The organism is Aquificaceae bacterium (assembly GCA_037481935.1).
In the GTDB taxonomy this organism is placed as follows: Bacteria; Aquificota; Aquificia; order Aquificales; family Aquificaceae; genus Pampinifervens.
The window spans coordinates 1-43667 of the sequence record JBBFKQ010000012.1 but is presented as its reverse complement, the minus strand read 5'-3'; the positions used below and the strand labels follow the sequence as shown (position 1 = coordinate 43667).

Annotated in this window: 42 protein-coding genes and 1 CRISPR repeat array; of the genes, 22 read left to right on the top strand and 20 right to left on the bottom strand. The window is 46.6% G+C overall.

Annotated features, from left to right (window positions below; all coding sequences use genetic code 11):
• The 10 genes from WHS43_09245 to WHS43_09200 form a co-directional block, all read right to left on the bottom strand.
• A partial coding sequence (locus WHS43_09245; protein ID MEJ5339822.1) for an SAM-dependent methyltransferase occupies positions 1-140 on the bottom strand: 140 nt, incomplete at its 3' end.
• Between the two features lie 12 nt (positions 141-152).
• On the bottom strand, positions 153-1196 hold the full coding sequence (locus WHS43_09240) for a cytochrome D1 domain-containing protein (GenBank protein ID MEJ5339821.1): 1044 nt from the start codon (positions 1194-1196) through the stop codon (positions 153-155).
• Entirely contained in the window at positions 1184-2269 is a 1086-nt protein-coding gene (locus tag WHS43_09235) for a radical SAM protein (protein MEJ5339820.1), read from the bottom strand. Before WHS43_09235 ends, WHS43_09240 begins: the two co-directional genes overlap by 13 nt.
• 11 nt (positions 2270-2280) lie before the next feature.
• Positions 2281-3912 (bottom strand): cytochrome D1 domain-containing protein, encoded by a 1632-nt coding sequence (locus tag WHS43_09230; GenBank protein MEJ5339819.1) that lies wholly within the window; start codon positions 3910-3912, stop codon positions 2281-2283.
• Positions 3912-5567: a cytochrome D1 domain-containing protein gene (locus WHS43_09225; protein MEJ5339818.1), complete on the bottom strand. Its 1656-nt coding sequence runs from the start codon at positions 5565-5567 to the stop codon at positions 3912-3914. Before WHS43_09225 ends, WHS43_09230 begins: the two co-directional genes overlap by 1 nt.
• A 62-nt stretch (positions 5568-5629) precedes the next feature.
• A complete protein-coding gene (locus WHS43_09220) occupies positions 5630-6373 on the bottom strand; it encodes an SCO family protein (protein MEJ5339817.1) in 744 nt (247 codons plus the stop codon).
• Entirely contained in the window at positions 6357-7607 is a 1251-nt protein-coding gene (locus WHS43_09215) for a cbb3-type cytochrome c oxidase subunit I (protein ID MEJ5339816.1), read from the bottom strand. Before WHS43_09215 ends, WHS43_09220 begins: the two co-directional genes overlap by 17 nt.
• Positions 7604-9271 (bottom strand): cbb3-type cytochrome c oxidase subunit I, encoded by a 1668-nt coding sequence (locus tag WHS43_09210; protein MEJ5339815.1) that lies wholly within the window; start codon positions 9269-9271, stop codon positions 7604-7606. Before WHS43_09210 ends, WHS43_09215 begins: the two co-directional genes overlap by 4 nt.
• Before the next feature lie 12 nt (positions 9272-9283).
• On the bottom strand, positions 9284-9814 hold the full coding sequence (locus tag WHS43_09205) for a cytochrome C oxidase subunit II (protein MEJ5339814.1): 531 nt from the start codon (positions 9812-9814) through the stop codon (positions 9284-9286).
• A 1-nt stretch (position 9815) separates the two neighbouring features.
• Complete coding sequence (locus WHS43_09200) at positions 9816-9995, bottom strand: hypothetical protein (protein ID MEJ5339813.1); 180 nt, start codon at positions 9993-9995, stop codon at positions 9816-9818.
• Positions 9996-10160: 165 nt separating this feature from the next.
• Here WHS43_09200 and WHS43_09195 point away from each other — a divergent pair, with 165 nt between their 5' ends.
• Positions 10161-12101 carry a hydrogenase iron-sulfur subunit gene (locus WHS43_09195; protein ID MEJ5339812.1) on the top strand — a complete coding sequence of 647 codons (1941 nt, stop codon included), beginning with the start codon at positions 10161-10163 and terminating at the stop codon, positions 12099-12101.
• On the opposite strand, the gene WHS43_09190 is transcribed toward WHS43_09195, so the two are convergent.
• The 8 genes from WHS43_09190 to WHS43_09155 are packed head-to-tail and all read right to left on the bottom strand — an operon-like array spanning position 12073 to position 18621.
• On the bottom strand, positions 12073-12435 hold the full coding sequence (locus WHS43_09190) for a c-type cytochrome (GenBank protein MEJ5339811.1): 363 nt from the start codon (positions 12433-12435) through the stop codon (positions 12073-12075). The genes WHS43_09195 and WHS43_09190 overlap by 29 nt on opposite strands.
• A gap of 10 nt (positions 12436-12445) precedes the next feature.
• Positions 12446-13213: a NosY protein gene (locus WHS43_09185; GenBank protein ID MEJ5339810.1), complete on the bottom strand. Its 768-nt coding sequence runs from the start codon at positions 13211-13213 to the stop codon at positions 12446-12448.
• The gene (locus WHS43_09180) at positions 13198-13896 is read right to left on the bottom strand and encodes an ABC transporter ATP-binding protein (GenBank protein ID MEJ5339809.1); all 699 of its coding nucleotides are present in this window, start codon (positions 13894-13896) and stop codon (positions 13198-13200) included. Before WHS43_09180 ends, WHS43_09185 begins: the two co-directional genes overlap by 16 nt.
• Positions 13893-15083, bottom strand: coding sequence for a nitrous oxide reductase family maturation protein NosD (locus tag WHS43_09175; GenBank protein ID MEJ5339808.1), 1191 nt, complete (start codon positions 15081-15083; stop codon positions 13893-13895). Before WHS43_09175 ends, WHS43_09180 begins: the two co-directional genes overlap by 4 nt.
• 1 nt (position 15084) lies before the next feature.
• Positions 15085-15537, bottom strand: coding sequence for a nitrous oxide reductase accessory protein NosL (locus WHS43_09170; GenBank protein MEJ5339807.1), 453 nt, complete (start codon positions 15535-15537; stop codon positions 15085-15087).
• On the bottom strand, positions 15534-16136 hold the full coding sequence (locus WHS43_09165) for a hypothetical protein (GenBank protein ID MEJ5339806.1): 603 nt from the start codon (positions 16134-16136) through the stop codon (positions 15534-15536). The genes WHS43_09170 and WHS43_09165 overlap by 4 nt, the downstream gene beginning before the upstream one ends.
• An 11-nt stretch (positions 16137-16147) precedes the next feature.
• Positions 16148-18130: a Sec-dependent nitrous-oxide reductase gene (gene nosZ / locus WHS43_09160; protein ID MEJ5339805.1), complete on the bottom strand. Its 1983-nt coding sequence runs from the start codon at positions 18128-18130 to the stop codon at positions 16148-16150.
• 23 nt (positions 18131-18153) lie between these two features.
• A complete protein-coding gene (locus tag WHS43_09155; GenBank protein ID MEJ5339804.1) occupies positions 18154-18621 on the bottom strand; it encodes a cytochrome c in 468 nt (155 codons plus the stop codon).
• Between the two features lie 158 nt (positions 18622-18779).
• Between WHS43_09155 and WHS43_09150 the strand changes: the two genes are divergently transcribed.
• From WHS43_09150 to WHS43_09115, 8 genes are read left to right on the top strand one after another with little or no spacing between them, the layout of a single operon-like run.
• A complete protein-coding gene (locus WHS43_09150; GenBank protein MEJ5339803.1) occupies positions 18780-19268 on the top strand; it encodes a DUF2249 domain-containing protein in 489 nt (162 codons plus the stop codon).
• 1 nt (position 19269) lies between these two features.
• Positions 19270-19680 carry a hypothetical protein gene (locus tag WHS43_09145; protein MEJ5339802.1) on the top strand — a complete coding sequence of 137 codons (411 nt, stop codon included), beginning with the start codon at positions 19270-19272 and terminating at the stop codon, positions 19678-19680.
• 2 nt (positions 19681-19682) lie between these two features.
• On the top strand, positions 19683-19931 hold the full coding sequence (locus WHS43_09140) for an iron-sulfur cluster assembly protein (GenBank protein ID MEJ5339801.1): 249 nt from the start codon (positions 19683-19685) through the stop codon (positions 19929-19931).
• Complete coding sequence (locus WHS43_09135) at positions 19928-20407, top strand: DUF1858 domain-containing protein (protein ID MEJ5339800.1); 480 nt, start codon at positions 19928-19930, stop codon at positions 20405-20407. The genes WHS43_09140 and WHS43_09135 overlap by 4 nt, the downstream gene beginning before the upstream one ends.
• Entirely contained in the window at positions 20404-21537 is a 1134-nt protein-coding gene (locus WHS43_09130) for a hypothetical protein (GenBank protein ID MEJ5339799.1), read from the top strand. Before WHS43_09135 ends, WHS43_09130 begins: the two co-directional genes overlap by 4 nt.
• Positions 21538-21590: 53 nt before the next feature.
• The gene (locus WHS43_09125) at positions 21591-24545 is read left to right on the top strand and encodes an AAA family ATPase (GenBank protein MEJ5339798.1); all 2955 of its coding nucleotides are present in this window, start codon (positions 21591-21593) and stop codon (positions 24543-24545) included.
• A gap of 3 nt (positions 24546-24548) precedes the next feature.
• Positions 24549-24821, top strand: coding sequence for a hypothetical protein (locus WHS43_09120; GenBank protein ID MEJ5339797.1), 273 nt, complete (start codon positions 24549-24551; stop codon positions 24819-24821).
• Complete coding sequence (locus tag WHS43_09115; GenBank protein ID MEJ5339796.1) at positions 24760-25395, top strand: nucleotidyl transferase AbiEii/AbiGii toxin family protein; 636 nt, start codon at positions 24760-24762, stop codon at positions 25393-25395. Before WHS43_09120 ends, WHS43_09115 begins: the two co-directional genes overlap by 62 nt.
• 11 nt (positions 25396-25406) lie before the next feature.
• Here the strand turns inward: WHS43_09115 and WHS43_09110 are convergent, their stop codons facing one another.
• A complete protein-coding gene (locus tag WHS43_09110) occupies positions 25407-27500 on the bottom strand; it encodes a bifunctional (p)ppGpp synthetase/guanosine-3',5'-bis(diphosphate) 3'-pyrophosphohydrolase (protein MEJ5339795.1) in 2094 nt (697 codons plus the stop codon).
• Between the two features lie 17 nt (positions 27501-27517).
• Between WHS43_09110 and WHS43_09105 the strand changes: the two genes are divergently transcribed.
• From WHS43_09105 to murD, 5 genes are read left to right on the top strand one after another with little or no spacing between them, the layout of a single operon-like run.
• The gene (locus WHS43_09105; GenBank protein ID MEJ5339794.1) at positions 27518-28549 is read left to right on the top strand and encodes a rod shape-determining protein; all 1032 of its coding nucleotides are present in this window, start codon (positions 27518-27520) and stop codon (positions 28547-28549) included.
• Positions 28546-29334 (top strand): rod shape-determining protein MreC, encoded by a 789-nt coding sequence (gene mreC / locus WHS43_09100; GenBank protein MEJ5339793.1) that lies wholly within the window; start codon positions 28546-28548, stop codon positions 29332-29334. The genes WHS43_09105 and mreC overlap by 4 nt, the downstream gene beginning before the upstream one ends.
• The gene (locus tag WHS43_09095; GenBank protein ID MEJ5339792.1) at positions 29331-29780 is read left to right on the top strand and encodes a hypothetical protein; all 450 of its coding nucleotides are present in this window, start codon (positions 29331-29333) and stop codon (positions 29778-29780) included. The genes mreC and WHS43_09095 overlap by 4 nt, the downstream gene beginning before the upstream one ends.
• Entirely contained in the window at positions 29777-31543 is a 1767-nt protein-coding gene (gene mrdA, locus WHS43_09090; GenBank protein MEJ5339791.1) for a penicillin-binding protein 2, read from the top strand. The genes WHS43_09095 and mrdA overlap by 4 nt, the downstream gene beginning before the upstream one ends.
• 1 nt (position 31544) lies before the next feature.
• Complete coding sequence (gene murD, locus WHS43_09085; protein MEJ5339790.1) at positions 31545-32801, top strand: UDP-N-acetylmuramoyl-L-alanine--D-glutamate ligase; 1257 nt, start codon at positions 31545-31547, stop codon at positions 32799-32801.
• Positions 32802-32845: 44 nt separating this feature from the next.
• Positions 32846-33406: a CRISPR direct-repeat array (repeat unit 29 nt; unit sequence GTCGCCATCCCTCATAGTGGGCTTAAAAC).
• Positions 33407-33763: 357 nt separating this feature from the next.
• Here murD and WHS43_09080 read toward each other — a convergent pair.
• The gene (locus WHS43_09080; protein ID MEJ5339789.1) at positions 33764-35032 is read right to left on the bottom strand and encodes an NADP-dependent isocitrate dehydrogenase; all 1269 of its coding nucleotides are present in this window, start codon (positions 35030-35032) and stop codon (positions 33764-33766) included.
• Between the two features lie 235 nt (positions 35033-35267).
• Between WHS43_09080 and WHS43_09075 the strand changes: the two genes are divergently transcribed.
• The 8 genes from WHS43_09075 to WHS43_09040 all read left to right on the top strand — a co-directional run.
• Positions 35268-37382 carry a TonB-dependent receptor gene (locus tag WHS43_09075; protein MEJ5339788.1) on the top strand — a complete coding sequence of 705 codons (2115 nt, stop codon included), beginning with the start codon at positions 35268-35270 and terminating at the stop codon, positions 37380-37382.
• An 11-nt stretch (positions 37383-37393) separates the two neighbouring features.
• Entirely contained in the window at positions 37394-38803 is a 1410-nt protein-coding gene (locus tag WHS43_09070; protein ID MEJ5339787.1) for a 4Fe-4S binding protein, read from the top strand.
• A gap of 15 nt (positions 38804-38818) precedes the next feature.
• On the top strand, positions 38819-39244 hold the full coding sequence (exbB, locus tag WHS43_09065) for a TonB-system energizer ExbB (protein MEJ5339786.1): 426 nt from the start codon (positions 38819-38821) through the stop codon (positions 39242-39244).
• Positions 39234-39614: a biopolymer transporter ExbD gene (locus tag WHS43_09060; protein MEJ5339785.1), complete on the top strand. Its 381-nt coding sequence runs from the start codon at positions 39234-39236 to the stop codon at positions 39612-39614. Before exbB ends, WHS43_09060 begins: the two co-directional genes overlap by 11 nt.
• On the top strand, positions 39611-40393 hold the full coding sequence (locus WHS43_09055) for an energy transducer TonB (GenBank protein MEJ5339784.1): 783 nt from the start codon (positions 39611-39613) through the stop codon (positions 40391-40393). The genes WHS43_09060 and WHS43_09055 overlap by 4 nt, the downstream gene beginning before the upstream one ends.
• Before the next feature lie 10 nt (positions 40394-40403).
• On the top strand, positions 40404-41915 hold the full coding sequence (locus tag WHS43_09050) for a class I SAM-dependent DNA methyltransferase (protein ID MEJ5339783.1): 1512 nt from the start codon (positions 40404-40406) through the stop codon (positions 41913-41915).
• Between the two features lie 64 nt (positions 41916-41979).
• Positions 41980-42996: an ATP-binding protein gene (locus WHS43_09045; GenBank protein MEJ5339782.1), complete on the top strand. Its 1017-nt coding sequence runs from the start codon at positions 41980-41982 to the stop codon at positions 42994-42996.
• Between the two features lie 105 nt (positions 42997-43101).
• On the top strand, positions 43102-43667 hold a 566-nt coding region (locus tag WHS43_09040), incomplete at its 3' end, for a restriction endonuclease subunit S (protein ID MEJ5339781.1).

Sequence of the window (43667 nt, the reverse complement as noted above, 5' to 3'; positions counted from 1 at the left end):
GGTCTTGCAAGCAGAAGAATCTCAGGGTTTACGAGCCTGTCGTAGAGTATGACCTCTGCAGACCTTATGAGCCTGTAAGCCTTGAGGGTAAGAAGCTCCATATCTCCTGGACCTGCTCCCACAAGGTAAACCTTACCCATGGCTACACCTCCTTACTTTATAAGAAAAACCCCTGAGGGGTTTGGTATGCCTACCTCTTCCAGTATTTCAAGAAAGGGAACAGAAAGGACCTTCAGCTTTGAATCAAAGTAGGAAGAAGTGTAGAGCCTCTTGCCATCACCTGAAAACCTCATGTGCATAACTCTACTGCCTACACGCATTTCCTTTACAACTTCCAGCTTCTCTGTATCCACAAGGGCCACATAGTCTTCCCTATCCCCGCTGAAGTTTACCGCTACATACTTTCCATCCGGTGAGATAACTGCAAACACAGGCAGTCCTGAAAGCTCCACATGCCCTTCAAGGTTGAAGTTTCTTAGGTTAACCAAGTAAAGCCTTCTTTCTCCAACGACTGGTATGAAGGCTCTGTCGCCTGAAACTCCCCATGTGCCAAAGTGGGGTATCTTGAATACCACTTCCTTGCCCGCAGATAAGAAGACTACTTTCCTGTAAACCTCCCTCTTTACATCCAGCAGCCCGACACCTCCTTCTTTGAAAAAGCCCACCACATAAACATTCCCCTTAAGAAGGGCATCAAAGGGCATAGCCCCGACGTTTCCAAAGACTTTCACGCTCTTATCCTTTACAAGCCATATCTCATCTCTGTCCATGAGGGAAAAGACAAAGCCCACCTCAAAACCCTTTATTCCTACATTCCTTGAACCTGTATTAAGGCTCTGAACCACGTTTAATTCCTCGTCAAGAACCACAACCGTCTTCGGTTCATAGTTGGCAACCACTATATGGTCTCTCGTAAAGTCGATTCCTATAGCGCTTTCCCCGACCTTGACTTTTCTTAAAAGCTCATCCTTTTCAGTGTCTATCTGGCTAAGGTATCCATCCCTGCTTATAAGGTATGCCTTACCTCTCCAGAGCTTCAGTGTGGCGTGGTTCAGATTTCCAAGCCCTTCTATTTCCTTTACAAGCCTTCCATCCACCACCACTGCAAGACTTCCCCTTTCCCTCTCAACCACGTAGAGCTTTTCGGCAAAAGCAAGGATTGGGAAGGTCAGGAGAAGGAATATCAGAGGTAGCATGCAGGGTCCTCCTCTGCGTAGTCTCCGTAAACCGCATAAGCCCTCGCCCTTGAGTTTCCGTTGCATATGCCTATAAAGGAACACCTCTCACATCTTCCCTTTAGCCTTCTTGGCTTTTCTCTGAGAAAGCTAAGTAGACCATTGCCCTGCCATATTTTTAATATGTCCTCTTCCCTCACATTACCCACGCCGTGGAAAAAGAAGGGGTCTGGCTTTACATTGCCCCTGAAGTCTATGTTCATGAGCCTCACACCTGCCTGATTGCCACCCCAGAGAAGGAGCCTTTCGTAAAAGCCCTTTGCAAGCCTTGGATATCTTTTTACAAACTCCCTGTACAGAAGAACTGCGTCCGCTTCGTTGTTGCCTGTGACCACATCTATGGGAATGCCCTTTTCCACATATTCAAAGGATTTATCAAGAATAAACCTCACCCACCTTCTGTATTCTTCCCTTTCAAGGTCTGAAAGCCTCTTACCCCTGCCAGAGTATACAAGATGGGATATGTAGATTTTTGGAATTTCCTCCTTCTCCGCAAGGGAGAAGATGAAGGGGAGACTCCTTGAAGTAGCGGGTGTAAGGGTAAACCTGAGTCCTACTCTTATACCCTCCTTCAGACATTCCCTTACGGCTTTGAGGGATTCTTCAAAAGCTCCCCTCTTGCCTCTGAAGGCATCGTGGACCTCTGGCTCACCATCTACGCTTATGCCCACATAATCAAAGTGCTTTTTTATTTCTACAATTTGTTCTTTTACAAGAAGACCGTTTGTGGAAAGGTAAGTTCTTATACCTCTTTCCTTCAGAAGACCCGCTATCTGAAAGATGTCCTCCCGCAGGAGTGGCTCGCCCCCAGAAAGTATGGCAAACCTTACTCCCACAGAAGGCAATCTATGCACAAGGCTCACCACCTCCTCATGAGAGAGCTCCCCTTCCCTTTCCTGATTGGCAGATGAGTAGCAGTGTTTGCAGTAGAGGTTACAGGCGTTGGTGAGGTTCCATATGAGGATAACACCCTCAAAGGCTCTTGACTTTTTACCCTCAAGGGTTTCTCTTATGTATTCCGTAATCCTAAGCATACTTTCCTCCTTTAATCCATCCAGCCATCCTTCAGAGCCTCCATAAACTTTATAAGAGCCTTCATCTCCTCTTCTTTCAATTCAATCTTTGGCATGGCACTCCTTGAGTAGCCAAGAAGTTTGTGGGTGTTCTGGGGGTCTAGTATCTGAGCCATAATTAGTGAGATTTCTCTGTTTTGCACGGACCACCTGAGGGGTGGACCAAAGGCCTCCCTCGTTGTGTGATGACAGCCCCAGCACTTTTCCATAAAGACCTGATAGCCGAGCTGTGCAGGCTCAAACCTCTTTGACTTGTTCACAAAGTTGTATTTCCCCGCAGGAAGGCTCGCTGGATACTCGGCAAGTTTTTTGAGGCTCACTCCATCGTAAAGCACAAGGGCACCGTCCTTTTCATACACGCTCACATAGGCTATTCTTCCATCCCCCGTAAACTCTGTGTGGACCGCCCTCTTGCCGTCAATAACCTTCAGGCTACTTGCATTAAATTCTCTTTTGTCAAAAAGAAGCATGCTGTCGGAGGAGTTGTCAACCCAGACAAAGGGTGTCCCGTAGTTACTCCTTGCAAGAAAGCCCTCACCTGCAAGGGGTATGTCCTTCACATGCTCCCAGCTGTAAGCCCTCCAGAGGGAAAGGGTGGGTCTTTTAAGTATTGGTGTGGCAAAGTAGAATTTTCCCCCTGAATACCAGAAATAGGCTGAGGCTAAGTGTGGTAGCCCCGCGGTTTTTAGTTCCCTCAAAGGCTTCAGCTCTCTGAGGGAATAAACTTTCAGCCCATCCTTTGTGCTTCCTATGAGATACTCCTCAAAAGGGTCTATGGTAAAGTCTTCAAGGGGACTGTCAATGTCCGCGTAGCTTACGGAAAGCCTCTGGTAGTCAAGAAAGCCCACAAGGGGTTTGTCCCTGAAGGTGAATGCGAAGGAATTTCTCCCATAGAGCTCATAAACTGCGTTGACCCTGCCCTCAAGCTCTATGCTCTTTACATGTTTTAGCTCTCTGTCAAAAAGGACAAGCTGTGAGGGAATCCAGCAGGCGGCTACGAGCAGATTACCATCTGGTGAAAGGGCTATGTTTCTGAGGTATATGCACGCCCTTACCTTTTCAAGCTTACCCTCAGAGAAACTGTATTTCCCTATCCATCCATCCCTTGATGGTATGTAGGCTTCTCCCTTAGGGGAAAACTTTATGCCTCCGTGCATGTTCACAAAGGGAAACTTTGTCAGGACTCTTTCCCCCTCCATAGCCCAAACGAGGTTTTTGCCCCTCTCCACTACAAGGGTATAGTCTTTCAGGTTCCTTATGCTTATCTTTTCAAGCTCTATTTTTCCCTTGCTCTCTTCAATCTTATCCTTATTCCATCTTAACTTTTCCTTCTCAATAGGCCTTTTGATAAACTCCACTATAGCCCTTATATCTTCTTCCTTCAAATCCCTGAAGGCTGGCATACCCGTTGTGCCTTCTCTTATGGCTTGATAGAGTTTTTCATCTTCCTTAAGGTTAAAAAAGGGGGGAAGGGAAAAGAGGGGAGGTGCGACTTTCCCAAGTCTGTCCTCTCCATGACAGGAAGAGCAGTATTTCTGATAAAGCTCCACCCCCCCGGCAAGGGGGAGGGAGCAGAAAACCATGGACAGGAGAAAGCTTTTCATCAGTATATATCCTTCATGGTGTTGTAAACATTGAACCTGCCCGCCGGTGTGGCAACCCAGTTGCCCCTTATGACATGTTTTAGTTTTAGGGTTTTGTCGTCATAGACAAGTATTGCCTGCTTTTCTGGTTCGTTCTTTTTACCCCATACAGAAATCCATACCTCGGTGCCATCTCTGTTGTATTCAGGATGGACTGCCCTTCCCTGAAACTCTGCGGGTATTTCTATCTGAGCTTTTACCTTTAGGGTGTTCCTGTCAAGGACGGTTACGCTTCTCTGTAGCTTCTGGTCAGGGTTGAGAGGTCTGTCCACCCAGAGATTTTCAGATTTTGGATGGGTCTTTATAAAGAGGTTTCCACCGCCTTCACCCGGAAGTTCGGCCTTTGCCACAACTTTGGCGAAGTATTCTTTCCTTTTAGGGTCAGTTCCTATGCAGGCTACCGTGTTGTCACCCAGATGGCCTGTGCACCATACAGGTCCATACTGTGGATGGACAAAGTTGGCACCCCTGCCCGGATGAGGAATCTTGCCAGTCTCTATGTTTGCCACCAGCTTCTTTTCTTTTGTGTCCACCATGGAGACCTTGTTTCTGAAATTGGCAGCTACAAGGAAGTATCTCTTTGAAGCATCCCATCCACCATCATGCAAGAACCTCTCCGCCTCTATCATGGTTATCTTCGGAGCCTTTACGTTGGAGTAGTCCACGAGCCATATCTGACCTGTTTCTTTTATGTTTACAATCCATTCAGGGTCATAATGGGAAGCCACTATGGAAGCAACCCTCGCCTCTCTCACAAACTCGTTGGTGTCGTAGGTATAGGAGCTTGTGGAGATGAGCTTGAGGGGCTCAAGGGTCTGACCATCCAGTATAACCATCATGGGTGGCCAGTAGCACCCTATTATTGCCAGCTTGTCAAGAAAGTCTCCCTTTGGACCCTTATACTTGGAAGAGTCTATGGACCTTGCGTCATTGCAGGCTTTAACTTCTGCTATGGTGTCGGGCTTTTTCATCCACAGGTCTACCATGGTCGCCTTTCCATCCCTTCCTATGGTATACATGTATCTTCCAGAGGCAGAGTATCTTATTATGTGAACTGCAAAGCCTGTATCCACTATGTTAACAAGCTCTTTTGTATCCCCGTCAATTATGGCCACTTTACCCACGTCTCTGAGTATTACACCCATGAAATTCTGCCAGTTTCTGTTATGCTCGGGCTTTTTGGGTCTTTTTTCAGGTGGCACATAGACCTTCCATGTCTTTTTCAGGTCTGCAAGGGATAGCTCCGGGGGTGCAGGTGGGTCATGCTGTAAAAACCTCGCCAGTATGTCTATCTCCTTTTCATTGAGTATTCCCTGTCTTCCCCAGTCGGGCATGCCACCGGGAGTTCCATAAGTTATGAAGACCTTCAGGCTTTCAGTTCCAAGCTGTCGTGTCTTATCGGGGGTAAGGGCTGGTCCGGTTGCACCTTTTCTGAGCGTTCCGTGACATCCAGCACACCTGTCAAAGTAAATCTGCTTGGCTATTTCCATTTCCTCCTTTGTTATGGGGGGAGGGGGAGGAAGTTCCTCCTTTTTCTGGTTCTGAGCATAGACTACTGCACTGCCTGCGAGGGCTACTGCCCCCAGCACACCGCTCAGCAATACCTTCTTACCCATGGCTATGACCTCCTTAGGTGATTTTACTCATATTTATAATATAAGTGATTACTTACGGTATGTCAAGAGTTTTTCACGAAAAAATAAGGAAATGACCTGAAAAACCTGTAAATGTCTCTACCCCATACAAGAGCTGGAATTAGTGTAAAGGTAGTAATTCCTCCAGCCACATTGAGGACAAAAAACCAGTCTATTTCGTAAGCCCCTCTTTCCTGGTTATACCTGAAACACCTGAGCCAGAAACCTTCTATGGGGCTAAGCCTTACCTCTTCCCTCTTGGCTTCAAGCACTGCAAGCTCAAGGTCCCTGGGTTTTGGGTTTACTCCATAGAGGTATCTTGATATTTTTCCGGAGGGTGTGAGCACCACATAGAGGTTTGGATGGTCAAACTCCCCGAGCTTTTCGTTATAACTATATCTGTAGCCTATAGCTTGCAAAAGGCTATCTGCCTTTTTACTCCTTACCACATACCAGTTTTCTGGCAGGTTGTGAGCCTGTCTGAACCTCCTGAGGTCTTCAGGGTTATCCCTGGGGTCAAAGGTCAGGGAAAGGACTACGAGGCTCTCTTCAAGGTCTTTTATTGCCCTTTTTAGACCCTGCGTCATGAGCGGGCAGGCGGATGTGCATTTTGTGTATATGGGGTTCAGCACCACAACTCTGTTCAGCTCTCTTATGCGAAAGACCCTTCCCTCGCTGTCTTCCAAAACCACATCTGGCACGTATGTGCCTATAGTTTTCTTCTCATCTGGTAGCAGTTCACTGCCCCAAGATAAAAGGAGAAGCAGAAAACTAAGAAACACTGACATTCCTGTAACCTCTGAAAAGGGAAAGGGTGGTGTAGGATATGAAGAGAATGCCACCTAGCACTGCCAGCAATCCACCAAAACCCATAACATTCAGAGCAAGTATCACCTTTGTATCCTGAACATACTCAAATCCGTACGTCTTTCTTGGTGCACCCATGTTGCCTGCCAGGTAAAAGCCAAGAACGAGAAGGTTTATTCCAAGACCGAAGAAAGTTGGCTGGAGTTTTGCAACACTTTCCCAGAAGACATAGCCAAGCTTTTCTTTAAGCATATAGTAAGTAAGCCCCATAAAAGCTATGGTTACACCTGAGACAACGCCATGATAGTGGGCTGGGATTCTCAAGTCGCTCTGCATACCGCCGTAGGCTATAAGAGCACCTGCGTGATACACAGTCATGGAGAACAAAAGGCTAATTGTAGCCACGTTCCAGCTTAACCTGATGTTTTTGAGCACATGATAACTGTGAAGAAGCACAGGCACACCAAGCCCAACACCAAAGGAAAGGGCTATCTGCCTTCTGAAGTTTTCAGAAAGGGGGTCCATAAAAAAGCCCAGAAGCAGTGGCAAGGCAGACATAAAAAGAAGAAGATTGGCACCTTTCAACAGAGGACTGTTCACCACACTACCAGAGCTTTTTTTAAGAAGTTCATGCCATACCGCAAGCATCACAGAAGCATACATGAACTGCTGGAAATGCCCTGGTATCCAGAAAAGCCTTTCAAAAAAGAGCTTCATACCACCTTCAGGGTGGGCTATAAGAAGGGATGAGGGTATGGAAAAAAGGGTGAGGATGCCGAAGAGAATGGAGAGAGGATAAAGTTCATCCAGTCTTTTTGCATATTTCAACCTTTGCAGAGCTTCAAGAAGAAAACCGCAGAAGAAGAGGAAAAGTCCCAGGTAAAAGATGGGACTTCCCACAACAGGTACATAATTGTTAAGATAGGGCTCTCCATAGGGTAAAAGGCAGGAAAGGGAAAGGAGGAGCATACCCAGTAGGGTGGCTGGAGGTGCAACCCTTCCCTTCCTGCCTTCTCTGTAGTGCCAATAGGCAAGGGTAAAGGTCATAAGCCAAAGAGTGATGGAAAAGGTCACATGCCCCACAAGAAAGTGATAGAAGAGCTCAGGGGATTTAAGGAGGGATACGGCCGGCATTCTGGTAAGGGCTATAAGTAGACCAAAGAGACCGGCCATTACAAGGGAAAAGAGGGACAGTGAAAGGTAAAAGAACATCATCTTACCTCCCACATGGCTGCAAGCCATCCCCAGTTGAGCAGGAGGAATATAAGGAACACGCCCATGAAAAGAAGGGTGAGGGTCAGAGTTCCCGGTGCCTCAAAACCATGATGTTCCTTCGCAGGAGGTGGGGGTGAAGCAATCTGCAGTTGCATATCCTGAGGACCTCTTACTGACTGTCCAAAGAATACAGAAAACACCACTATAAGTATCCACATGAGAGCGCCTATGACCGTAACTATGCCTCCAATGGCAAAAAGAACCCAGAAAAAGTCCGTTGCAGGGTTGAAGGTGTAGGTAAAGGGTCCACCAGAAAAGGTAATGTCATAGTGTCTCCTTGGAACTCCAAAAGCTCCAAGTATATACATGGAAACGGCAAGCAAAGAAATGCCTCCGCCAAATACCCATGGCTGGAGCTTTGCAAGCCCGAAGAAGGCGATCTTTTTCCTGAATATGAGGGGTATAAGGTAGTAGGTTGCACCCATGAAGGCAAGTGTGGTTCCACCCACCACCGTTCCCTTAAAGTGCCCGGGTATGGAAAGCGTATTGTGAACTATTATGTTGGTCTGTTCCATACCGTTTACAACCCCCGTGACGCCACCTATAAAGCCAAAGATTATGATGGAAAGAAACACTGCAGAGAAGGCTGGATTGCCCCAAGGTGCATTTTTGAGCCAGTCAAAGAGACCTTTGGTAAAGCCCCTTCTTCTCTGAGCAGATTCCACTGCGGAAGGAACTGCAAAGGCATGTATCATGGAGGCAAGAACCGCTATATACATCACATAACTCGTATTGAAGACCTTCCATGCCGGGCTTGGTCCAGGGTCTACAAGAAGGTGGTGTGCAGATGCAACATTTATGCCTATTACGTAAAAGACAAAGGCGAGCCTACTGACCTTTTCATTTATGGATGTTCCACCAACTGTGAGAAAAGCCCCAAGATACCATATAGCTATCATAGCGGTCACATTTATCTGCTGGGAAGAATGTCCAAGACCCCACCATACAAGTTTGTAAACGCCTGCATCCATGGTCTTTATTATTCCGAGAGACCACAGCAGGGTGGGTATGTATATAACTGCGCCAGTTGCAAGGGTCAAAGTGGCAATTATAGCAGCTGCCACAAGCCCAAAGGTAAACAGTGGTAATGAGTCTCCGTAGGTTCTCTCCTTCCTCGCTATAAGAAGGTTTGCAAAGAAGAGGAAAACCCCCACAAGGGCTCCAACTGCAAAGAGGATTACACCGAGGTAATACAGAGAATGTGCCTGAAGGGGTGCATAGGATGTCATCAAAACGTCCGCATTGCCCGTGAGTATGGTGTAGTTAACCAGTAAAAAGCCAAGGACCATAAGTGTAAGGGCAAGCCATCCAAACTTTGGTGAAGACATGCGTGAGTTGAGAACAACCGTTGAGCCAAAGTAAAGCCCTGCTATCTCAAAAAAGACAATCCAGAATATCAGGGCATTCAGACCGTGAAGGGTAAGGACCCTGTAATACCATTCAGCAGGCAGGAGGTGCACAACCTGCCACCTTGTCAAGACAAGTAGTAGCGCAGCTATTACTCCAATCAGCAGAGAGACCACAGCCATGACTGCATTCAGCTGTATTAGCCTCTCAGCCCTCAGGTCAACTTTAAGTCCAGTAATATCGCATGTTCTAAACATGGCTAAACCTCCTCACTCCTTCACTATGATTTTTCCAATCATCATGTGATGCCCTATACCGCAGAACTCGTTGCAGACTATGTAGAACTCACCGGTGGATGTGGGTCTGAAGGTGAGCACGTAGTCATAGCCAGGAAAAACCATAAAGTTCATGTTTACAGGCTGCAGGGAAAAGCCATGAAGAAGGTCAAGGGAGGATATGTGAAACCTGTATTCCTGACCCTTTTTAAGCACAAGTATAGGCTCCCAGGCCCACATCTTACCCAGAAGAAAAACATCGCTGTTGGGTGGGGGTTCCACCACAGGTATGCCCTTTTCCTCTCCTATCTTATACTTCTGTATGAAGGCCTGTGTCAGGGCGTTAAACTCCTGGGGAGTAGTCCTGTAGGTGGTAAAGGATGGGTTCTGTTTTCCATAGACATGCCATACTATCATCCAGAAAAAGAGGGCCAGGCAAACCACAAGGGCTATGGCTATCCACATCTTTTCATCTTTTGCCACCCGTTTGAAATACCATCCTTCTTCTGGTGGTAGCAGTGCCATGTCACTTACCTCCTAAAAGGGATTGTTTGATTTCATCTGGTATAGGAGAGAGCCACGCAAGCTCCAAAAGCCCCCATATGAGGTAGGAGACTGCATAAATCGTGACCCCTAGAAAAAGTAGAAACATGAAATCATCCAGCACCAGTTGAAGGAAGGGCGTTTTCTTTTCCTTCTCCTCCATGGCTACACCTCCTTGGTGAGTGATTGTTTATATAGATTAATATCTGAAGATTTTTTTGTCAATAATTAAATTTATCATCTTTTAACTTTAAATTAAAACGCATAAGTCTTTAATAAAGGGCTTATATTATATTGTTAAGTGAGTAACTGCTTACAGGAGGTTTTCATGCAGATGGCGAGCATACAGCTATTATACGTAGGCTTTCAGAAGTTTTCCTACCTTATGAGCAGGTTCTTTTCTTCAAGGCTAAATCCTCTCTATCATCTTGGTGCTATCGCCATATTCCTTCTAATCATAGATGTCATATCAGGTGTTTATCTCTTTTTCTTTTACAGCATAGACCCTCAGACCTCCTACCAGTCTGTGGAAAGAATATCCGAAAGCTTTCTGGGAAATATAATGAGGGGACTACATAGATATTCTTCTGATGCCCTAATACTTACAACCCTCGCCCATATGGTGCATGTGATAATAACGGACAGGTTCAGGATGTTCCGATGGGTTGCGTGGGTCACAGGCGTTGCCACTCTTCTTATATTTTTGGCTATCGGAATATCGGGCTACATACTGGTCTGGGACGAGAGGGCACAGCTCACTGGGCTTCTGACTGCCAAGTTCTTCTCCTTCCTGCCAGTCTTTGGAGATGCTCTGATGAGCGCCTTCCTTGGAAGCGATATAAAGTATCTCAGCGGGCTTTTCAGAATTCTGCTCTTTGCCCATATAGCCCTTACCATACTCATAGTCTTTACCCTCTGGGTTCATGTTATGAGAAACGCCAGACCAAGACTTATACCACCAAGGTTTCTCTACATAACCATAACTGTCCTTCTCATAATGCTTTCCGTTGTTTTTCCTGCAAAGAGCGACCCACCAGCCTACATGAACAGGTTGCCTTTTGAGATGAGTGTGGACTGGTTTTACCTCTTTGGTTACCCCCTTCTTAAATACATACCCATGTCCGCCAACTGGCTTATATTTCTGGGCTTTTTCACCTTTCTCTTCGCTTTTCCATGGCTCATAAAGGGAAGAAGGAACCCACCGGCACACATAGACTTTGAAAGGTGTACTGGGTGCGAACAGTGCTACATAGACTGTCCTTACGAAGCCATAACCATGAGGGACTATGAGGGCAAGAAAAAGGCTATTTTGAACGATGTCAAGTGCGCAGGCTGTGGTATATGTGTGGGCTCATGCAGTGCCCTTGTTATAGACATACCAACCTATCCCATACATGAATACATTGAAAAAATAGAGAAAGAAAAGCCCTTTTGTGCGGTCTTTAGATGTCCATTCAGTGCAGTTCCGCCAGAAAAAGAGGGTATTGCTGTCTTTACCGTTCCCTGTGTGGGTGCCGTGAACGCATACCATGTGGAAGAAATCCTGGATATGGGTGTTGAAGGAGTTGTCATAATCTCCTGCGAGTATGAAGACTGCTATTTCAGGGAGGGAAACAAATGGCTGGAAGAAAGGTATGAAAGGAAGAGAAGACCCATACTTAAAAAGAAGGTGATGGGTGGAAGGGTGCTGATTCTTGAGGCGCCATATGTAAAGTCTGTAGAGAAGGAGATAAGGGAGTTCATGGAGTCTACAAAGGAAGGACAGGGTGTGAAGATTTTAGCCACGAACAGGATAAACTATCCTCTTGCGGTTTCTGTGCTTACCCTTCCCGTATTCCTCTTTTATCCCCTTACCACACACAGGGTTGCCTTTTACCCCACAGACATGTCTGCAGTGGTCATAAGCTTCAAATACAGGTCATCTCCTGTTAGGGAAACAAAAGGAATCGGGAGTGGATCTTTGAGGCACATGCAGGCTCAGAATGCCATTGTGAAGGAGAGGTCATCTATAAAGCTAGAGGTTTACAGGGGTAAGGAGCTAATATACTCAAGGGTCTACAATCCCAGAGGCATAAGAAAAGATGCTTCCATATTCGTTTACGAAGAGCTTTTTTTAAAAGCGGGGAATCAAAAACTGACATTGAGGCTTGAGGAGACCGCTCACAAGGAAAAAGTAAAGGAATTTGAATTCATAACCCCTGAAAAGCCGGGAGAAAGCCTTCTCATAACCTACGATGAGGCTACTGGAAGCTTTCTTTCTCTGAGGTGAGGTTGAGTATCCATCTTACCATTGCCCTTGCCTCAGCCTCTTCAAGCCTCTGAGGAGGCATGCATTCCCACCTTGCCTTCCATTTTCTGCAGGAACCTTCCTTCAGGCTTTTCAGAAGAACATCTTCCGCATCCTTCTGTCCTCTGTATCTTCTGGCTATTTCCAGAAAAGGAGGACCTACAAGAGGAACTCTTCTGTCGTGACAGTCTGTACAGCCTTTTGACCTAAAGAGCTCTTTAACTTTTGTTGCTTCAGGCTCCTTTTTCTTTACTTCTCTTTGAACTGCAGGCTCTCCACAGGAGAAAACCAATAATATCAGGAGAAAAAACCACATGGCATACCTCCTAAAAGTCTTTTTTTCTGAAGGTATAAAGACCAAGCAATAGCAGTATGAAGGTGTAAAAAAGTGAAAGAAGGGCGGGCAGAAACCAAAGTTCTCTGAGATACTTTGCAACCCATTTTCCCGCAAAACCCATAACTTCATAAAGACCTGTCTCCATGAGGGCTACGAGTCTTATAAGGTCAATGGGGTTTGCAAGTGTTAGGAAAAGAAGAACTTTCTCAACTGGGTAATCGGAGAAAATAAGAATAAGGTAAAGTATTATGCCATCATAAAGGGTGGAGGAAAAAAGCCAAAGGAGGAGCACAAGTCCAAGTCCTTTGAGTTTATCTTCTATAAGGATAGCGATCAGCAGTCCAGATAGCACAAAGAGGGGTATAAGCAAAAGATTAAAGGTTATGGTTTTTATGTAGAGGGGCACAATTCCAAAGTGATAGTAGAAGGGCAGAAATGAGCCAAGAGAGAAGCCTATTGCAATCGCTATACTAAGGCTTACCGCGAGGGAGACAAATAAGGAGCTTCTTTTTACGGGTTGTGTAAGCACAAATTCTATAAAGTTTTTGTTGTTATAAAGGTAGTTAGTAGATAGAAGCAGGGAAAAAAGGGTAAGGGTGATGAGAGAAAGGTTGTTGTGGCTTATTAGTGCCTTTTTAAAGTCTCTTCCCAGCTCAAGCAGAACATAGGTCACGAGTAAGTAAAAGAGGAATAGGCCTACAATCCATTTACTCTTGAAAAGGTCATAAAGCTCATACTTTATCAACTTAGCAAACAAAGCACGGCCTCCTCAACTCTATCTTTTCCAGTGGAGCTTTTCAATTCTTCAAGACTGCCCTGAAAGATTATTTTGCCCTCCGTGATGAAAACTACATGGTCTGCGAGCTCTTCAACCTCTGACATTATGTGGGATATGTAAAGTATGGTTTTACCCTTTTGCTTTTCCTCAAGTATGAATTTTTTTAGCCTGAAGGCGGTTATGGGATCAAGCCCCACAAGAGGTTCATCCAGAACGAGTATGGGTGGGTCAAAGGCTAAAGCTACGAGAGCACCAACCTTCTGCTTTGTGCCTCCGGAGAGGTTTACAAACCTTTTGTTCATTTCCCCCTCTAGCCTTAGAAGCTGAAGCATTTCTTCAAGCCTTTTTGCCTTTTCTTCTCTCAGGTCCTCCACCATAGCCACAATCTCCTTTGGTGTGAGGTTTTCTGGAAATTCTGGAACTTGTGGCATGTAGCCTATCAGCCTTTTATAAAAGCCATCGCTCCCTACCTCTTTACCATCAAAGGTGATTCTTCCCCTCTCAGGTATGACCAGTCCAAGTATGGTTTTTACAAGGGTAGTTTTTCCTGAACCGTTTGGTCCAAGCAGGGCGGTTGTCTTGCCAGCCTCAAATTCAAGGTTCAAGTTGTCAAAGAAAACCCTTTTTCCAAAGGACTTATATATACCCTCAAGTTTTATCACGGCTTCACCATGAGGGGTTTTTTATCTACAAGTGCCTCTGGATTAAGCAAAGGTATGAGCTTTTCCATAGCATCCAGAAGACGCGCAAGAAAGCTCTCATACAGTATGAGGGTCAGGGGATACTTTTCAAAAAGAAAGGCTATGAAGGATACAGGTCTGTAAGGCAGGTCGCCATATCCATCCCTGTCCAAGTCATAGCCTTCATACCTGTCGTAGTAATTACCCTCAAAGGTATTCCTGAAGTAGGAAAGGGTGTTGGTGGATACATCAAAGGCGTTGCCTATGAACGAGTTTCTTCTAAATAGGTTATCCTCACTGTTGGCGTATATCCTGACTGCCCATCCGTTGTTTTCAAAAAGGTTTTCCTCAAAGGTGGTTCTGTTACAACCTTCAAGGTAGGCACCGTGTGTGTTGTTCATAAACTTGTTTTTGTAGAGCTTACTGTCAGTTATGTCCTTCAGCAGAAGCCCGTAATTCGCAAGACCCTCATTCCTTTCAAATATATTCCCCTCCATACCTATGTTTCTTGAATACATGACCGCAACACCAGCACCATTTTTGTAAAAGTGGTTATTCCTGTAAACATCATCGTTGGAAAACATAAAGTGAAGACCATACCTCAGGTTATACTCACTTCTATTACCCTCTATAAGGCTATCCTTAACAAACTCAAAGTATATGCCGTCTCTATGGCCCTTTATAAAGTTTTTTCTTATTATCAATCCTTCCGAGCTCCATGCATGTATGCCATTGCCCGAAGACCCCTCCGTCTTTGCAAAGCCCACTATGTTATTACCTTCCACGAGACAGCCCGAGACCCTTTCAAGGTAAAGGGCAAAGAAGTTATTTAAAAATCTGTTGTTTTTTATAACACAATTCCTTGAATTTATAACCTTCAGCCCAGCTATATCCTCGCTGTAGGACATGCCCGAGTTTTTTATTACAAACCCCTCCACCCTTACATCGTCCGCCCTTATGGTCAACACCTGATGTTTTCCCTCACCGTCAAGGACGGGTTCCCTTTCACCGATAAGTTCAACCCTTCTGTCAACCGTTACGGGTCCCTTGTATGTTCCAGACTTTACAACTATCCTGTCCCAATCCCTTGCACTATTTATGGCACTTTGAAGGTCCTTAAACTCACACTCAGAACATACAACTATCACAGAAAAGACAAAGCCTAGCATCTCAGTGAGAAAATTTATACTCCCTTCTTATGAACTCTCTAAGAGGAGACCACCTCAGTATCTCTCCTTGTTTTCCTTCAAGCATCTTCCTAGCTTCCTCCTCGCTCCTGTAAGCTGAAAGGTTCATACCCATTGGGCTTCTTATGTCCGGGCTTCTTACATAAACAGCCTCTTCTGCGGGGATAAACTCCTTTGGGTTCAGAAAGTTCACCACATAGGCCTTCTTTATATCTTCTTCGTTTTCGTTGAAGTAGCCCACCATGCACTCTATGGCGTCAAACTTGTAAACCTTACCCTTCTTGGTTATCACTTCCGCTGCAAACCTCTCGTCTGCAATGACCATCTTACAGTATTCGCATACATCTTCACCGAGTTTTATGGGTTCTGGCTTATCCGATTTACAGGAAAAAAGAAAAAGGAGCAGGAGGAAAGCCCATAGCACCCGGAGTATCATGCCGGTTTTACCTCCATTCTCAAGCCTCCTGAAAGCCTTATATCCAGAATTATGGCAACAAAGCCAAGGGCTAAGGAAAGCCCCATTATGTATCCGCCCATGTCTGGATAGGAGCTTGCAAGCATGTTAAGAAGCTGCTTTGTTCCTATAAGGGGTGGCTGGTAGGCAAGGCCGGGTATCTTTATGGGAGCGTTTGGGTCAAGGTTGTGCCCATACTCATAGCCCCATCTGTAGAAGTCTGCAAGACCAGCTATGCCGAGAAGAGTAAAGGTTATTACCCAGGCATAGAGTAGGACACGCTTTCCAAGCAGGGATGACAGAAGGCCGAAGGCTATAAGGAAGCCGACTATGAAGGGCATTATCTTCAGCTCCGGTATAGCCTCCGGCTCTATAGGTTTCATGCCGATGTAGTGGTTGAGGAGGTTTATGTTATACAGGTCAAACTCCGTTCCACCGGTTATCTTATTTACCCATATGAACATCCTCAGCCCCTCTGGATACTGGGGGGCTATAAGTTCTATCTTCCAGAGTGGGAAGAAGTAAGTCAAGATAAGTAAAAGAGAGGCGAGGGCAAGAAGCCCTCTTGAAAGTATGTTCATAGCTCACCTCCTCACTTCTGTGCAGTGGGTGGAGTGCCAGTGTAGTATTTGAGAGGCACATTAGAGCCTGCTGGAGAAACCCTTATATAGCCCTGCATCTCTTGATGAAGTGCGGAGCAGAAGTCAGTGCAGTAGAAGGGATAAACACCGGGAGCCTTAGGTTTCCATACAAGGGTCTTTGTCTGACCGGGCATGACAAGAATTTCTGCATCCTCTGAACCCTTAACCGCAAAACCATGAGGTATGTCCCAGTCCTGTTCAAGATTGGTAAGATGGAAGTAGACTGTGTCCCCTACCCTTACGCCCTCAATGTTGTCAGGGACGAAGTGAGACCTAATCATGGTCATGTATACATGGACTTCGTTGCCCTTTCTTTCAACCCTTGCATCTTTCTCCGCCTTTACCGCATAGGGGTGCTCGTTCTCAGCAAGGGGGTAAATCTTCTTAACTTTGTCCTTTATCTTGTCTGCAGGTATGGCCTGCGCATAGTGAGGTTCACCTATGGTAAAGAATTCATGGATAAGCTGCATCTTTTCCCCACTTATATCGTAGAGCTGAGCGGACTGAAGGAGCTCTGGACCTACAGGGAGTTGCCTGTCTTTGGTTATCTTGTTCATCGCTATGAGATACTTACCATAGGGCTTTTTGGTATCTCCGCCAGGTATAAGCAGGTGTCCCACAGAATAGTAAGTGGGGACCCTATCAACCACCTTACATCCCTTGTAGTCAAACTTTACCACTTCAGAGGAGACAAAGCATGAGGTATATCCAAACCCCTTACCATCAAACTCTGTATGCAGTGGTCCAAGGCAGGGCTTTTCAAGCTCGCAGTGAAGGACTGCATCGTATTTAAGAACTGGAATGCCATCTATTTCTTTTTCAAAAGCCTTCTGTTCTATAGCCTTGAGCATCTTTGAGAAGGAATGAATGGGTATGACCGTTGCCAGTTTCCCACCGCCCACTATGTATTCACCATCGTCGGAGACATCAACGCCGTGTGGAGATTTGGGAGTTGGCAGGAAGTAGGCAACACCGGGGCATTCTTTTGGGTCCAGCACCTTGACAGATTTCTTAACCTCTGATACCGCCATGTGCTTTTTCTCATCGTAGTAGTTGTGATAGTAGGTGGCTGGCATTTCCTTAGCCTTGCCCTGAGCCACGCATTCCTCCGCTCTTTTCCAGTTCACGGCAGCTATAAAGTCTTTGTCGTTCTTTGATGCGTTTACTTCAAGGAGGGTGTGGGCCTGCTCTGTGTTGTAGGAGGTGAAGAAGCACCAGCCATGAGAGGGACCCCTGCCACACCTTGCGAGGTCATAGTTAAAACCTGGCATGAGTATCTGAAAGGCAACATCCATTTTTCCGGGTTCGTTCGCCTTTATGAAGCTAATAACACCTTTGAAATTTTCCTTGTAAGACTCTATGGGAACGTCCCTCTGCGGCACTGGCACAGAAAACCTTGAACCTGATACCACGTATTCTGTGTTCTCTGTTCCGTAAGGAGATGGGTGGTTTCCAGCTACATTTGGTATTTCAATTATCTCAGTAGTTTCAAAGGTGGTGAGGTCAATCCTTGCTATCCTCGGAGTGTTGTTGGCGTTAATGAAGAGCCACCTTCCGTCGTGCTCTCCGTTAGTCTGGGAAAGCCATGGGTGGTGAGTATCATCCCAGGGTAAAAATCCATGCGATGTCATGAGCATGGGTCTGGTTTCTGGTGTAAAGCCATAGCCCGTTTCAGGGTCAACAGAGAAAACCTTTATGACCTTCAGTATCCTGCCTGAAGGTGCACCGTAGACGGTTACTTGACCGTTGAAGCCTCCGGAGAAGAAAACATAGAACTCGTCCTGTTTACCCGGTGGCACATAGACCTTTGATGCCGCATCTACGCCTACAGCGCTTGTTTTTACCGCCTCTTTCTTTGGCGGGCAGCCTGTCAGCAAGGCACCCACTACGAGGGCTGATAGCCCTCCAACCATCAACTTCTTCTTGCCCAGCATGGCAACACCTCCTTTATAAGGTTTTACTTTTCATCAACGCTCCTCAGATACTCAAGTATTGCCCTTGCGTCTTCCTTTGAAACATCCTGAAAGGGCATCTGTATGGGATACTCAGCAAGGTGTCCCCTTGCCACGGGGTCCTTCTGGACCATCTCCGCAGGGTTTAGTATCATGTTCATTATCCACTCGGGCTTTCTTCTCTTTGTTACACCCTTAAGCGGGGGTCCCACATATTTCTCCTCAAGTTTGTGACAGGAGGCACATTTGGAATCAAAGATTTCTTTACCTTTCTTTACCAGAGTCTGGTCTATGGGTCCAAGCTGAACTTCTGTTACTGGTCCTATGCCCTTATCGCTTACCGCCTCTTCCTTCTTTTCAACTACAGCTGGCTGTTCTACTGGCTTAGTAGGTTCCTGAGCCTTTTCGGGAGGTTTTGGCTGGCAGGAAAAGATGAAGGTTGCAATGGGTAGTGCCAGAAGCGCCCTTTTCATAATACACCTCCAGTTTGATTTAAATCACAGATATTAATATAGAATATAAGGAGTTGTTTGTCAAGATATTAGAAAAACTTATAAGTATTAAAATATGATTGTAATCATTTACATACTTATTTCATGGATTAACTTATCTTTCCACAGGAGGCAATCCCATGCATGGTGTAATAACTTTGGATGTTGGTGCGGGCACAGACGAAGTGAAGGTAAGAATGCTGGAAGGTCTCATGCCTTCAGCCTGTGCTTATGTCAGGGTATACATCCTTTCAGAGGGCTCGGGCAGGTTCATACTCGGTCAAAGGTTTGGAAAGGCTGAGGCGCCATACTATTTTCTGGTGGATACGGCTGAGCTTTTTGGTTTCATGCCGGAAAGTGAATCACTTCTTTACGAAGTAGCCCTTGGAAGCCAGAACTTTCTGGAAAAGGAGACCATAGACCTCAGGCCCATTGAACACGGTTTAAGACATCCTCTTGTTATGAAGAAGTTTTCTGAGTTGACGGAAAGAGAGGCCTTTTTAATCATTAACGACCACGACCCTCTGCCCCTGTACTTTCAGATGGCTATTACCTTTCCCAAGAGGGTTGGATGGGAGTATGTAGAACACGAAAAAGACTTCTGGAAAATAAGGATTGGGAGGTTGTAAGATGAAAAAGTTTGCCCTGCTTTTAACTCTGAGCCTCGCCCTCGGCTTTTCACATGAGTTGGAGAGCGAGCTTACCCTCAAGCAGGTGATGCAACTGGTGAATCAGTCCACACTCAAAATGCTTCAGGGTTTTCTCCTAAATAACGATGCCATGGTCCTTGAGGGTGCAAAGGAAATAGCTGAGCACCCTGTTCCTAAAGGAGGACCTCTCAGATACATAGACCCATCAATGAGGGAGGATTTTTCAAGGATGATGCCCGCCTTTGAAAGGCAGGTTCATGGAGGTGCGGAGGAGGTTATAAGGTTTATAAAGGAGGGCAAAAGGGATGAAGCCTTCAGGACATACACGAACATGCTTCAGGGTTGTATGGCATGTCATGAGCTTTTTAGAGATAGAATAAAGGGAAGATAGCCATGAAGGAGGTGTTTGAAACCCTGAGAGAAGTCATAGACCCTCACACGGGTCTTGACATTGTAAGTATGAACATTGTAAGGGAGATAAGCCAGATAGGGGAAAATAGATTAAAGGTTGTGATAAAGCCTACAAGTCCCTTTTGTCCCGTAGGAGGCTACCTTCTTCAGGCGGTTAAGGAGAAAGTTGAAGCCCTTGGATACTCTGTGGATGTGGAGCTTGAGGGATACCTCTTTGGGGGTGAGCCATGAAGAGGCTTGATGTGAGAAACCTTGAACCTCCTCAGCCTATGGTAAAAGTAGCCCAGGCCCTCGGGGAGCTGGAGGAGGGAGAAGTGCTTGAAGTGCTTGGTTCAAGACCCTTTACCCATCTTTTGCCAAGGCTTGAGGAGCTGGGATATACTTACGAACTGAAGGAAACGGAGGAAGGATACCTTTTAAAGATATGGAAAAAGTCCTCCCAGCCCCTGAAGGTTGAGGAGTCTGAATGTGCAAGGGAGATTGAGTTTGAGATAAACGAAGAAACCAATGTGGGAGAGCTTCTGAAAAAAGTTCCTGAAGCCCTTGATGTTCTCATAAAATACGGCTTCACACCTCTCAAAAACCCCATACTCAGAAAAATACTTCCCCATACGGTGAACCTTGGGCAGGCTAAGAAGATAAGGAGAATGTCCGACGAAAAATTCCAGGAGCTTCTCAAAGAGCTGAGAAGGCTCGTGGGCAAATGATAAGACCTGCCTCCTTTGTAAAGCTTACCTCTATTTACATACTCCTGTGTCTTTTTCTCATTGACCTTTCTCTAATCTTGAAACTCTTTGGCATGCCTTACAGGGACCTTCTCATCTTCATAGCCTTTCCGTCCCTTATAATGGGGACGCTTTTTCAGATGTATCCAACCCTTCAGGGTATAAGGATAAGATGGGAGTGGCTTACATACCTGTATCTCCTGCTCACCTTTATAAACCTTTTCTTTCTGCTCTGGAAATCCCATATATCATGGATTCTTTTTATGCCTTTTGGCTTTCTCGGCCTTTTCTTCCTTATCTTAAACACAAAGAACCTCAAAGACCCGGTTGTTATCTTTTTCTTCCTTGGAGGTTTATACTTTGCCCTTTCGGGCATCTTCATGTTCATGAAGCTCAGCCCCGGCCTCATAAAGCATACTCTAACCACAGGTCTTTTCATGAATGTGATAATTGGGGCTTACTATGTTTTTGTTCCCATGCTTCAGATTGAAGAAATAAAGCACAGAAAAGCAATATGGTGGATCCTTATCCTATACAATCTTCCCCTACCTGTCTTCCTCTACGGCTGGTATAGAAGTAACTTTGCGCTCATTGCCTATTCTGGTCTTTTAATGCTTCTTTCTTTACTGCTCCTTACTCTTGTCCTGTACATGAGCCTTCTGCAAAGAAGAAGCCCCCTGAAAGGGCTTGACATATCAGTGCAATACCTCACACTTGGGCTTTTTATGTTGGTCTTCTTCATGGCTGTGGGAATAGCATCCGCTGGAAGTGGAAATTACGGTCTTATGGGCTGGCACTGGGATGGTATGCTCTACGGCTTTCTAACCTTCATAACTGTGGGTGCTTCCTACCATATAGTCCCCTTCCTCCTCTGGTGGAGGCTCTACGCTCCAAAGATGGGAAGGCAGAGTATACCCACCCTAAAGGAACTACTTAGTCAGGAAATTCCTCAGAGGTTTCTCTTTGCTGGCATCCCCTCCCTTACCTTTGCCCTCATCACAGAGGCCTTTAACCCATCCCTTTCAAAGCCCTTTTACTTTGCCTTTTTTCTTGTAAACTGCTACTACACCCTTAAGCTTCTTCCCCTTGCTTACCGCTCACTCACAACTTGACAAAACCTCACTAAAGCATATTATAAAAACCATTATTAAACCTGGAGGTTAACATGTTTAGCGAAAACCTGCTCTCTGGGAGGTCTCTTGAATACATTAGCAGGGCAAAAGAGCTGGCAAAGAAGAGGGGAGACAGCAAGGTGGATACGGACCACCTCCTTCTTGCCCTACTCATGGACGAAAAGTCCGCTCTGGGAAAATATCTTGAAAAGAGAGGTATAGAGGCAAAAGGTCTCTATAAAAAGGTTTCTGAATACCTTGAAAAGCTCTACGCTCAGATAGGCAGAGCGGCTGAGCAGGAAGCCAAGCATCTTATTGACCTCAGAAGTAAAATTATGCAGGTAAAATCCGACATAGGTCATGTGCAGATGGAGCTGGAAAAGGTCAGGAAGGCAAAAGAAAGCATAAGTCAGGAGCTTCAGAGGGTAAGAAGATACGGAGACTACTGGAGCCTTCAGGAGCTTCAGGTGGAGCTCACAAGGCTTGAAAGGCTTGAAAGCCAGTATAGAAGCCAGCTGGAAGGTGTGGAGAGGAGCCTCTCTGCGGTGTTCAGACCAGAGGACGTAAGAGCCTTTCTTGAAAACAGGCTCAGCATTGACGGTCTTATAAGGAAAGCCCTTGAGACGTCAAGTCTTGTGGAACAGGTGAAGGAACTGGGTCTTTCACCTGAGAGGGTAACAGATGCAGTGGGTAAGATTGTCTTTGGTAGAGAGCCTGTCTTTGACTACTCTCAGAACCTTGTAAAGGTTCTTGAAAGGGCTCAGGACAGGGCAGTCTCTGAGGGGCTCTCTCAGGTGGAGCCCTATCACATAGTTGCCAGCCTGCTTGAAGCAAAGGACACCATAGCTGGTAAGATTTTAGAAGATATATCAGGAGGTGAAAAGATGAAGGATGTGGCACAGGAACTCAGAGAAGAAGAAAAGTCTGCCCTTGAGAGGTTCGGGGTAGACCTCACTCAGCTTGCGAGGGAGGGCAAACTTGACCCAGTAATAGGAAGAGAGAAGGAGATAAATCAGGTCATTGAAGTTCTCCTGAGAAGAACAAAGAACAATCCCGTTCTTGTGGGTGACCCGGGTGTGGGTAAGACTGCAATAGTGGAGGGACTTGCTCAGAGGATAGTGAACAAGGAGGTTCCCATAGAGCTTCAGGATAAGGCTGTTATCTCCGTTGATATGGGTTCTATCATAGCAGGTTCTAAATACAGAGGAGAGTTTGAGGAGAGGTTTAAAGGACTTCTGGATGAGGTAAAGCAAAAGGGAAATGTAATACTCTTCATAGATGAGATACACACGGTGGTGGGTGCAGGAAGGGCGGAGGGTGCAGTGGACGCAGGAAACATGCTAAAGCCACCCCTTGCAAGAGGCGAAATAAGGGTAATCGGAGCCACAACGGTAGACGAATACAGAAAGCACATAGAAAAGGACCCAGCCCTTGAAAGGAGGTTCCAGCCCATATATGTAGACGAGCCCACTGAAGAGGAAACTGTAGAAATACTGAAGGGCCTAAGACCCAAGCTGGAAAAGCACCACAAGGTAAAAATTTCTGACGAGGCTATAGAGGCTGCGGTAAAGCTCACAAGGAGGTATGTAACCTTCAGAAAGCTCCCTGACAAGGCAATAGACGCCCTTGACCAGGCTTCTGCGCGCAAAAAGCTCATGGCGGTAGCCCTTCCTCCTGAGGTTCAGGAGATAGACAGAAAACTCAGGAGCCTTGAGGAAGAGATTCAGAAGGCATATCTGGAGGGCAACTATGAGAAAGAAGCCCAGCTGAAGATTAAGAAGGTTCAGCTTGAAAAGGAAAAGCAGGCAATAGTCTCAAAACTTGGTGGTGTGGATGCCAGGATTTCTGAGATAAAGAGGCGTATGGAAGAGCTTGACCAGGAAATCCTCAAGGCGTCCGAAAGGGGGGACTACGAAAGAGAAGCAAACCTCAAAATAGAAAAGGTGAAACTTGAAAAAGAACTCAAAGAACTCGAGAGCAAGAAGGCAGAGGAGCTTCTGGTTACATGGGACGATGTGGCACAGGTTGTCTCCGAGTGGACGGGAATACCCGTCACAAAGCTGAGGGAAGAAGAGATGGAGAGACTTCTCAGACTTGAGGAAGAGCTTCACAAGAGGGTCATAGACCAGGAGCATGCGGTGGTGGCGGTCTCCGAAGCCATAAGGAGGGCAAGGGCAGGTCTGAAAGACCCCAAGAGACCCATAGCCAGCTTTCTGTTTCTGGGACCCACCGGCGTTGGAAAGACCGAGCTTTCAAAGGCGCTTGCGGAACTCCTCTTTGGAGATGAAGATGCCCTCATAAGGCTTGATATGTCTGAGTTCAAAGAAGAGCACAGCGTGGCAAAGCTCATAGGTGCACCCCCGGGCTATGTGGGTTACGAGGAGGGTGGAAAACTGACCGAAGCGGTGCGTAGAAAGCCCTACTCTGTCATACTTCTTGATGAGGTGGAAAAGGCCCACCCAAGGGTCTTTGACCTTTTCCTTCAGGTGCTGGACGATGGAAGGTTAACAGACTCTCACGGAAGGACCGTAGACTTCAGGAACACGGTCATAATCATGACCTCCAACATAGGCTCTCAGTATCTTCTTAGCATATCTGTGGACGGAGACGAAGAGAAGGTGCAGAGGGAGTTTGAAAGAGCAAAGGAGAGGGTTCTTGAAGAGCTTCGCTACCACTTCAGGCCAGAATTCCTTAACAGGGTGGACGAGATAATAGTTTTCAAGCCACTTACCATGAAAGAACTCTTCCAGATTATAGACCTGCTGGTGGCTGGTGTGAACAAGAGGCTGGCGGAGAGGAACATAAGCATTGAGCTCACAAAGGGCGCCAAGGAACACCTTGTAAAGCTGGGCTACGACCCTGCTTACGGTGCAAGACCCCTCAAAAGAACCCTGCAGAAGCACCTTGAAACCCCGCTGGCAAACCTCATAATAAAGGGTGAAATAAAGGACGGGCAGAAGGTGGTGGTGGATGTGGAAGATGGGCAGCTGAGCTTCAGTGGCACGTGAGCCATGGACAGAGAGGAGTTTCTAAAAGCCTTTTCATGGGACGGGGAGGAGAGCTATGAGGAACTTCTTATTAGAGCCATGCTCTACGGCAATCCACTCAAAATAGCCCAGCTCTTTACGGAAGAAGAGCTCAAGAAAGTGTTTCTGGAAAACATACACAGGTTTAAGAGGGAGAATAGAGCTTTCTGGCAGTTAGTCCTTGAGGTGTCTGAAGATGAGCTTAGAAGGTGTGCAGAGAGAAACTTTAGAGAGGGTTGTATCCTATTCCCTTACTGAGGGTTTCTATTTAGCTGGTGGCACTGCACTGGCAATTAGATACTCCCACAGACCTTCACAAGGCTTTGATTTCTTTACTTACCCCTCTGAAGATTTCAGAGTCAGCAGTATGATGGAAAAGCTCAGACTCCTACCTGCAGAGGTCGTATCCATGAGGGAGGATACGCTCATATTTTTTATAGAGGGCGTTAGATTTTCCTTTTTCAAATACTCATACCCGCTTCTGGAGGAACTGGAGCTCCGGAAAGACCTGAACATCTCAATGGCAAGGGACAGGGACATTGCCTGCATGAAGGCTGTAGCTATTGCACAGAGGGGTAACAAAAGAGATTTCTTTGACCTGTGGTTTCTTATGAACAAAAGGGGGATAACCCTCCGTGGACTGCTACATGACCTCTGTCAGAAATACAGTGGCTACGACCCGGGCATTTTCCTGAGAGCTCTGGCCTTCTTTGAAGATGCAGAAAAAGAAAACAACAGATACATAGACCCCTTCTGGGATGATATCAAAAGGTTCATGGCTTCATTGGTCAAGGCAGAATACAGACTCAGCATGAGAAGACCGGGTCCTTAAATACTCTTTCTCTACCCCATCAGCCTCTGCACGCTCTCCACACCTTCCAGAGCCCGAAGGGCTTCTTTTACCCTGAGAAAGCTCTGGTAATTCTCCACCTGCAGTGTGAAGTCCATGAGCGCCTGACCGGAGGGCAGGCTCTTGGTTCTGGCCTCTGTAATGTTTGCTCCTGACTTGGCTATGGTGGTAGTAACTTCTCCCAGAATACCCATTCTGTCCTTTGCCAGCAGTCTTAGTCTGACAGGATGAAGTCCCTGAGACCTGCTCCAGAGAACTTTTATAACCTTTTCAGGTGAAACCTTCCAGATGTGAACAAGGTTTGGACATTCCTTTGAATGTATCACAAGCCCTTTTCCTCTGGATATAACTCCGTATACATCCTCACCCGGCAGGGGGTTGCAGCACTCTGCCAGGGTATGAAGCACATTTCCAAGACCATCTATATGAAGTATGTCCTCTACCCTTTCCTGAGGTCTTTCCTTCTGGGTTTTTCTGAAGAGGGAATACACCCTTTCCTTTGAAAGCTTACCGCTTCCAAGGAGCAGGTATACATCTTCCTCCCCCTTAGCCTCCGTCTCTTCAATAAGCCTTTTCAAGAGCATATCTTTGCCTATCCCCAGTCTCTGAGAGAAGAGGTCAAGCCTTTCCTTACCAAGCTGGAGATGTCTTTCTCTTTCAAGTTCCTTCAGCACAGCCTTTATCTTGTTCCTTGCTCTTGATGTAACCACAAAGCTGAGCCACTCCTGATTTGGTTTTTTGTGGGGACTTGTTATTATCTCCACCATGTCCCCACTCTGAAGCCTGTAGTTTAGAGGTACAATCCTGCCATTGATCTTTGCTCCAGCACAGTGATTGCCCACCTCTGTGTGTATGTAATAGGCAAAGTCAACGGGCGTTGAGCCCTTCGGAAGAACTACCAGGTCTCCCTTTGGTGTAAAAACAAAGACCTCCTCGGAAAAGAGCTCCAGCTTGAGGTTTTCCAGAAGCTCCTGTGGGTTTTTGCTGCCTTTCACGCTTTCCACAAGACTTTTCAGCCATGAGTATACTGCACCGTCCTTTACACTTCTTCCCTCCTTGTAAGCCCAGTGGGCAGCTATACCCTTCTCCGCCCTTTCATGCATCTCCCAGGTTCTTATCTGAACCTCCACCATCCTGCCCTTTGGACCTATCACTGCAGTGTGAAGGGACTGGTAAAGGTTAGGCTTTGGCAGGGATATGTAGTCGTCAAATTTCCCCGGAACGGGCTTGAATATGCTGTGGACTATTCCAAGAACAAGATAGCATTCCTGCACAGTGCCCACTATAACCCTCACGCCCAGTATATCATGCACATCCTCAAGTCTTATACCCTTTCTGAGAGTTTTCTGCCATATGCCATACAGGTGCTTGGGTCTGTATGCCACATGGGCATCTATGCCAGCCTTTTTGAGTTCCTCTTTGAGCTTAGGTATAAAAACCCTTTTCAGGTAGTCTTCAAGCTCTCTTCTGCTCCTGCCCACAAAGCTCTTAACCTCCTCGTATTCCTTCGGATAAAGGTGCATAAAACAGAGGTCTTCAAGCTCTGTCTTTATCTTCCAGAGGCCAAGCCTGTTGGCAATAGGAACGTATATTTCAAGGGTCTCCCTTGCTATCCTCACCCGCTTTTCCCTGCTGAAACACTGGAGGGTTTTCATGTTATGAAGTCTGTCTGCAAGCTTTACGAATATGACCCTCAGGTCCTTTGAGAAGGCAAGGATTAGCTTTCTGTAGTTTTCCGCCTTCTGAGTTTCCACATCCTTGAAGTTAATCTTTCCCAGCTTTGTCACTCCCTCCACTATGTCCGCCACGTCTTTGCCAAATTTCTCCTTCAGCTCCTCGTAAGTGGTCTGCGTGTCTTCAAGCACATCATGCAGTAGTCCGGCAACCACCGTATCTGTGTCCATACCCAGTTCTGCCAGAGTTATGGCAACTTCTATGGGATGCACCACGTATGGCTCTCCAGATTTCCTGAACTGCCCTGCATGCTTCTCCTCTATGAACTCAAGTGCTTTCCTTACCCTGCCATCTTCGTATCCAAGAGATTTAAGGAGCCTTTCCTCGTGCCTTTTATGTAATGTAGCCTCCATAGTTTATAATATTAGAGATGTTAAGCAAATTAGCAAATTTTCTCGGTTTCGTAGCCAGCAACATAGGTATAGACCTTGGCACCGCCAACACGGTGGTTTACGCCCAGGGAAAGGGTATAGTGCTCTACGAACCTTCCATAGTTGCCGTTGACGTGCGCTCTGGCAGAGTTCTGGCTGTTGGGAAAGAAGCAAAGGAGATGCTGGGAAAGACCCCTGAGAACATACAGACTGTCAGGCCACTCAGGGATGGTGTTATAACTGACTTTGAGGCTACAAAGGTTATGCTCTCCTACTTTATAAACAAGGCAATAGGGGGGAGCATATTCAAGGCAAAGCCGAGGGTTGTTATAGGCGTGCCCTCTGGGGTTACACAGGTAGAAAAGAGGGCGGTCATAGATGCGGCTAAAAGTGCAGGGGCAAGAGAGGTTTACCTCATAGCGGAGCCTATGGCTGCTGCCATAGGTGCAGGACTTCCCATAGAGGAACCAATAGGGAACATGGTGGTGGACATAGGGGGAGGAACTACGGAAATAGCCATTATCTCTCTTGCAGGTATAGTGGTTTCCAATTCCATAAGGGTTGCCGGTGATGAGATGACAGAGTCCATAATACAGCATGTTAAGAAAAAGCATCATCTTCTCATAGGTGAACAGACCGCTGAGAAGGCAAAGATAGAGCTTGGCAGTGCCATATACGAGGAAGAGGAGAGGTTTATGGAGATAAAGGGCAGGGATATAACGGGGCTCCCAAAAGTAGTTAGAATAAGCAACAGAGATGTGACAGAGGCCCTTGAGGATGTGCTCTCTTCCATCGTAAACGCTGTCAAGTCTACCCTTGAGAGGACTCCACCAGAGCTGGCTTCTGACATAGCAGAAAGAGGAATCACTCTGGCAGGAGGAGGCTCGCTTCTGAGAAACCTAAACATAAGGATAGAGCGTGAAACTGGTATTAAAACCCAATACTGCGAAGACCCAATAACTGCAGTTGCAAGAGGTGTGGGAAGAGTTCTTGACAACATAGAACTCATAAGGAAAGTCTCTATGGTATGAAGGGCTATTTTGCACCTTTTATGGTTCTGCTTTTCAGCCTTTTGCTTTACTTTATCAACCTTTCCACGTTGCCATACTTTAGCTATGCTTACAACCTCCTGAGGTCGGCAGTTTACCCTCTTTTTGAACTCAAGGGGAACATGGCAGAGGCTACAAGGAGAGCCATAGAAACCTATTTGCTTTTAAGGAACGTGAGCGAAGAAAACCAGAGGCTCAGAAAAGAACTTGAAGAGTATAAACTGTATAAAGCCCAGCTTCTTACCTGTGAAAACAATCTCAAAAACCTGAACAAAGCCATAGACCTTCCTTTTCAACCTGGTAACTACCCCCTCGTTTACGCAAGCGTAATAGCCTACGACCCATCAGGCAGGGATGCCTTTGTGCTCGTAAACAAGGGGCAGGATAAGGGATTATCTCAGGGCATGCTGGTCTTTTCTGGGGATAATCTGGTGGGTATTGTGGACAGCGTGTATGGGAGTTCCTCAAGGATAAGAACAGTTTTCTCTGAGGAATTTACCCTGAGCTCGGGGGTTGGAGATAAGGCGTACATATACAGAGGAGGCTTCCCCACGGGTTCTCTGCTTCATGTGAGGGTAGAGGACGAGATTAAAGTTGGGGATATGGTCTATGTTAGAGTGCCGGGAAAGAATTTTCCCCATCTCACCATTGGCACAGTTCAGCGGGTTTCCAATGAAGAAAAGGGCTTTTTTAAGAGAGTTGAAGTCAGACCATCAGCAGACATAAGGAAAGCCCACATTCTTTTAATCATAAAGGAGCCTTTATGAAATTCTACATAATAGCTTTTTTCCTCGCATACTTTCAGAGTTCTGTGCTCCTTGCCCTTTTCCATAGCATGCTTTTGACCCCCAATCTTCTCCTCCTATACCTTTTCCTTAACATCCTTGGGGAGGGTAATTCCTGGCTCAGAAGAGCGGTTCTGGCTGGTTTTTTCCTTGACCTGTTTCAGGACTCTCTTGGATTAAATCTATCTGGCTTTGTGCTTTTTGCTACACTTTTCAACCTTATGAAGCTAAGGATTGAGATGCCCAGCAGGGTATCTCTTTTGCTTGTCTATGCACTGCTCTCTCTAGTGGAAAGGCTCTGGGTGATAGCCCTTTTCAGGATAAGATACTATACAGAGCTTAATATCTGGCTTGCTCTCTTGAGCTTTTCCCTTGAACTGCTTTTCCTTTATCTTATTTCAGGAAGATACCTTTACAGGGAGTCATGAATAGAAGACGCTTCATATTTCTTTTTTTTATAGGTGTTGTGGCATATGCCCTTGTTCTTCTGAGATTAATCTACCTTCAGCTCTTCAGGGGTGAATACTACAGGGAACTGTCTCAGAGAAACTACGTGAGGAAAAGAGTAATATATCCTCAGAGGGGGGACATACTGGACATAAGGGGAGAGAGGCTTGCATACGATACTCCAAGATACATGCTTCTCCTTGACCACCAGAAACTGCAGGAAGAGGGCAATCTCAAAGAGGTCCTGACAAGCGTTGAAGAGCTCTTTGGAGTTCGTCTGGACTACGAGAGCATAAAGAAAAGGAAAGCCATAGAACCGGTAGTTCTGACCGAGCTCAAAACTCAGGAGGAAATAGACAGGTTTTACAACTACAGCTACAAACTTCCCGGGGTTTTCATAAACACGATTCCCACGAGGAACTACCCTCTGGGTGAGGTGTGCGCTCATGTAGTAGGATACGTTTCCTATCCTACGGAAAGGCACTATCAGAAGTATGGGGACAGAATTGGTAGCCAGAGCCTTGTGGGTGCATACGGTCTGGAGAAGGCACTTGATGAGGAGCTTCTTGGCAGGGTGGGGGCGGAAGAGGTTATGGTAAATGCGGTGGGGAAGGTGATAGGAAATCTCGGCTACAGGGAGCCAGAAAAGGGTATTTCTCTTGTGACCACCATAGACTCAAGGATACAGAAGATAGCCTATGAGGTTTTCAGAGATTCGGGACACAGGGCTGGTGCGGTGCTTATACTGGATGCAAGGACCGGTGAGGTGCTGGCACTCCTCAGCTATCCGTCCTTTGACCCCAACAGAATAAATGAGCTCTGGAGTCAGTATAATGAGGACAGGTTCAAACCACTTTTCAACAGAGCGACACAGGCAAAGTATCCTCCTGCGTCGGTTATAAAACCAGCCCTTGGCATAGCTCTTCTTGAGAAGGGCGTGTCTGAAAGGGAGGGAGTGGTGTGCAGGGGGCACTTTGAAATTGGAAACAGGAAGTTTTTCTGCTGGAACAGAAGCGGTCATGGCTGGGAGAACCTACACAGAGCCATAAGGGACTCCTGCGACGTTTACTTTTATCACTACGGTTATTACAGGCTCGGTCCAAGGGAAATAGAAAGAACGCTCAGGAGCTTTTCTTACGGAGAAGACATACCCTTTGAACTTCCCCTTGCAAGGGGCTTTATACCGACCCCTGAGTGGAAAAGAAGTAAACTAAAAGAGCCCTGGTATGGTGGAGATACGGTAAACATGTCCATAGGACAGGGCTTTATGAAATCAACCCTCTTTGAGCAGACTCTGATGATGATGGCTATTGCCAACAACGGCGTCATATACAGACCTTTGCTCATAAGAGAAAAGAGGAGCGCAGAGGGAAAGGTTATATGGAGAGCCAGCAGGAGCGTCTACAGGGTGGTAAGGGCAAAGCCCGAGCACTTTGCGGTGATAAGAGAGTCTTTAAGGGATGTGGTAAGAAGCGGGACTGCCACCTCTGCCTTTTCTACCATAGTGGAAATAGCAGGGAAAACCGGAACTGCCCAGGTTTCTGCTCACAGCGTCAGAAGGAAAAACCTGCCCTATCATCTGAGAGACCATGCGTGGTTTGTGGGCTTTGCTCCTTACAGGGACCCCATTTTTGTGATTGGCGTTCTTGTGGAACATGGGGGCTCCGGTGGTGCTGCCGCAGCGCCCATAGCAAAGAGAATACTTGAAAGAATTTACATAGAAGGCATACATAAGGAGATATAGCATGAAGAGAGCACTTGTGTGGGGTCTTGGTGTGAGCGGAAGTTCTGCGGTAGAGCTTCTGAAGGCAAAGGGCTTTGAGGTCTACGCAGGGGACGACGCACGCGGGGACAACTTCAGAGAATACCTTGACCTTGTAGACATGGTAGTCCTCTCTCCGGGTATCCCCCCGCACCATCCCCTCTGGAAAGAGGCGCAGAAAAGGGATATAGAGCTCATAGGGGAGCTTGAGCTGGCGTGGAGGTTCTTTGGGGGCAGAGCCCTTGCCATCACGGGCACGGACGGCAAGTCAACCACAACAAGGCTCACATACCTTATGCTAAAAGAGGTCTACGCCAACGTGGAAGAGGGTGCCAACGCAGGAAAGCCCCTATCACGAATAGTGCTCGAAAATCCCTCGTGCCTTGCGGTGCTTGAGGTCTCCTCTTTTCAGGGGAAAACTCTCAGGACCTTCAGACCCGTGGGTGGTGCCTTTCTTAACTTTTCTGAGGACCACCTTGACTGGCATCCCAGCATGGAGGATTACCTCTGGAGCAAGAGAAACATCTTTGCAGGGCAGAGAGAAGAAGACTTTCTGCTTCTTAATGCCCTTGACAGAAAGGTCAGGGAAACTCCCAGCAGGGCAAGGAAGTTTTACCTGCTTGAGGAGGGTCAGGACGGCTTTGTAAAAAATGGCAGAGCCTACTTCCTCGGAGAGGAACTCTTTGAGGTAGAAAAGCTCAGGATAAGGGGAAAACACAACTGGCACAACGCCCTCTTTGCCAGTGCCATGGCAAGGCTTATGGATGTGCCAGTGGAGGTCATAAGGGAGGTGTTATACACCTTCTCCGGACTTCCCTACAGGATGGAATACCTTGGAAACTTCGGGGGCATAGATGTATACAACGATTCAAAGTCCACCACCGTAAACGCCCTCAGGTCTGCCCTTGAGAGCTTTGAGGACGGCAGGGTTGTCCTCATAGCCGGTGGCAGGGACAAGGGAGGGGACTTTGAGAGCATAAGGGAACTGGTAAGGAGAAAAACAAAAGCCTGCGTGCTAATCGGTGAGGCAAGGGAAAGAATAGCAAGAGCGTGGGCAGGATGCAACATATATCTGGAAGACAGCCTGGATAGTGCAGTGCAGAGGAGCTTTGAGCTTGCAAAACCGGAGGGTGTCATACTCTTTTCCCCCGCCTGTGCGTCTTTTGATATGTTCAGGGACTACAAGGACAGGGGAGAGAAGTTCAGAAGTCTTGTAGAAGCCCTTTTCAGAGTTCCCTGACGAAAGGCATAAATCTGGGAGCGTGAAAGGACGCACAAAAGCCGTTGAATATCCCTCATAGTGGGCTTAAAACATGTATAAGCCCCATGTTTATGGCTGGGGCGGGGGGTTGTCTCCATCCCTCATAGTGGGCTTAAAACGGGTATCAAAATTTCTTTTAAGGAGGTGTATCATGGAAGTCGCCATCCCTCATAGTGGGCTTAAAACAAACATTATCTTTCTAACCTCAAAAATGTTATGCCTTGTCGCCATCCCTCATAGTGGGCTTAAAACTTGGGTAGAACTCTCTTATTGCCTTTACAGCGTCGTGTCGCCATCCCTCATAGTGGGCTTAAAACACCTTTATAGGGACAGAAAATTTTTTGTCTTTGTGGAGTCGCCATCCCTCATAGTGGGCTTAAAACGATGATAGAACTTGTAAGAAAACATCTAAACGATGAAGTCGCCATCCCTCATAGTGGGCTTAAAACCTACTTCTACAAAGGTGTAAGGTTGTCCACCCCATACCTCGTCGCCATCCCTCATAGTGGGCTTAAAACAACTTCACGAGAGTGGACAAAATCACTATTGAGTTTAGTCGCCATCCCTCATAGTGGGCTTAAAACCCTGAAAGCATACATCAATCAAAGTAAGATGTATAAAGCCTTTTGTCAGACCCCCACCCCTCTCAAAAGGGGGTCTTTTGCCAGAAGTCGGAGGTTCTGCAGACTTGAGTGTATCATTGTCAATTTCAGAGCCTTGCCTTTCAAAGCTCAGAAGCACACGCCATACCGCCATAAAACCATAAAGCCATACGTATGGTCGTATGGTCATACGGTCGTATGGCACGATGACGATAGCAGGTAGCGGGGCTCTCCCCGCAGTATGGACAGACTTGCCCACCCTTCCGGGATATAAAAAAGCCCTGTTCAGTTGCCAAGATGTCATGGGGGCATAGCCCCCTATACCTGAGTAATATTATATCACTGTCCTATCCTTTCCGCTATAGCTTCTGCGAACTTCATGGTGGAAAGCTCTTTTGCCTCCATGCCCATCTTCCTGAAGCCGTTTGCTATATCTGGCGTTCCCAGCCTGTCCCCTATTGCTCTGCGAACCGCGTCGTATATCAGCTCCGCCGCTTCCTTCCAGCCAAGGTATTCCAGCATCATGGCACCGGAGAGCGTAATGGATAGAGGGTTTGCCACCCCCTTACCCGCTATGTCGTAGGCGGTGCCGTGGGTGCTCTCAAAAAGGGCGTATCCATCTCCTATGTTTCCGCTGGGGACAAAGCCCGGACCTCCCACAAGGGCGGACGCAAGGTCAGATATGTAGTCTCCGTTGAGGTTCTGGGTGATGATAACGTCGTAGGCTTCGGGCTTCAGGACCAGTTGCATGAGCATCTGGTCAGTTATCACCTTTACCATCTTTACCTGACCATCCTGAGGCTCTCCATCTGTGATGACGCGACCCTCAAACTCCGGCTCCTTTGCCACCTCAAAAGCCCAGTTCATAAAGGCGCCTTCTGTCGCCTTCATTATGTTGCCCTTGCCAACCACCGCCACCACCTTTTTGTTGTTCTCCAGAGCCCACCGCAGAGCCTTACGCACATGCCTTTTTGTCTTGTATTCGCTCATGGGCTTTACCGTTATCCCGCAGTCCTCGGGCAGGGCATACTCGGAGACTCCCATCTCCCTTATGAAAAACTCCCTCACCTTCTGGGTATTTTCCGCCTTTGGCATGTATTCTATGCTCATGTAAACGTCGTCGGAGTTTTCCCTAAAGACCGCCACATTTACCCTCTCGGGGTTTGGTATGGGTGCGGGCTGACCCAGCCAGTAGACGGGTCTAATGGCAGAATAAAAGTCCATGGACTGGCGAAGGATGGCATTCAGAGACTTTCCCCCTTTGCCCACAGGGGTGCCGAGGGGTCCCTTTATGGAAACTATTGCCTGTTTTAGCAGTTCAAGGGTCTCCTCGGGCATGCGGTTGCCCGTCTTTTCTTCCGCCTTGTCTCCGGCAAGCACCTCCACCCAGTGTATTCTTCTGCTCCCTCTGTATGCCCTCTCCACCGCGGTGTTCACCACGTGTATCATCGCCGGGGCAATCTCAGGACCTATACCATCCCCCTCTATGTAGGGAATTATGGGATTGTGGGGAACCTCAAGGCTTTTGTCTTCTCTGAGCCTTATAAACTGCCCTTCTTGCGGAACTCTTGCTCCGCCTTCCCATGCGTAGACATTATCCCACTTCATGCCTGCACCTCATAGCTTTTTGAATATTTTACCACAAAAAACTTATGACCTTAATCATGTTGATTTTGTGTGAATTTTATGTTATATTACCACCTGTGGTGCGCCTCGGTTTCCTCGTGTGTCCTTGATGGCATACCTTTTGGGGGCGAAGCCCCCCATCTTTTTAAAATCACTTGACTTTTACGTTACTTTAATTTAAGATTAAAAGCAAGTGAAAATTTACTGGAGGTTTGCGATGAGGGGTAAGATTTTGCTACTTCTGGGGATTTCTGGTCTTTCTTACGCACAGAGCCTTGAGGTGCAAGAGGTAAGCGTAACCGCAACAAGGCTTGAGAGAAAAACCGAGGACGTTCCCTCAAGCGTCAAAGTGGTTGGAGAGGAGAGGATAAAGGAAACAAAGATGTTCAACCTTCAAGAAGCCCTGAGCGGAGTGCCTGGTGTGTTTATACAATCAAGAAATCAGGGCTATGACACAAGGCTTATACTGAGAGGCTCAGGTTTGCAAGCACCTTATGGGGTAAGACAGATAATGATACTTCTAAATGGCATTCCCATAACGGACCCAGATAGTCTTACAAGGCTTGACTTTGTGGACACACAGCTGGTGAAATCCATAGAAGTTAACAAAGGTCCTAACCCGCTCTGGGGGGTTAATTCTGCGGGTGGTGTTATAAGCGTTCAGACCATAAGTCCCTTTGAAAGGAAGGGAGGTATTTTAAAGGTCGGTGGTGGAGACTTTGGAACCTTCTATTCTCACTTAAACTACACCAAAAGCCTTGAAAATTTTTACTTTACCTTCTCCGCAAGTAGAAGGCAGACAGACAACAGCTGGAGACCCTGGAACAAGTTCTGGACGAATCAAATAACACTTCAGCCGGCTTACATGTTTTCTGACGGCACTACTGTAGAATCTTATCTGGGCTATACGAGGGCAAGCCTTCAGCTTCCCGGTGCCCTTGTAGTTGACCCTGTTAGAAGGATAGACCAGTGGACAACCTTTAAGGAAACAGGCGATGTTCAGCAGACTGCCGACCCATGGAGGCACATGGGAAGGTATTCGGAGATATGGTTTTTTAACACGAGGCTGACAAAAAACATAGGAAGCCTTGAGCTAAAGCCAGTTTTCTGGCTGAACCACTGGACCCACTATCACCCAGTAACTGGCAGAATAAACGATGCGGATACCTGGATATACGGAGCAGACCTTCAAGGCAACTATAAGAACACTTTTGGTGTCTTAATTGTTGGCTTTACCCTGAGGCATGATGAACAGAAAACAAAGTATTACAGATATGCAGATGTTCAGGTTGCAGGAAATCCTCCACGAATCATCTCAACCCTTTCAGACCGCGCTGGAGACCTTCTAGAAAGGCAAAATCAGAAGACCACTCTTTACGGCTTTTATCTTCAACAATCCTTTACCTTCAACAAACTTATCCTTGATGTTGGTGCAAGGTTTGACACTGTAAAATTTGACATATGGGGCTACAAGTGGGGAGATTATGACTTCTCTACTGGAAATTACAGAAGCTGTCCTAGTCCGTCTATGGAAAACTGCTTTGACTATTCAAGGGAAAAAACCTACAACTCTGTAAATCCGAAAGTAGGCCTTGTTTACAGGCTTTATGAAGGTGTTAATCTTTATGCCACCTACGCACGAGGAGCTCAGACCCCAACAAGCAGTGAGCTATCTTCAAACCCGGCTCTCAAGATGGCAAAGGTTGAAAACTACGAAGCAGGTGTGAAGCTGAGAAAAGGTATGCTCAGTATGGACACAGCCTTTTACTTCTCCCCTGTTAAGGATGAGGTCGTAAGGTATTTTGAGGATGGAATTACAAAGTTCATAAATGCTGGAAAGACAGAAAGGAAGGGCTTTGAGCTTGATGTTAACCTCTCGCCTTTACATGGGCTCAGCCTTGGGGCTGGCTACAGCTATCAGCATTATACCTTTAAAAGGTTTTACGAGCCTGTAAGAATTGGAAACCAGACTGTAAACCTTGACAGGAGCGGTAAAAGGCTACCTTACATCCCAGAGCACTATTACTCACTCTATGCCATGTATAAGCATCCTTCTGGCTTTAAGGTGAGAGTGCAGTCAGACACGTGGGGCAGTTACTACATAGACAACGCAAATTCGGAAAAATATGGAGGCTATAGCTTTATAACAAGCCTGATGCTTGGTTACGAGAAGGGCAGATGGGACTTTGCCCTCAACGCAGACAACCTCTTTGATAAAAGGTATGCGGTGGAGGTTACAAAGGACACTTCTGCAGACCCATCTACTGCAAGAAAGAGATACACCCCAGCACCACCAAGAACCTTTACCGTAAGGGTAAGCTATCAATTTTAGGAGGTTTAGTCATGGCTGTAAGCAGGGCTCACTTCATAACAAGCAGGAGCAAAGGGGACATATTTGGTATACCTGTTCTTTCTTTTCTTTTCAAAAACAGGCATATGCTCCTGTTCTACAGAAGCCTTACACTGTTTTTACTACTTTATGCCATAATTTACGGCTTTGTGAACCCAACAAGGGAGAACATATTCACAACCGCGGTTTTCTGGAGCCTTTTCTGGCCCTTCTTTATGGTGATAACCCTTCCAACTCTTGGAAATGTTTTTTGTATGATATGTCCTCACGGGTTTTTAGGAAAATACATAACTAAGATAGGTCTCAGACTTAGACCTCCAAAATGGCTTGCAAACCCATACATAGGGCTTATCGGTTCTAACATAGTTGCCTACTGGTTTGTTGTCTATACCTTCCCACAGGTTTTGAGGTATCCATTTACAACAGCTATGTTTTTCTTCATATTTACGCTTTTGTCCCTTCTTGTGTTCTTTCTCTTCAGAGGCATGGCTTACTGTAAATATTTGTGTCCCATAGGGTCTGTAAACACTGCCTTTGCAAGGGTTGGAAGCCTTTGGCTATCTACCTATCAGGAGGAGTGCAAAACCTGTAAAAAACCAGAATGTGCCCTTTCCTGTCCTTACGAGCTTAACCCCTCAAAGTTTGACCACAGAAACTCAATGGCAAACTGCACTCTTTGCATGGAGTGTGCTCAGGCATGCGATGCGGTAAGGCTTGAGGCAAGAAGGCTGGGTAGCTCCCTCTACAGAGAGATAAGAACACCAAAAGAATGGGAAGTCTGGGTATATATACTACTTGTTGGTGTAATAACCTTTACTATGCGTTTCCATCACGGGCTTTCAAGAAGTGGAATAGGTGAGTCCATGCCATGGGTTATAACGGGCAAATATCTTCAGAACCTTTTTGGACTTCCAAAGTGGGTTGATGTTAGCGGTCTTCTTGCCATGCTTCTTGGTGTTTTTACAGCCCTGCTCCTCTCTCTTGGTAGCTTCTGGCTAATATCAAGGCTTTACGGAGTTGAGTATAAAAAGGTCTTTCTTGTCCTTGGATACGCCTTTGCTCCTCTCATGATAGTGGGTGGTCTTTCCCATGTGCTTGAGTTCTTCTTTGTTGAGTACTATCACAACATAGTGAACGGCTTTTCTCAAGCCTTTGCTCTTGGCTTGAGCGTTGAACCCCTTGCAGAGAGAGGGGAGAAGTGGCTTATGGCTTTCAGGATATTCCCTTTTATAGCGGGTTTCTGGAGCCTTCATATTATGTGGAAGAAGCTCAGATTTCTTGGACTGGGTAGAGCAGGCATGGCTCACCTTATTGCCTCAGCCTTACCCATCTTCTACCTTCTCCTTTCTGCATTGCAGATATGGGTGATGTTAAATTTTCCGCCAGTTCACCACAGACATTAAATTAAAATTAACACCATGGAATGGCTCAGGCTTTCTGTGGACTATGGAGTTATAGGGCTTTTGCTGCTTCTGAGCTTTATCTCTGTGGGTATAGCGCTTGAGAGGCTGAGCTTTTACAGAAGGGTTAATCTGGAGGACTTCAAAAGCCGGCAGGAGCTGGAAATGGAGCTCACAAAGGGTCTTTTTGTAATCGCCTCTACTGCCTCCAATGCACCCTACATAGGGCTTTTGGGGACAGTGCTTGGCATAATGCTCACCTTTTACACCATTGGTCAGGAAGGTTTTGTAGATACTCAGAAGGTGATGGTGGGGCTCGCTCTTGCACTGAAGGCTACTGCGGTGGGTCTTCTGGTCGCCATACCCTCGTCGGTGCTCTACAACTACCTTCTCAGGAAGGTGCGTGAAAAACTTGCCCTGTGGGAGGCAAAAAATGGAAGATAAGGAATTCAGCTCCATAAACGTCATACCTCTTGTGGACATTATGCTGGTCCTGCTTACCATTGTGCTTATCACCGCCACCTTTGTGGTGCAGGGTTCAATTCCCGTAAACCTCCCAAAGGCAAGTCAGAAGCATGAAGAGACGCTCAGTAGCCTTGAAATAGTTCTCACAAAGGATGGAAGGCTGTTCTTTGAAGGTAGAGAGGTGAGCCTTCGGGAGCTTGAGAGCATCCTCAGAAGCCTTGACCCCTCTACACGCATAAGCATATCAGGAGACAGTCAGGCAAGCCTCCAGAGCCTTGTAAGCCTTCTGGACCTTTTAAAGAAACACAACCTTGAAAGGGTCTCCATAAGGACGGAGGTAGTTAGATGAGCTACAGGCTCAGAGCCTATGTTGGCTCGCTTTTCCTTCATCTTCTTTTTTTACTTATAATTCTCCTTCTTTCGGGCATGAACCTTCAGAACGCAAAGAGACCCCTTGAGATTGACCTCAGTCTTATGGAGTTTGAAAGGAGAGTGACAGAGGTTAAAGCTCCAGAAAAGGAGCACACGGAAAAGCACAGGAAGGAAGACAGAATGGTCTCAAAAGCTCCTGAAAGGTTGCCAGCCATAAACCAGCCCTCAGCCTCTCGTAAACCATCTCCAGCACAAGAGGCTAAGCCCGCTCAGGAAAAAGAAGAAAGTTCCACACTCCAGCCATCAGATATCGGCACATACTCCTCAGCACCTTCTCAGCCCTCAACTGCTTCAGCTGTGCCTTCTGGTCAGATTAATCAGACTAACACCACAGAGACCAAGGCAGGTGCAGGAAAAACTGGAGAGGAGTTTCCCCACAAAACAGACACTTCATCTTCTCTCCAGCAACAGAGGGACCAGTATCTGAAGGAGAAACTCTCTGTAATTTCCCAGATAGTGCAGAAAAATATAAGCTACCCGCCCATAGCACGCCGGATGGGTTGGGAGGGAAGGGTGGTTTTGATTATCAGACTTTGCGAGGATGGAACACTTAAGGAGGTAAAGGTAGCAGAAAGCTCAGGCTACGAAGTGCTGGACAAAAACGCAATGGAAACGGTCAGAAAGGTGGCACACCTCTTCCCAAAGCCACCGGTGGAGGTGCTTGTCAGATTGCCGGTGAATTACAGGTTAGAGTAGAATTTATACGATGGATATAAAAACTCTTGAAAACTGGCTGTGGGAAGCTGCCTGCGTCATAAGAGGCGAAGTTGACGCACCAAAATACAAGGACTATATCCTTCCCCTTATATTCATAAAAAGGCTCTCTGATGTCTTTGAAGATGAGCTGGAGGAGCTCGCTCAGACCTTCGGCAGTAAAGCGTCCGCAGAAGAAGCCCTGAAGAGAGGAGGGCTTGTAAGGTTCTACATACCAGAAGAAGCCCGATGGAGCAACATAAGAAAACAGACCACAAACCTCGGTGAATACCTTACCAACGCAGTCAGGGCTATCGCAAGGCACAACCCGGAGCTTCAGGGCGTGGTGGACATAGTGGATTTTAATGCCACCACCGCAGGGCAGAGGATAGTGAGCGATGAAAGCCTCAGAGGGCTGGTGGACATACTTTCAAAGCACAGACTGGGGCTCAGAGACGTAGAGCCAGACATACTGGGAAGAGCCTACGAGTATCTGCTGAGAAAGTTCGCAGAGGGCTCTGGACAGTCTGCGGGAGAGTTCTACACTCCCAAGGAAGTTGCCCTCATGATGGCGCGCCTTATGGACCCCAGACCCGGGGAAGATATATACGACCCCTGCTGTGGCTCAGGAGGACTTCTCATAAACTGTCAGATTGTCTTTGAAGAGAAGTATGGCAAAGATAGTAAGGTTGCACCTCTGAAGTTCTACGGGCAGGAGATAAACCACACCACCTACGCCATGGCGAAGATGAACATCTTTATACACGACATGGAAGCAGAGATTGCTCTTGGCAACACCATGACAGACCCAGCCTTCATAAAGGACGGCATTCGTTTTGATGTGGTCCTTGCCAATCCCATGTGGAACCAGAAGTTTCCTCAGTCCGTATACGAAGAAGACAGATACAAGAGGTTTAACTTTGGTTATCCACCGGAGAGCTCTGCCGACTGGGGATGGGTTCAGCACATGTATGCAAGCCTGAAAGAAGGGGGAAGAATGGCGGTGGTTCTCGATACTGGAGCGGTTTCCCGCGGAAGTGGCACCGAAGGTAGAAACAGAGAAAGGGACATAAGGAAGGAGTTTGTAGAGAAAGACCTCATATCTGCGGTGGTCCTGCTTCCGGAAAACCTCTTTTACAACACCACAGCCCCAGGCATAATAATGGTCATAGAAAAAAACAAACCCGCAGAGAGAAGGTCAAAGGTGCTTCTCATAGACATATCAGACTTCTACCAGAAGGGGAGACCCAAGAATTTCCTACCAGATGAAACCATACAGAAGGTTCATGAGATATACACCCAGTGGAAAGAAGAGAAAGGCATAAGCAGGATAGTAAGCCTGGAAGAGATAAGGCTCAACGACTATAATCTGAGCCCTTCAAGGTATGTGTCAAAGAACCACGCCGAAGAGGTCCTGCCTCTGGAGGAGGCTATAGTGGAGCTGGAGGAGGCAGAGGAGGAAAGAAAGGAAGCAGACAGAAGGCTGTGGGAGATTCTGGTGGGCTTGAGGCTTTATAAACCGTGAGGGTTTAAAATTTTTAACCAGTCAGGTTTACTTATAAACCCCAAAGACTTATAATAATAAAACCGTGTGGTTTATAAACAGAGAGGAGGAGCTCAAAAGGCTGGAAAGGGGTGTTCTGAGTGGTGAGAGCTTTGTTCTGATTGCACCCAGAAGATACGGCAAGACCACCCTCATAAAGAGGCTGATGAATCAGCTGAATGGGCAGACAATAAACTTTTACATAGACCTCATGCCATACTCTGACAGTCCTCAGAGTTTGATGGAACACATGCTTGAGCAATTTCTGAAAGAGCTGGGAGTGGCGGAGGGCATCAAAAGGTTTGTAAAAGGTCTTTCACTGAAGGCAAGAGCCGTCTTTGAAGAGTTTGGCGTTGAGCTGGAACTGATCTCCGAAAAGAGAGACCCGCTACTGGAACTTTCAAAGGTGCTGGACATTCCCCAGAGAATAGCTCAGAAAAAGGACAGGAGAGTGCTGGTTGCTTACGACGAATTTGGAGAGTTATACAGAGAAAAAGACAGGCTTGTAAAACTTTTCAGAAGTGTGATTCAGCATCACGACAGAGTTTCTTATATTTTTGCAGGCTCTCAGGAGAGCCTCATGGAAAAGATATTCGCGGACAGAAGAGGCGCCTTTTTCCGCTTTGGGACAATGATGGAGCTCAGGGCTCTGAACCTTAGAGAAGTGCTTGAGTTTGCATACATACACATACCCATGAGCTCTGTAGCAGTAAGCGTCATAGAAGCACTGCGAGGTCACCCCTATTACACCTCAAGGTTTTTCCAGAAGCTACAGGTAGGACTTGAGCCAATGATTGCCCTTGAAGAACTTCTGGCAGAAGAAAAGGGCTATGTGGAGCTTCTTGTGGATAAGGCACGGACGGTTAAACATGGGATTGATGTCCTGCGGGCTATTGCGTTGGGGGTTAATCCTTTTGAGAGCCTGAAAATAAAGGCTCAGATGGTCAGCAAGGTCATACAGAAGCTGAGGCTGATGGGTCTTCTCAGAAAGATAGACAGAGGACGCTATGAGATAACAGACCCACTTCTTGAAGGCTACCTTTCTGGTGAGTTAGCTTTTTGAGCAAGAAAGAGACTATGAGGGCAGGGTCAAACTTTTCAGGTATGTGGACTGAGGGTCTGGGAGGAGTCAGATATCTCTGAATTCTGAAGTTCTATAATTTATACCATGGGCTTTGAGTTTTTTGAGGAAACGCGCTTAAGAGACACGGAGCTGGGTCCTCTGCCGGAGGATTGGAGGGTGGTAAGATTGGGGGAGGTGGCTGAGGTTTCCTCGGGAGGTTCAGCACCTCAAGGTTCAGTTTATTATGGGGGTAAAAACAAGTTCGTGAGAGTATCTCATATTGAAAATACAAATTTCAGAATTTACTCATATGACCTGATTACTGATGAAGCAGTAAAGCTCCATAACTTAAAACTTTTCCCAAAAGGAACTATTGTTTTCCCCAAGAGTGGAGCTTCTGTATATTTGGAGAAAAGGGCAAGACTTCCCTTTGATGCTTATTTAGTTAGTCACCTCTGTGCGGTCAATTCATTAGATGAAAGGGTAGCTATTCAGGATTATCTGTTTTATGTGCTGGTGGGTGCGAAGTTGGCAGCTAAAAAGGAAAGTGGATATCCAACACTAAATCTTTCAGAAGTAAGACAATTCCCCCTTCCCCTCCCCCCTCTTGAGGAGCAAAAAGCCATTGCGGAGGTGCTTCGGAGGGTGCAGGAATCCATAGAAAAAACCGA

Excerpts from the sequence above, each read along its gene's own strand:
- WHS43_09145 (MEJ5339802.1), top strand. The coding sequence starts at position 19,270 with ATGAAAAAGTTTGCCCTGCTTTTAACTCTGAGCCTCGCCCTCGGCTTT.
- WHS43_09235 (MEJ5339820.1), bottom strand. The coding sequence starts at position 2,269 with ATGCTTAGGATTACGGAATACATAAGAGAAACCCTTGAGGGTAAAAAG.
- mrdA (MEJ5339791.1), top strand. The coding sequence starts at position 29,777 with ATGAATAGAAGACGCTTCATATTTCTTTTTTTTATAGGTGTTGTGGCA.
- WHS43_09215 (MEJ5339816.1), bottom strand. The coding sequence starts at position 7,607 with ATGATGTTCTTTTACCTTTCACTGTCCCTCTTTTCCCTTGTAATGGCC.
- murD (MEJ5339790.1), top strand. The coding sequence starts at position 31,545 with ATGAAGAGAGCACTTGTGTGGGGTCTTGGTGTGAGCGGAAGTTCTGCG.
- exbB (MEJ5339786.1), top strand. The coding sequence starts at position 38,819 with ATGGAATGGCTCAGGCTTTCTGTGGACTATGGAGTTATAGGGCTTTTG.
- mreC (MEJ5339793.1), top strand. The coding sequence starts at position 28,546 with ATGAAGGGCTATTTTGCACCTTTTATGGTTCTGCTTTTCAGCCTTTTG.
- WHS43_09060 (MEJ5339785.1), top strand. The coding sequence starts at position 39,234 with ATGGAAGATAAGGAATTCAGCTCCATAAACGTCATACCTCTTGTGGAC.
- WHS43_09240 (MEJ5339821.1), bottom strand. The coding sequence starts at position 1,196 with ATGCTACCTCTGATATTCCTTCTCCTGACCTTCCCAATCCTTGCTTTT.
- WHS43_09095 (MEJ5339792.1), top strand. The coding sequence starts at position 29,331 with ATGAAATTCTACATAATAGCTTTTTTCCTCGCATACTTTCAGAGTTCT.
- WHS43_09155 (MEJ5339804.1), bottom strand. The coding sequence starts at position 18,621 with ATGAAAAGGGCGCTTCTGGCACTACCCATTGCAACCTTCATCTTTTCC.
- WHS43_09105 (MEJ5339794.1), top strand. The coding sequence starts at position 27,518 with ATGTTAAGCAAATTAGCAAATTTTCTCGGTTTCGTAGCCAGCAACATA.
- WHS43_09075 (MEJ5339788.1), top strand. The coding sequence starts at position 35,268 with ATGAGGGGTAAGATTTTGCTACTTCTGGGGATTTCTGGTCTTTCTTAC.
- WHS43_09110 (MEJ5339795.1), bottom strand. The coding sequence starts at position 27,500 with ATGGAGGCTACATTACATAAAAGGCACGAGGAAAGGCTCCTTAAATCT.
- WHS43_09150 (MEJ5339803.1), top strand. The coding sequence starts at position 18,780 with ATGCATGGTGTAATAACTTTGGATGTTGGTGCGGGCACAGACGAAGTG.
- WHS43_09070 (MEJ5339787.1), top strand. The coding sequence starts at position 37,394 with ATGGCTGTAAGCAGGGCTCACTTCATAACAAGCAGGAGCAAAGGGGAC.
- WHS43_09200 (MEJ5339813.1), bottom strand. The coding sequence starts at position 9,995 with ATGGAGGAGAAGGAAAAGAAAACGCCCTTCCTTCAACTGGTGCTGGAT.
- WHS43_09080 (MEJ5339789.1), bottom strand. The coding sequence starts at position 35,032 with ATGAAGTGGGATAATGTCTACGCATGGGAAGGCGGAGCAAGAGTTCCG.
- WHS43_09050 (MEJ5339783.1), top strand. The coding sequence starts at position 40,404 with ATGGATATAAAAACTCTTGAAAACTGGCTGTGGGAAGCTGCCTGCGTC.
- WHS43_09175 (MEJ5339808.1), bottom strand. The coding sequence starts at position 15,083 with ATGCTAGGCTTTGTCTTTTCTGTGATAGTTGTATGTTCTGAGTGTGAG.
- nosZ (MEJ5339805.1), bottom strand. The coding sequence starts at position 18,130 with ATGCTGGGCAAGAAGAAGTTGATGGTTGGAGGGCTATCAGCCCTCGTA.
- WHS43_09205 (MEJ5339814.1), bottom strand. The coding sequence starts at position 9,814 with ATGGCACTGCTACCACCAGAAGAAGGATGGTATTTCAAACGGGTGGCA.
- WHS43_09230 (MEJ5339819.1), bottom strand. The coding sequence starts at position 3,912 with ATGAAAAGCTTTCTCCTGTCCATGGTTTTCTGCTCCCTCCCCCTTGCC.
- WHS43_09055 (MEJ5339784.1), top strand. The coding sequence starts at position 39,611 with ATGAGCTACAGGCTCAGAGCCTATGTTGGCTCGCTTTTCCTTCATCTT.
- WHS43_09130 (MEJ5339799.1), top strand. The coding sequence starts at position 20,404 with ATGATAAGACCTGCCTCCTTTGTAAAGCTTACCTCTATTTACATACTC.
- WHS43_09135 (MEJ5339800.1), top strand. The coding sequence starts at position 19,928 with ATGAAGAGGCTTGATGTGAGAAACCTTGAACCTCCTCAGCCTATGGTA.
- WHS43_09195 (MEJ5339812.1), top strand. The coding sequence starts at position 10,161 with ATGCAGATGGCGAGCATACAGCTATTATACGTAGGCTTTCAGAAGTTT.
- WHS43_09225 (MEJ5339818.1), bottom strand. The coding sequence starts at position 5,567 with ATGGGTAAGAAGGTATTGCTGAGCGGTGTGCTGGGGGCAGTAGCCCTC.
- WHS43_09120 (MEJ5339797.1), top strand. The coding sequence starts at position 24,549 with ATGGACAGAGAGGAGTTTCTAAAAGCCTTTTCATGGGACGGGGAGGAG.
- WHS43_09190 (MEJ5339811.1), bottom strand. The coding sequence starts at position 12,435 with ATGTGGTTTTTTCTCCTGATATTATTGGTTTTCTCCTGTGGAGAGCCT.
- WHS43_09125 (MEJ5339798.1), top strand. The coding sequence starts at position 21,591 with ATGTTTAGCGAAAACCTGCTCTCTGGGAGGTCTCTTGAATACATTAGC.
- WHS43_09210 (MEJ5339815.1), bottom strand. The coding sequence starts at position 9,271 with ATGTTTAGAACATGCGATATTACTGGACTTAAAGTTGACCTGAGGGCT.
- WHS43_09165 (MEJ5339806.1), bottom strand. The coding sequence starts at position 16,136 with ATGAACATACTTTCAAGAGGGCTTCTTGCCCTCGCCTCTCTTTTACTT.
- WHS43_09140 (MEJ5339801.1), top strand. The coding sequence starts at position 19,683 with ATGAAGGAGGTGTTTGAAACCCTGAGAGAAGTCATAGACCCTCACACG.
- WHS43_09220 (MEJ5339817.1), bottom strand. The coding sequence starts at position 6,373 with ATGTCAGTGTTTCTTAGTTTTCTGCTTCTCCTTTTATCTTGGGGCAGT.
- WHS43_09170 (MEJ5339807.1), bottom strand. The coding sequence starts at position 15,537 with ATGATACTCCGGGTGCTATGGGCTTTCCTCCTGCTCCTTTTTCTTTTT.
- WHS43_09115 (MEJ5339796.1), top strand. The coding sequence starts at position 24,760 with ATGAGCTTAGAAGGTGTGCAGAGAGAAACTTTAGAGAGGGTTGTATCC.